Raw genomic sequence first — 55,252 nt, forward strand, 5'->3', positions numbered from 1 at the left:
CTGTGCATTCAGAACGCGGCGACGGGCCGCGAGGCGACCATGCCCCATATCATCGACAAGGCGTCGGTGAAAAAGCGCGCGGTCGTGGTCGGGGGCGGCGTCGGCGGACTGGAAGCTGCCCGCGTCCTTGCCGAGCGCGGCCATCAGGTGACCCTGTTCGAAAAGTCCGGCCGGCTCGGCGGCCAGGTGATGACCGCGGCGAAGGCCACCTGGCGCGAGGCGCTGACCGGCATTCCGCGCTGGCTCGTCTCGCAGGTGCAGGCGCTCGGCGTCGAGCTTCGCCTCGGCACCGAAGCCGACGCTGCCGCGATCGAAGCGCTGGCGCCCGACATCGTCATCATCGCGACCGGCGGGGTGCCGCATCTGGGCGACGTCAAGGGCGCCGAGTACGCCGTCTCCACCGTCGACGTTCTCGAAGGCCGGGTGGAGCCGGCCGGCATCGTGCTCGTCTATGACGAGATGGGCGACCACAACGCCGCCTCCACCGCCGAATTCCTGTCGCAGAAGGGCTGTCTCGTGGAGATCGCCACCCACGACCGGATGATCGGCGAGGACATCGGCGCGACCAACCAGCCGGTCCATCTGCGCGAACTCTACAAGCTCGGCGTCGTTATGACGCCGAACATGGAGCTGATCGAGATCTATCCGGAAGGCAATCGCAAGATCGCGGCCCTGCGCAACACGATGACGCACGCCGAGGAAGAGCGGGTGGTCGATCATGTGGTCGTCGACTACGGCACCCATCCGGTGGACCGGCTCCACTACGCCCTGAAGGATGCGTCGCGGAACCACGGGCTCGTCGACGACGCGGCCCTGACCGCCGGCCGCCCGCAGCCCTGCGAGACGAACGGCGCGGCCGGACGGAACGGCTTCTCGCTCTACCGCGTCGGCGATGCGCTGGCGGGCCGCAACATCCATGCCGCGATCTACGACGCCCTGCGCCTGTGCAAGGACCTGTAGGGATGGCGGCGGCATCCTTCCTGCCCTGGCTCGTCCTTGCCATGGCCTTCGTCGCCGCCGTGCAGATCGTCCGGCGCGGGCGCCTGTGGATGTCCGGACGGCGGGCGAAGGTCGACTGGCTCGGGGGGCTGAAGGCGCTGCCCAAGCGCTATCTCGTCGATGTCCACCATGTCGTCGACCGCGACCGCTCCGCCTCGCGCATGCATGTGCCCGTCGCCGGCGGGCTCGTCCTTGCCTGCGGCCTCCTCCTTCTCGGTCTCGTTCCGGCGCTCGCCGCCTCGCGGATCTACTGGGTTCCGGTCGGGATCGGCTTTGCCGTGATGGCCGCCGGGGTCCTCCTCGTCGCGCGGCGGCGTTATCCGCGCGCGATGCCACGCCTGTCGCTCGGGCGCTACCAGCGCACGCCCGTCTATCTCGGTACGTTCGCGGTGGGCGGGCTTCTCGTGGCCTCGCTCGCAGCGCTCGGCGATCCGCTGCCCTCGCTCTCGTTCGGCTTTCTGATCGTCACGGCCGCCGGCGGTCTCGCGCTCGCCGCGCAGGCCGCGACCGGGCCGATGCGGCACGCGCTGGCGGGGGCCGCTCATCTCGCGCTTCACCCGCGCCCCGAACGCTTCGACGCGGCGCTTCCCAAGGGACGGGCGACGGGCCTCGTGCCGATCGATCTCGACGGGGCGAAGCTCGGGCGCGATCAGCCGGCGGATTTTGCCTGGAACCGGCTCCTGTCCTTCGACGCCTGCGTCCAGTGCGGGCGCTGCGAGGCCGCCTGCCCGGCCTTTGCCGCCGGCCAGCCCCTGAGCCCGAAGCACCTCATCGCCGATCTGGCCGCGGCCGCCGGCGGCGGCCATCGATCGCCCTATGCCGGCAATCCCTATCCCAACGAAGCCGCTCGCGACCCTTCCGGCGGGCTTCACCAGCCCATCATCGGCCCGGCTGCGATGATCCATCCCGACACGCTCTGGTCCTGCACCACGTGCCGGGCGTGCGTCGAGGAATGCCCGATGATGATCGAGCATGTGGACGCGATCGTCGATCTCAGGCGCTTCCAGACGCTCGAACGGGGCGCGGTGCCCGGCAAGGGACCGGACGTCCTCGACAATTGCCGGCTCGCCGACGAGCCGAACGGCCACGCTCTCGAGACCCGCACGGATTTCGCCGCCGGTCTCGCCTTGCCGATCGTCCCGGGGGGCGGCGAAACGGACGTTCTCCTGTGGCTCGGGCAGGCGGCGTTCGACATGCGCGGCCAGCGCACGCTGCGCGCGCTCATCACGCTTCTTGCGCACGCGAACGTCGATTTCGCGGTGCTCGGCGACAAGGAGCGCGACTGCGGCGATCTCGCCCGCCGCCTGGGCGACGAGGCGACCTTCCAGACACTGGCGAGGGCCAATATCGCGGCCCTCTCGGCCGTTCGCTTCAAGCGCATCCTCACCGCCGATCCCCATGCGCTGCATACGCTGCGCAACGAATATCCGGCCTTCGGCGGCACTTACGAGGTCGTTCACCATACGGCGTTCCTCGACGGTCTCGTCGCCGCCGGCCGGCTGACACCGGCACAGCTGTCCGGGCCGCCCATCACCTATCACGACCCGTGCTATCTCGGGCGCTACAATGGCGAGTTCGAGGCGCCGCGCGCTTTGCTCGACGCTCTCGGTCTCGACCGCCGCGAAATGGCCCGGTCGGGGCGTGCCTCCATGTGCTGCGGCGGCGGGGGCGGCGCGCCCACCACCGATATTCCCGGCGACAGGCGCATTCCGGACCTTCGCATGGCGCAGGCGCGGGAGACCGGCGCCACCACCGTCGCCGTGGCCTGTCCGCAATGCACGGCGATGCTGGAAGGCGTCACCGGCACGCGGGCTGACGTGAAGGACGTCGCCGAGCTTCTGCTGGAAGCCGTGGAGGCCGGCCGAACCGTCGAGCGCCACGCCGACAGGCGGGAGGTCGAGCCCGCATGACCCGCACCCGGCGCGATCCGCGAAGCGAGCGCGAAGCCCGATCCGTCGGGGGACGTCACAGACCGCGTTTCGATCTCGGCCTTGCGGTCGGGGCGTCGCGGCGCCCAAGGCGCGATCCCCGCGCCGAACGCCGTGGCTTCGAGGTGTTCGCCGCGCCGCGCCTTCGGCTCGATCGCACCCAGACGCTGGCGCCCATTCCGGCGGGACCGGGTGATGCGCCGTCTCGACGAAGCGAGGCCGCCGCGCCGGCGGTGCGGGTCGTCGCCGCGCCGGCATACCTGGTCTTTGCGGTTCTGGAAGCGGCGAAAGGCCGGCTTTCGCGCCTCGATCGGCAGGTCCTGGGCGCGGCCCGCCTGCTCGCCGATGCCGGTGAAGGCGGCGGCGCCGTGGTGGGCATCGCGCCAGCCGGCATTGTCGACCTCGGAGCCTGCGGCGCCGACCGTGTCCTGGCGATGACCGGTGACGGCGAGATGTCCGCGCCGGCCCGCGCCGCCCGGATACGCGCCATGGTCGAAGCGCTCGCCCCGAGGCACGTCATCTTCGCCGAAGACGGCGAAGGGGCCGATCTCGCGCGCCGCATCGCGGTCTCGCTTCGCGAGACGATCCTCACCGATCTCGTCTCGCTCTCGGCAAGGCAGGCGGTGCGGGCACGGGACGGAAACCGGACGGAGATGTTCGGCGCGCCGCCCCGCTTCATCACGATCGGCGAGGACCGGGTCGCGGCCTATGGCGGCGTGCCATGCGAAGCACGAGCGCTGGACGGGGATTTCAACGCCGGCAGGTCCGCCGACCCGGCCATCCTTTCGATCGAACCCGTCGCGGGCGATCCGTCGGCGCTTTCCCTTTCGGAGACCGATTTCGTCGTCTCGGCCGGCAACGGCGTCACCGATATCGAGGCCTTCAAGGCCCTCGCCGCCGCCCTGTCCGGAACGCCCGGCGCCTCCCGCGTCGTCTGCGATGCCGGGCTGATGCCCCGATCGGCGCAGGTCGGCGCCTCCGGCACGGTGCTCGCGGCCGATTGCTATCTGGCGCTCGGCATCGCGGGCGCGCCGCAGCATCTGCAGGGCATTGCCGCGTGCGAACACGTGATAGCGGTCAACACCGATCTGCACGCCAAAATGGTGGAACGCGCAGGCCTTGCCATCGTCGCGGACGCGCAGGCGGTGATGCCGGCGCTGAAAGCGCTCGTCGACGAGCGGAAAAGGCGGGCCCGATGAACATCCTCATCTGTCTTTCCGCCGCCCGCCACCCGGTTTCCGACCGCCCCGCGCTGTCGAGGCTGGAGGCGCAGGCGATCGGTCTGGCCACGCGACTCGACGGCCGGGTCACCGGTCTTCACGCGGGGCCGGACGGTGAGGCCGTGCGCGAAGCATTGGGCGTGGGCCTGTCGCTTGTCGACCATCTCGCCATCGGGGGGGGCGTCGATCCGCTCGAGGCGCTGAGCGCACGACTGCGCGCCGAAGCACCCGACCTCATCCTTGCCGGACGCCGCGGCCAGGGCGGCGAAGACAGCGGGCTCGTTCCGTATTGCCTTGCCGAAGCGCTGGACTTGCCCCTGATCGCGGACGCTGTCGCGATCGAGACCGGGCCCCGACCCGGCACGATCCGCGTCGATCAGGCCTTGAAGAAGGGCGACCGGCGTCGCATCACCGTGAAGCTTCCAGCGATCGTGACCGTACACCCGCTCGCCCCCGCGCCCGCACCGTTCGTCTTCGCGGCCGCGCGGCGCGGCACGATCCGGACGCTGCCGGTCCTGGAGCGTCACGACCGCCAGGACGCGCATCCCGGCTGGAACGAGCGACCCTATCGCGCGCGGCCCAAGCTCATGCGCACCGCGGCAACGCCAGCCGGCGACCCTGCCGGAAAGCTGCATGTCGACCCGGCGCCCGAGGAGGCGGCCCGGCTGATCCTCGACTATCTCGAGAAGAACGGCATCCGCACGTTCTGACGAGGCGGGCCCGCCTTCGTCTCCCGGAGCCCGCAACGGGCGCAACAGCCTTCGCGGCAAGACCCGCCGGAACGAGCGTTCCGGCGGGTCTCGTCATGTCGTGACGGCCGGCACCGCGTCGCCGGCGATCAGACCAGCGCCTTGCCCTTGGCGTCGATGGCGTTGGCGACCGCTTCGTCCGTCGCCTCGTCCGGCAGCAGGATCTCGTTGTGTGCCTTGCCCGACGGAATCATCGGGAAGCAGTTGGCGAGGTTGGCGACCCGGCAGTCGAACAGGACCGGCGCGTCGACATCCAGCATTTCCTGGATCGCATCGTCGAGATCGCCCGGCTTCTGGCAGCGAATGCCATGCCCGCCATAGGCCTCGGCCAGCTTGACGAAGTCCGGCAGCGCCTCGGTGTAGGAGTTCGACAGGCGATTGCCGTGCAGAAGCTGCTGCCACTGGCGCACCATGCCCATATATTGGTTGTTGAGAATGAAAATCTTGATGTTCGCCTTGTGCTGAACCGCCGTCGACATCTCCTGCATGTTCATCAGGACCGAGGCATCCCCGGCGATGCACACCGACAAAGCGTCCGGATGGGCGATCGCCGCGCCGATGGCCGCCGGCAGTCCGTAACCCATGGTGCCGAGGCCACCGGAGGTGAGCCAACGGTTCGGCTTTTCGAAGCCGTAGAACTGCGCGGCCCACATCTGGTGCTGGCCCACTTCCGTCGAGACATAGGTCTCGCGATGCTTTGTCAGCTCGTAAAGGCGCTGCACCGCATATTGCGGCATGATGACATCGTCGTTCGGCCTGTAGGCGAGGCAGTCGCGGGCGCGCCACTTCTCGACCTGGGTCCACCAGTCCTTGACCGCCGCCGCGTCGGTGGTGGCGCCGGTTTCCTTCCAGGCGGCGACCAGATCGCGCAGGACGTGCGTCACGTCGCCGATGATCGGAAGGTCGACCCGGACGTTCTTGTTGATCGAGGACGGATCGATGTCGATCTGGATCTTGCGCGAGCCCGGCGAAAACGCGTCGAGGCGCCCGGTGATGCGGTCGTCGAAGCGCGCGCCGATGCAGATCATCAGATCGCAATCGTGCATCGCCAGATTGGCTTCGTACGTACCGTGCATGCCGAGCATGCCGAGCCATTTGTCGCCCGATGCCGGATAGGCGCCGAGACCCATCAGGGTCGAGGTGATCGGAAAGCCGGTCAGTTCGACGAGTTCGGTGAGGAGCTCGGCGGCCTCCGGACCGGAATTGACGACACCGCCGCCGGTATAGAAGATCGGGCGCCTGGCGCTCGCCAGCATCGCGATCGCGGCGCGGATCTGGCTTTCGTCGGCCGACAGTCTGGGGCGATAGCTCTCATGGGTCTGGTTGGCCGGCGGCGGCGTGTAGACGCCGGTCGCGAACTGGATGTCCTTCGGGATATCGACGACGACGGGGCCCGGCCGGCCGGACGTGGCGACATGGAACGCCTCGTGCAGGACGCGCGCGAGATCGTTGACGTCCTTCACCAGCCAGTTGTGCTTGGTGCAGGGGCGCGTGATGCCGACCGTGTCGCATTCCTGGAAGGCGTCGGAGCCGATCAGCGTCGTCGGCACCTGACCGGTGATGCAGACGAGCGGGATCGAATCCATCAGCGCGTCCTGCAGCGCCGTCACCGCGTTCGTCGCGCCCGGGCCGGAGGTCACGAGCATGACGCCGCACTTGCCGGTGGAGCGGGCATAGCCTTCCGCGGCATGGCCCGCGCCCTGCTCGTGACGCACAAGAATGTGGCGCACGGCGGTCTGCTGGAAGATTTCGTCGTAGATCGGCAGGACCGCACCGCCCGGATAGCCGAAGATATCGGTGACGCCATTGTCCTTCAGCGCCGTGACGACCATTTCCGCGCCGGTCATCTCGCGCTTTCCGCCTGCCTCGATAGTCGCATTCGTCATGATGTTCATGTCCTGCCCGGTCCATAGTGAGCCATCGGCTCGCGGATTTTGATTTTTCCCATAAAAAAAGGGCCTCTCGGGGCCCTTGTCTTTCGCGCACACGTGGCATTCGCCGGGCGGTCAGGCCGCCTGTCGTGTGCGCGTTCCTACGATTACGAGGATGGTTGAAATCTTCATAGTGCGAAACCTATGCGCTCCCATGCCACTGGTCAACGGTCTTTTTACCGAATGGAATATGGTCGCCGGTCCGGCGGGGCCGTAGCATGGCGTCGGGTCAAGCGCCAAGCGCGATCGCGCGGGCGACCCGCTCGCGCAGGACCGGGAGGAGTTCCGCGCCGAACCATGCATGTTTCCTGAGCCAGCCATTGTTGCGCCATGAAGGGTGCGGCAGGGGAATGACCGGCGCGTAACGGCCGCCATGCTCCAGGATCGTGCGCCAGTTCTCCACCGTCTCGGTCAGGGTCCGCCCGCGCCCTTCCGCGATATGGTAGGCCTGGGCATAGGCCCCGATCGCAAGGATCAGCTCGATCTGTGGCATTGCGTCCATGGCGCGGTCGTGCCAGGTCGCCCGGCACTCCTTCCGGGGCGGCCGGTCGGACCCGTTCCTGTCATAGCCGGGAAAGCAGAACCCCATGGGCAGGATCGCGATGCGCGAGCGATCGTAGAAGACCGCCTCGTCGACCCCGAGCCATGTGCGCAGGCGCACCCCGGACGGGTCGTTGAACGGCGTCGACGTCTTGTCGGCAAGGTTTCCCGGCGCCTGCCCCGCAATGAGGACGCGCGCGGTCTGCGACATTGCGAGGACGGGATTGGGCGGGACCGGCAACGGCGCGCCGATCGGGCGTTCGGCGCAGATGCGGCAGGTGCGGATGACGGCCTGCAACGCCGCGGCGCTTTCGGGGCGGGCGTCCCCTGCCATGCGGCTCGTCACGCCGAAGCGCTCGGCCGCTCCCGAACGCTCTCGTACCAGCGTTTCACATGGGTGAAATCGTCCGGGACATCGAGGTTGGCGGCCTTCATGAAGCCCACCGCGACGAAGGCGGTGATGTCGGCGACCGAGAAGGCTGCGCCGGCGAGAAACGCGTTGGCGGAAAGTTGTTCCTCGATCATGGCAAGGGCCTCGATCGCGCGGCCCCTGTTCAGTTCGGCCCATTCCGCGATCTGGACGGGCTCGGCCACCGCCATGCCGGGATGACCGTGGCGGAACACGGCGCCGACGGCGAGATAGAGTTCGAGTTCGGCGCGCCGGTTCCACATCTCGACGAGGCCGATCTCGATGGGGGTGCGTCCGAACAGGGGCGGATCGGGATGAAGCGCCTCGACATAGCGGCAGATCGCGATCGATTCGGTCAGGATCGTGCCATCGTCGAGCTCGAGGACCGGAAGGCGCTTCAGCCGGTTGCGCGCGGCGATCGCCTCGCCGCGATGCTCGCCCTTCGCCATGTCGATCGGCACGGTCGCGATCTCTATGCCTTTTTCCGCCAGGAACATGCGCGTGCGGCGGGGATTGGGCGCACGGCCACCGTCGAAAAGCTTCATGGAATGGTCCTTCACGATAAGCGTTCGATGTACCGTGTTAACGAAACATGGCGCGGTCTTTGCGGTTCATTAAGGCATCTTGTTCATTCTTCGGGAAGACAAGACCCAGCTTTTTGCCCCCAGCGTACCGGACCTGTCCAGACCCGATGTCACTCGCCCTATCCCCCTTCGACGAGCACTCGCGTGCGGACAAGACGAGGACGCCGCAGCGCGGCCGTCCCGGCTCGACGAATGGCATCCGTTCGCTGCGGGAGACCATGAAGCGCCGGGGCCGCCGCACCTCCTTCATCGAGCGCGAGCTTCTCGTCCTGCATGCCGCGCAGATCCGCGCCTCCTCGATCCTCCTGCCCGCACCGGTCATCCTGACCGGGTTCGGCCTCTCGATCTTCACCGGCGCGTTCGTCGCGGGCCTGTGGACCGGACTGACACTCCTTGCCTATCTCGTCCTCGTCATTCTCGGCCGGCGCGCCAACGCCGCGCAGGAGGGACCGGCCGGCAGGACCGGCCGCATCGGCGCGACCACCTTTCTGGTCGGCCACGTCCTCATCGGCCTCTGCTGGTCCTACCTGCCCTATCTGGAATGCCACGACTGCGCCCCCATGCGGTTCGAGATCTTCCAGTTCTCCGTCCTCGTCCTCGTGATCGCGATGACGGCGATGGTTTCCTCGACGCTGCGTCTCGTCGTCCCCATCACCTTCGCGCCGCTCTTGATCGGGCTGCTTTCGCAGCTCGTGAACCATTCCGATCCGATGACGGCGGCGATGGATCTCGTTCTCGTCGGCGCGGTCCCCTTCTTCGCCTTCGTTGCCGAGGCGCTGCGCAGGGGAGCCGTCGCCCAGGTGCGCCACCAGGCCGAGAAGGACGAGCTGATCGGCGAGTTGGAGCGCTCGCGGGTGCTGTCCGACGAAGCGCGCCGGCGCGCCGAGGACGCGAACCGCGCCAAATCGCAGTTCCTGGCGACCATGAGCCACGAGCTGCGCACGCCGCTGAACGCGATCCTCGGATTTTCGGAAGTGATGCAGAACGAGATCTTCGGCCCGATCGGCAGCCCGAACTACAAGGAATATCTCGACGACATCCATTCCTCGGGCCGGCATCTGCTCGGCGTCATCAACGAGATCCTCGACCTGTCCCGGGTCGAGGCCGGACAATACAAGCTGAACGAAGAGGCGGTCGATCTCAGCCGCGTCGCCGCCGAATGCATCACCACCGTCAGGCTGCGTGCCGAAAACAAGCGGATCGCGCTGCACCTGCAGTGCGAGGACAATCTGCCCATGCTGTGGGGCGACGAGCGAGCGCTGCGCCAGATCGTGCTCAACCTTTTGTCGAACGCTGTGAAGTTCACGGCGCCATCGGGCGAGATCGTGATCAGCGTCGGCTGGACTGCCGGAGGCGGGCAATATGTCGGCGTGAGCGACAATGGGGCGGGCATACCGCAAGACGAGATCCCCACCGTTCTGGCCTCCTTCGGACAGGGCACGAACGCAATCAAGAGCGCCGAACAGGGCACCGGTCTCGGCCTGCCGATCGTCCAGGCGCTGGTGAAGCTGCATGACGGGCAGTTCGAACTGACCTCGCGCGAAGGCAAGGGAACGAACGTCATCGCGGTGTTCCCCCATTCGCGGGTGCTGGAGGTCATGCCCGCCTTCGAGGACGCCTGAACGCCTTTCGGCGGCACACTTGAGGTCAGCCGGTCCACCGACCATGTTGGAGGACCACGTCACGGCGCCGATGCTTCTCGCGCCATTCCATTCGAGCGCAAGTGATCTCATGACCGATTCGCCCTGCAACGGGATCTGCCAACTTCATCCGCAAACCGGGCTCTGCCGGGGCTGCGGCCGGACCGGTGCGGAAATTGGAGCCTGGGGCATGCTCGGGCGTGCCGAACGGCTGTCCATCATGCGGACGCTGCCGGCCCGGATGAGCCAAGCGAGCATGGAACCTGCCAAGCCCGGAAAGCGGCGTGATGCGCGATAGTTCGCTGCTCTGGATTCTGCTGGCCGTCATCGGCGTGGCGCTTCTCGCCCTTCTCACCAGCCGGGACGGATCGGTCGCCGGCCTGCCGGACGGCCAGTTCGCGCAGCTGGCCTATTACGGGGCCTGGGGCGTCGGGATCGGCGCGAGCCTGTTTCTCCTGCGAAGCGTCCGGCTCGGGGAAGCACTTCGCCATGCCGCGATCTGGGCCGGCGTCTTTCTCGTCACCATCGCGGGCTACGCCTTCGCGCCCGAACTTCTCGCCGTGAAGAACCGGATGATGGCGGTTCTCGTCCCCGGCAGCGTCGTCGCCCTGCCGTCGGACGGGGAACGCCGGCAATATATGGCCGTTCGCGGCTCCGACGGGCATTTTCACCTGTCGGGCACGGTCGATGGCGAAAGCGTCTCCTTCATGGTGGATACGGGCGCCTCGGTGATCGCGATGGATCGTGCGATGGCGCAATCGCTCGGGATCGACACGGACGCCTTGTCCTTCAGCGATTTCGTGCAGACGGCAAACGGCATCGCTCGCTCGGCCCCGGTGTTTCTCGACAGCATCCGCATCGGCGACATCGAGCGGCGCAACATACGTGCCGCCGTCACCGATGCGGAAGGGCTCGATACCATCCTATTGGGCATGAGCTTCCTCAACACGCTCACATCCTACGATTTTCGCGGCGACACGCTGATTTTGACCGATTGAGCGCCGCGTCACCTGCGGCAGCGCAAACCGTCGGAGAATTGCCGCCCGGCGCCGACAGAAAAGCCGCAAGACGACCTGCCGGCAGGTGCTCCAGCGGCATGCGCGCCGTCGATCAAATGGCGGGCTTGCTAATTTCGAGGTTTCCGGTATTGTGGAAGGCATCGGGACTTAACAAACCCGGTGTCTGGCTGCCGTTCTTCGCTCGTGAATTCGAGAATCTGCCGTGACTGACAAGTCGCAGCCGTATGGACCAATCCTTTCACCCCCACTTGTGAACGCCCGAACGAATGGTGTTGCGCGTCGCGACGCCAAATAACCTCTTGCATTTGCCTTATGGTGAATGCTGGCCGTCTCTCAATCGAGCGGCATACGTAGAAAGGGCTCCCTATGAGCCAGACTGGTACCATCAAGTTCTTCAACGAGAGCAAGGGCTTCGGCTTCGTCACCCCCGAGGGCGGCTCGAAGGACGTGTTCCTGCACATCTCCGCGCTCGAGCGCGCTGGCATTTCCTCGGTTCAGGAAGGCGACAAGATCACCTTCGACACCGAGCCGGATCCACGCGGCAAGGGCCCGAAGGCCGTCAACATTCAGATGGCCTAACCCATCAGTTTTCGTCTCGCCAGCTCTTCGAGATTGGGCGAGACTTCTTTAGAGCGGCGGGTTGCGGAGGCTTGCAAAGCCCGCGCCCGCCGCTTTTGTTCGCGCCGGCCTCTTGCGGTCACACGACGGCCTGCTCTTCAGGCACCTGTCGCGCGCGACATCATCTTTAAGAGATAAGGACTTGACGCCATGGACAATTCACGCCGCGCGCGCGAGAATGCCGAGGCGCTTCTGCCGGGTCCCACGCAACCGCACCGCTCCGAAAAGGGCACCGCGGGCGGCATTATCGCAGCCGACCTGGCCGCGAGACATGCAAAGACGGACCGTTTGCGAGCCGCCCGGCTCGCGCAGGAAGCGGTCGATCCGCCTGTCGAAACGGAAAAGAAGCCTGCCCGCGCCAAACGCGCGACGAAGGCCGTTTCCGCAACGGCCAAGCCGGTCAAGAAGGCTGCCGCCAAGCCGCGGAAGAAAGCGGTCGCCGTTTGAACCTTTGGGTTCGCCCGATCGTTTCCATTCCAACAGGCTCGCTGCGCCGACCGCAGCGATAGACAATGCAACACATACCCCTGGTGAAGGAGACGCTTTGAAAGTCGACGTCAGAGACAACAATGTCGATCAGGCCCTGCGCGCGCTGAAGAAGAAGCTGCAGCGCGAGGGTGTTTTCCGTGAAATGAAGGCGCGTCGTGCGTACGAGAAGCCTTCCGAAGAACGAGCCCGCCGCAAGCAGGAAGCCATTCGCCGCTCCCGCAAGCTGGCCCGCAAGCAGGCGCAGCGCGAAGGTCTTCTGCCGAAAACCGGCCGGGCCCGCTGATCGTGATTCACGGTCGTTCCAGACCTTGATCCATTCCAGACATCAGATCCGGGCGGAATGACCGCCCTGTTTCGACGGCGCCTTCGGGGCGCCGTTTTCGTTCCTGCCGCAGCCTTTCGTTTCATCCATCATGCGGTCGTGCCCGAATCGAACCAGAGCGGCCCCGGACCGCAGCGTCAGGAACGGTTCGCTTTCGCGGCCTTGGCCGCCCGATTGCGCTCGGCGATCGACCTGCCGAGATCCGGCTTGTTCACCTGCCGACCCCGGGCGATCGCCAGGGCATCGGGCTCGACATTCTCCGTGATGACGCTGCCGGAGCCGACATAGGCCCCATCGCCGATCGCCACCGGCGCGACGAGCGCGGAGTTCGAGCCGATGAAGGCGTTCGCGCCGATCTGCGTCAGATGCTTGAGGGCCCCGTCATAATTGCATGTGATCGTGCCGGCACCGATATTGGCGTTCGCGCCGATTTGCGCATCGCCGATATAGCTGAGATGATTGATCTTGGCGCCCGCCGCGACGTCGGCCTGCTTCACCTCGCAGAAATTGCCGACCTTTGTGCCCTCCCCGAGCCGCGTGCCCGGCCGAAGGCGCGCGAACGGCCCGACCGCCGCACCGGTTCCGACCATCGCGCCCGACAGATGGCAGAAAGCGTGGATGACCGCACCCGGCGCGATCGTCACCCCCGGGCCGAACACCACGTTGGGCTCGATCAGAACATCCTCGCCGACTTGCGTGTCGTAGGCGAAATGAACGCTCTTCGGATCGATCAGGGTCACCCCCGACAGCATGACGCGTTCGCGTGTGCGCGCCTGCCAGAGCGCTTCGACTTCGGCAAGTTCGGCGCGATTGTTGACGCCGATCGTCTCGGCGACAGGCGCTTCGATCGCCTCGACCCGGTGCCCGCACCGGCGCGCGATTTCGACGAGATCCGTGAGATAATATTCGCCCTTCGCATTGTCGTCGCCGATCGCCTCCAGCATCGAAAGCGCCTCGCGGCCCGAAAACGCCATGATGCCGGCATTGCAGAAGCCGATCCGAAGCTCGGCCTCGCTCGCCTCCTTCTGCTCGCGGATCGCGACGAGCTCGCCCTTCTCCTCGATCAGGCGGCCATAGCCGGTCGGGTCGGATGGGCGGAACCCGATGACGCAGACCGCAATGCCCGTCTCGAGCCGGGCGCGCGCGCGCGCGATGGTGTCCGGCGAAAGCAGCGGCGTGTCACCGAAGAGGACGACCACGTCGTCGAAGCCTTCGGCCAGCGCGTCCCTTGCGGCGAGAACCGCATGTCCCGTGCCGCGCCGCTCGACCTGCTCGAAGGTCGCGGCCGATGGCGCATCCTTTCGAACGGCGCTTGCCACCGCGTCTCCGTCACGGCCGACGACGAGGGCGAGCGCATCCGATCCAGCGCCGAGCGCGGCACGCGCCACATGGCGCACGAGCGGCAGGTGGCCGACCTCGTGCAGAACCTTTGAGCGGGACGAGCGCATGCGCGTGCCTTCGCCGGCGGCAAGGATGATCGAGAGACAGGTGCGGGACATCGAAACTCCGGTGCAGCGGCGCTGGACTGATCCGTGCGCCTTCTGGAACGCATGGCTCTCCTCTCTCACAGGTGGGCCGCCCTTGGGAAGACGAAGGCGGCAGCGTCCGTGACGCGGGAGCGTCGGGCCGGCGCGAGCGCGCTTGTCAGCCGATCGCCTGAAGAGCGGGGAACGTCTCGAGAAGCCAGAACGACATCCTTTGCATGCCGCCGGTGAGGAACAAGAGGCCGGTGACGACGAGAAGCCCGCCCATCGCCTGTTCCACACTCTTCAGGTGACGGCGAAACCCGCCGAGCCAGGTGAGGAACGCTGCCGAAAAGGTCGCCGCGAGGATGAAGGGAATGCCGAGCCCGGCCGAATAGACGCCGAGCATGAGGGCTCCCTCGCCGACGGTGTCGCGGGCGCCGGCAAGCCCGAGGATCGCGCCGAGAACCGGTCCGATACAAGGTGTCCAGCCGAATGCGAAGGCGAGGCCCATCAGATAGGCGCCGACGATGCCGGCCGGTGTCCGGGGCCCGCGGAAGCGCTTCTCCCGCGCGAGAAAACCGAGCCGGAAGACGCCGAGAAAGTTCAGCCCCATGACGATGATCATGATGCCTGCGACGGTTCCGAGCCAGTTGAGGTTCTGGCGCAGCACGCCGCCGATCGTGCTGGCGCCGGCGCCGAGTGCGATGAAGACGGTGGAAAAGCCCAGAACGAAGACGATGCTCGTCAACAGCAGCCGGCCCTGATGGGCCGATTCGCCCTTCGAGCCCGCGCGCAGATCGTCGGCGGACACGCCGGCCATGTAGCACAGATAAGGCGGGACGAGCGGCAGCACGCACGGCGAGAGAAACGAAAGCGCACCGGCGAGTGCGGCGGTCGGATAGGACAGTTCGCTCAGCACGTCTTCAACACCTTTTTCACTCTCGCAAGCCTTCGGCGATGGTTGCTCGCAAGGAGGTTCGCCTGCGGACGCCGGAAGGTTACCGGTCCGCCCCGGGCGGCACCCTTGTCGGCCACGACACGATCTAGCCCATCCCGGCCGCAACCACCAAGCGCCAAACGAAGAGGTCCCGTCTGCCCGCCGTCCCGATCACGGCGCGGGAAGGGCCAGGAACGGCGTTGAAGGGAAACGGCGCGACGCCCCGTCAGGATGCCCGGCAAGACCGCGTGCGGCACCGTCGCGCATGTCCCGCGCAACAGAAAGGCACCGCCGACTTGACCCTTGAGGATTTGATGGCCATAAGGACGCCGCGATGGTCGATCGGCACGCCCTTAACTCCCGGGCACGCCAACGGACCGCAGTGTCGTCCCTGGATCAGAACCCAGCCTCGAACACACAGAGCACGACAGGGTCGAGCCACCTCGGCGAAATCCGTCACTTAGCGGGAGTTGGGGCGCGTAGCTCAGTTGGTAGAGCAACGGACTTTTAATCTGTAGGTCCAGGGTTCGAGTCCCTGCGCGCCCACCAAATTTTCTCAATCTAATCTGATGTTTAGCCGTGACGGCCTACCGATCCTTAGGGTCGGTAGGCGGCTGGGGTTCCGAAGGGGTTCTGTATGGCGCCTTTCAACCAAGGTGATCGTTCACCTGCAAGTGATATCACCCTTGTGGAGACGCAAGCTGTCCGAGAACAACATCCGAAACACCTCGTCACTGTCGCGCATTTGGAACATCATCGGCGATTTATGTGGACTGAGACGTTATAGCAGTGATGTCGGATGGAATCGACTGCGGCTGAAGGCATGGATTGATGCGACGGCCGCATACTCCATGTCCGATCTCATTGTTTTGCTTCTGCATAAGCTCGAATCGCGCGCAGGATGGTAAGAAGTATCTGCCCAAATTTAAGTTTGTATTCAGACCCCAAGCTGCGCAGGAGCACGTTATTCACGACTAAACGTGTGTTTTCACTCACCTCTCTAAAGGTCGAAATCACTGATCTTGACTTGGCAACCCAAAGCCCCTGACGTAAATGAGTGCAGTCTTCTATCTGAGATTAATTTTAAGGTGATTCCTTGCCGATCGAAATCGATATTAAAACGCGGATTATAGCTGACGATCATCGCGTCTTGATTGCGCGTCCAGGCGCCAAATACAGGCTTCACTCGGAGTTCTACAACCGCAATTTCGTAGGCGTCGAACTTCCTGGGCTTTTCGATGAGAACGAACAGATATCTTTTCAAGACGAAAATATTGTAGCGCGAGTGAAGCGCTCTCTAGCGATTCGGAGATGGCTAACAAGGGCAGCTGACGAAGACGAGCCGACGCATGATTTGGCTGATTATGACAACCAAACGGTAACCCCAAGCATCAGACAATACATGCGACTGCTGCAGTATTATCTCGTTACGGCAGCACAAGGCGACCTCGTACTGAACCCACCTATGAGTTTTGATGGCATGGTTCAGATCGGGGAGGTAACACCGCAAGCCAATCCGCGTCTATATCAGGTGGAGCAGTACGGTCAGTTTGGCTTGGTCGGCATCCCGGTTAGGTGGGTTGGCAAACTACCAAAACAGTCATTACCTGCATCATCTCTTGAAGCTTTGAAAAAGCCGACGGCTTTGTTTGCAGTTGGCCCTCAGCAAAGAGATAAAATTTATGCAGCTGCCTACGGGAATTACACCTACAAAGACTTGTACGTTTCGAGTTTTGCAACACTCAGCGAGCGTTATGGTTCCTTCGAAGAACTAATTTTTCAATCTTTTGTCAATTCTGTCGCGCTAAATACTCAGAGAATTGACTTAGGACGTGACGATGTCGTCAGCTTGAGCGCCGCTGCCGCTTTTTTAATCGAGAACGGTGAAATAGAACTTGGCGATTACGGCCTTGACCTTAATATAAATATTAATTCACCGGGCATTATTTCACTTATTTCTTCTAAGATCACGCCTATTGTAGCAGTGACGATATTTACCCTTGCGGTGTTACATGGCGGTCAAGCTTTTACTGAAATTGCCGCTGGTCAGTTGATTATCGGCAATTCGTCGGCTGAACCGGGAGATCCATGTGCCGCGCTTGTCCACCAGCAAACCTATGCCCAAATTCAGCTTCTAGGATGGGACAAATGGGTCCCTGAATGCGAACGTTTGTTAAGATTGAGAGAGGAAACTGGACTCGGAACGCGAACCAATTAGAACCGACTGGTCCACCAGGGCAAGAAAATGAACGATAAAATAAGATCAATCGTTACTCACGCCTTGACCGCTTTGCTTGCAGCGGCGGTGACTTTTTTCGTGCAAGATTTTTCTGATTTTCGTAACGATAAGCGCGCTGAGCAGAGAGCTATTGTCGCAACTCAGAACAGCGTGGCAGAAGAATTGCAAAAAATTCTCGTCGATATGAAGGAAGTTGCGAACGGCGAACGCTCATCAAACCCTGAAGACGTTGAGAAACTACGTTTGGTTCTATTAAAGGATCGAGCTTCTGCTCAGCAATTAGCCTCAATAGTGCCCGCATCTTCCTCCGAGCTCGATCCATTCGAAAAGGCGAGCGTGAACCTCCTTAAAGAAGCGGAGCGGCTAAAGGGTCCACTCGACGCTCCGAGGATGACAGAAGCCCTTAGCGAGTATCTTTACCGCCGGGGAGAACTTATTGCAGCAGCCGAAAATTCACGCAATTCTTACCTCCAGTTCTGAAAACATCAGCCGAATGCGTAGCGCACCTTGGTGTTTGGGTCGCTGCGAAGTTGGCGAACTTGAACGATGGAGAACGTGCTGATCGAAGGTCGGCAAATTTGCCTACCTCGCCTTTTGATGACGAGCCTACATCTCGCAGCGTTCCTGTGACCCAATCCACCGCCGCCGATCTTTTGCACGTGTCCGAGCGCACGCTTCGGAACGCCAAGGCCGTCCAACGCGCCGCCATTCCAGATGTCCAGCGCGCCGTCGAGTCCGGAGAAGTCCGTGTTTCCGCGGCGGCGAAGATCGCAAAGCTGCCAGAGGAGGACCAAGCCAAGGCTCTTGACTCATTTCGACCTCTTGTCCGTCATGTCGCGGACGATCGGCAAGGGGAACGCGGATGATCGATGACGACGAACCAGAGATCGAATTCTCGCCGCTTGGTGGCCCGTTCACGCGCGATGGCATAACAGTCGAGGGTCGCGGCACGGTCGGCGAATGTCTTCACGTCGCCGAGGGAACTTGCGGACCGCAGACGCCGTCCGGTCGAGATCCATCCCCGACGTCCAGTGCGCCGCGGAGCCAGGCTCCCATGCCCGCTTCTGGCAGACCGCATGGGCGAGGGCGGCCGGATATTCCGGCCGCGCCATCCGCAATCAGTTGAACGTGTGGAGTGCGAGTTTCAGGCTGCCGTCGTCCCCCTTCTCGAAGACGTGGGTCGCGACGCCGCCAATGTCCGATCCGTCGCCCCCTTTCGCCGACCATCTGGATGCCGCGACGATTTCATTGCCGTCTTCCATGACGCGGATCACCTCGAGGGCGTGGCCTGTCACGCCGGCCTTGAAAAGTCCGTCGAAGAATTGCCCGATCGCTTCGGGGCCTTCGACCACATTGTGCGTGGGCGGCAGGAAAACGGCATCGTCGGCATAGGCAGCCGCCACCTTCTCAGCATCACCACTGTTGAAGGCCGCATTCCATTGCTCGTAGGCGGCTTTCACGTCGCTTTCGGCATCGGCCATAGCGATGGAAGGCGCGATGATCATGAGCGCCGTAGCGAACAGCACAGATCCGAGATGTTTCATAATTTCCTCCTCAAACGCGTCGAAAGGACGCGATGGGCAGGCTAAGCGCTGACCTGAGGTATGTCTATCGGGTGCGATTGCTGCGGTCCGTGCGGAAAGACCCCCACCGATCGGCGAAGGCCCGCCCGACCGGTACCGCGACGTCCGCCGGGCTTTGCGTGGATCGATCACGCCGTCGCCACCTCCCGCCGTGGGTAGACGGAACGCCGGCGGCATCGGCGAAAACCCGGTCGGGACGAAGCGAACACCGGCCCCGTCCGCCAACGAGACCACGACCCGCTCGCCATCCCGATCACGCGGCGCTCTTCTCGCGCCGCCTCCCCCGCCTCCTTCGCTTCAAACCGTAACCATCTGTTCGGCTTGGCATGGCCGGCCTATCATGGACACCGTTTCGAACGGGTGGAGGAGATGGACCGATGACGATGAGCGATGCCGCAACTGAGGTACGGCGCTGTGCGGAAGCACTGACCAAAGCCCTCAACGATGCCGCGGCGGCGGGGCAGAGCATGACGGTCGAAGTCGTCCAGCACGAGCGCGACGGCGCGCGTGCCGACCGGCGCGAGGTGATCGTCCATCACCACGATGCCGATAGCGGAATCAAGCCGGAAGATCTGAATTCGGCGAACGATTACTGACCGTCCCAAGGGGCCGGCCGCTGCTTGCACGCAACGCCTTGCCGCGGTCGACGCTGTGCTTGCCGATCCGGGCCGACGTCACGGCGGCTTCGTCCACCGATGCGGCGGATCGTCCCCTCACGCGATTGTGCAGGGCCCGGGCGTGGCCTTCCGGCGGTTCCGGGCGAACCTTGTGCATGACCGGAACAGGAGATGCCGCCATGAACCGCCTTGCCTTGCGCCTTGCCGTCCTCGTCGCCCTCTCGGGCCCGATGGCCACGAAGATCGCGAAGGCGGACGATGCGTCCGACGTAAGGGCTGCGATCACCGCGCAGATCGAGGCGTTTCGCGCGGACGACGGCGCCGCGGCCTATGCGTTCGCCGCCCCCCAGATCCAGGCGATGACCGGGTCGCAGGAGCGCTTCATGGATATGGTCCGCACCGGCTACCCGCAGGTCTACCGCGCGAACAATGTCTCGTTCGGCGCGCTGCAGCCTTATGCGGGCGGCTTTGTGCAGGACGTGTTCCTGACCGATCCGAAGGGCCAGGCCTGGATCGCCTCCTATACGCTCGAGCGGCAGGACGACGGGTCGATGAAGATCACCGGCGTCCAAATCCGCAAGAGCGAGGAGCTTGCCGTCTGAACGGTCAGACCGGGTCGATATCTCCCCGCGCCCACCCGGCTTCCGTCTCGGCCTTGAAGTCGGCGAACCGTCCGGCTTCGATCGCATCGCGCATGCCGGCCATCAGCCACTGATAATAGGCCAGATTGTTCCAGGTCAGCAGCATGCCGCCGAGCGCTTCGTCGGCGCGGGTCAGATGGTGGAGATAGGCCCGCGAATAGTCCCGCGAGGCCGGGCACGCCGAGGCCTCGTCGAGCGGGCGCGGATCCTCGGCATGGCGGGCATTGCGCAGATTGATCTTGCCGAAGCGGCTATAGGCGAGGCCATGGCGCCCGGCCCGCGTCGGCATCACGCAATCGAACATGTCGACCCCACGCGCCACCGACTGCAGGAGATCGTCCGGCGTTCCGACGCCCATCAGATAGCGCGGCTTGTGCGACGGCATCACCGGCAGCGTCTCGTCCAGCGTCTTCAGCATCACGTGCTGGGGCTCGCCGACCGCCAACCCGCCGATCGAATAGCCCTTGAGGTCCATCGCCGACAGGCGCTCGGCCGAGCGGATGCGCAGATCGATGACGTCGCCGCCCTGCACGATGCCGAACATCGCCTTGCCGGGCTGGTCGCCGAAGGCCCTCGCCGAGCGCTCCGCCCATCGCAACGACAGTTCCATGGCGCGCTCGATCTCGGCGCGCTCGGCGGGCAGCCGAATGCACTCGTCGAGCTGCATCTGGATGTCACTGTCGAGACGATCCTGGATCTCGATCGAACGCTCCGGCGTCAGCCTGTGTTGCGAACCGTCGATATGGCTCTTGAACGTGACGCCGGTCTCGTCGAGCTTTCGGAGAGCTGCGAGCGACATGACCTGGAAGCCGCCCGAATCGGTGAGAATCGGATGCGGCCAGCGGGCGAACTCGTGGAGTCCGCCGAGCCGCGCCACGCGCTCGGCGCCCGGCCGCAGCATCAGATGGTAGACATTGCCGAGAATGATGTCGGCGCCCAGGTCGCGCACCTGATCGAGATACATCGCCTTGACCGTGCCGGCGGTACCGACGGGCATGAAGGCGGGCGTGCGCACCGTGCCGCGCGGCATGGTGATCTCGCCGCGTCGGGCCTTGCCGTCGCTTGCAAGGAGCTTGAAGGTGAAGTGCGTGGTCATTGCTGGCCTGTCCGACTCTGTGCTGCTTCTGGGATCGCCACCGTCTTCGAATGCCGTCGCGACCATCCGGCGATCGCTCGACCGGACGATGCCGACGCCGGGCACTGGGCGCCCCGGTCCCGGCAAACCCGCCCGTTCCGACTCACGGGTCGACCCGGTCCAGAAGGCAGGCGTCCCCGTAGGAATAGAAGCGATATTCGGCGGCGATGGCGTGATCGTAGGCGTCCCGCATGCGCGCGAGCCCGCAAAAGGCCGAGACCAGCATGAACAGCGTGGACCGGGGCAGATGGAAATTCGTCATCAGCCGGTCGACCGCCTTGAACCGGTAGCCGGGCGTGATGAAGATATCCGTCGGCCCGGAAAAGGGTGCAAGCCGGCCGTCGTCGCCGGCGGCGCTTTCCAGAAGCCGGAGCGAGGTCGTGCCGACGCAGACGATCCGCCCGCCGCTTGCGCGCACGCGATTGAGGCGGTCCGCCGTCGCCGCGTCGAGATGGCCGATTTCGGCGTGCATCTTGTGGTCCTCGGTCGCCTCGGCCTTGACCGGCAGGAAGGTGCCCGCGCCGACGTGAAGGGTGAGGAATTCCATTCCGACGCCCCGCGCCCGGATCTTACGCATGAGATCGTCGGTGAAGTGCAGCCCCGCCGTGGGTGCGGCGACCGCGCCGGGGTCCTTTGCATAGATCGTCTGGTAGTCGGCCCGGTCCTGCGCGTCGTCGCCGCGCTTGGCCGCGATATAGGGCGGCAGCGGGACATGGCCGACCGATGCGATGGCGGCGTCGAGATCGGGGCCGGACTGCGCGAAGGTCAACGTCGCCTCCCCGGCATCGCCGCGCGCCGTCACCTCGCCCGTCAGGGTCTCGCCGGCGGCCGAGGCGAACCGGATCGTGTCGCCGGTCCTCACGCGCTTTGCCGGGCGCACGAAGGCGGCCCAGCTCGACGGCGACAGGCGCATGTGCAAGGTCGCCTCGATCTGCGCGATGCCTTCGCCCTCGCGCGCGCCGGTGCGCTCGCGCGCGCCGAACAGCTGCGCCGGAATGACCTTGGTATCGTTGAAGACGAGAACGTCGCCGGGGCTCAGCAGGCCTGGCAGATCGGCGATCCGGCGATCGGCCAGTCCGTTACCGGATACGCCCAGAAGCCGCGCGCTCTCGCGCGGGGATGCCGGCCGGAGCGCGATGCGCTCCGGCGGCAGCTCGAAGTCGAATAGGTCGACCCTCATGATGCCGCGACGATCGGCTCAGGCCGCGTCGACGTCGCTCTTGACGCGCATGGTCGTGATCGAGTCGGGATCCCTGACGGGCTCGCCCTTCTTGATCTTGTCGACATTGTCCATGCCCTCGATGACTTCGCCGAAGACGGAATATTGCTTGTTGAGCCATGGGGCGTCTTCGAAGCAGATGAAGAACTGCGAGTTCGCCGAATTCGGCGCGGCCGTGCGGGCAGCCGAGACGGTGCCGCGCTTGTGCGGTTCGGCCGAGAACTCGGCGACGAGGTCCGGCTTGTCCGAGCCGCCCGCGCCGGTGCCCGTCGGATCGCCCGTCTGGGCCATGAAGCCGTCGATCACGCGATGGAAGACGACGCCGTCATAGAAGTTCTCGCGGGCGAGCTCCTTGATGCGCTCGACATGATTGGGCGCCAGATCGGGGCGCAGCTTGATCACGACCCGGCCCTTGGTGGTCTCGAGGATCAGGATGTTCTCGGAATTTTCGTCAGCCATTGTCAGTCTCTCTTTCGTCTTCGTCGATCGGGACGACAGGCGCGGAAAACCGGTTCCGCCTCCATCCTGTCGTGGTCGATCAAAAAGGCGGTCCGGGAGGTTGCCCGAACCGCCGTGTCATGGCGTCCTAACTGTGTCAAAACCGGTGCCGGTGCAACCCCGCGGCGCGACGAGCCGTGCCTGTCAGCCCTCGGACCCGCCCACCGTCACCTTCGTCATCACGTCCGGGTCCTCGACCGAGCCGTTCTGGCGAGCGTCGCCTTTCTTGATCTGGTCGACGACATCCATGCCTTCGACGACGTCGCCGACGATCGTGTACTGGCCATCGAGGAAATCGCCATCGGCAAGCATGATGAAGAACTGCGAATTGGCCGAATTGGGATCCTGGCTGCGGGCCATGCCGACCGTGCCGCGATCGAAGGTCTCGTCCTCACTGAACTCGGCTTCGAGGTCCGGCTTGTCGGAGCCGCCCATGCCGGCGCCCGAGGTGTCCGCGCCCTTCTTGCCGAACTCGACATCGCCGGTCTGGGCCATGAAACCGTCGATCACCCGGTGGAACACGACATTGTCGTAGGCACCTTCCCCGGCGAGCGTCTTGATCTGCTCGACATGCTTGGGAGCAAGATCGGGACGCAACTGAACGACGATCGACCCCTTGTTCGTCTCGATGTTGAGACGGTCCGCGGCCTCGCCGTCCTGGGCAAGGCCCGGCGCGACGGCCGCGAGGGAAAGTCCGGCGACGATACCGAGAGTGGCTAGAAACTTCATGGGAAACCTTTTCTACGCTGACCATCGAACACGGCGCGTCGCCCTCAAATCCTTGCGAGGGCAGCCAGAACCGGTTCGGGAACGAATGGCGAGACATCCCCGCCCATCCTTGCGATCTGACGAACCAATGTGGCGGTAATGGGCCGGGTCTTCGGCGAGGCCGGCAGAAAGACGGTCACGATCTCCGGTCGCATCGCCCCGTTCATGCCGGCCATCTGCATCTCGTAGTCGAGATCCGAGCCGTCCCGAAGACCCCGCACGAGCACGCGGGCGCCGGCCTTCGCCGCCGCATCGACGACCAGCCCGTCGAAGGCGACGATATCGACCGGCGCACGCAGCCCTTCGGATTCCACGCTTTCGCGGATGAGGCGGACGCGTTCGTCGAACGAAAACATCGGCTGCTTGGCCGCATGGACGCCGATCCCGATGACGACGCGGTCGAATGCCGCGAGGGCTTGCCCGAGAATCGACAGGTGACCGCGGGTAACGGGGTCGAAGGAGCCGGGGAAGAAGGCGGTGATCATCTGGAGGACCCGAACGTTTGCGCGATCAAGAACCGAGACAATTCGTCATAATTCGGCAAAAGACAAATGCCGTTCCTATCTCTAGGGTGAAGCGTCAAGAGCACGGGTCGCGGACCCCCATCATGGTCGGTGGGAACCAATCCTCGGTTCGAAGCGTATTTCAAGCAGGATAACGAGGAGAGACTTCATATGCTGATCGCCGTTCTATCTCTCGCCATGATCATCCCCCTGACCGCCGCGACCCTCATGAGCGTCAGCAATGAGCAGGATCGCAAGAGCATCAAGGTCAAAGCGCGGGACCACCGCCGCTAAGCCTTTATAATCATATCGTCCGACCTCTGGCAGAGCCGGGCGGTACGACTTGTCACGACACATAGGCCGCCGCTCCCCTATCCCGGGAGCGGCGGCTTTTTCGTGGGTGACGGGCGACGGCGTCAGACGTCGTCCGACGGCGTTCCGTCCGGCATGTCATCGTCCGTCGGCGTTTCAGGCGATGCGTCGCCCACGCCGTCGTCGATCGGAGCCTTTCCGTCCATCGGATCGGAATCGGCAAGGTCTCCGGCGGTGGTGTCGGCGTCCGCCTCCCCCGCCTCGTCCGTGCCCTGATCGGGAATGCGCTCGACCGAGACGACCCGCTCGCCATCGGCCGTCTTGAAGATCGTGACGCCGCCAGTCGCGCGACCCTTCATGCCGATGCCGTCGATCGGAACGCGGATGACCTGGCCCCGATCGGTGACGAGAAGCAGCTGGTCTTCCGCCGCCACGGGGAAGCCCGCGACGAGCTGTCCGAGCTTGTCCAGCCGGTTCGTATCGGTGGCGCGGATGCCCTTGCCGCCGCGGCCCGAGGTACGGAACTCGTAGGACGAGGACCGCTTCCCGTAACCGAATTCGGAGACGGTGAGGATCATCTCCTCGGCCTCGCTCAGGAACGCGTAGCGCTGCGTATCGATCGAGGCATCCGCGTCGACCCCTTCCTCGTCGACCGTGATCTCGTCCTCGTCCGTGCTGCCGGCGACCGCGCGGCGCATCTTCAGATAGGTCGAGCGCTCTTCGGCGGTGGCGTCCACGTGGCGCAGGATCGCCATCGAAACGACCGTCTCGCCTTCGCCGAGCGAGATGCCGCGCACGCCCACCGAGTTGCGCCCGGCGAAAACGCGGACATCCGTGGTCGGAAAGCGGATGCACTGGCCGGACGAGGCGGTGAGGAGAACGTCGTCATCCTCCGAGCAGGTCGCGACGGCCAGGATCTCGTCGCCCTCCTCATCGAGCTTCATGGCGATCTTGCCGTTGCGGTTCACCTGGGTGAAGTCGCTGAGCTTGTTGCGGCGTACGGTGCCGCGCGTCGTCGCGAACATGACGTTCGTGCGCTCGGCCGCCTCCTCCTCGCTCGGCAGCGGCAGGATCGAGGTGATGCGCTCGTTCTTGTCGAGCGGCAGCATGTTGACGAGGGCCTTGCCCCGTCCCTGGGGTGTGGTCAGCGGAAGCCGCCAGACCTTCTCCTTGTAGACGATGCCGCGGGAGGTGAAGAACAGGACCGGCGTGTGGGTGTTGGCCACGAACAGGCGGGTCACCGAATCCTCGTCGTTCTTCAGGCTCATGCCCGAGCGGCCCTTGCCGCCGCGGCGCTGGGAGCGATAGACGCTGAGCGGAACCCGCTTGATGTAGCCGCCATGGCTGACGGTGACGACCATGTCCTCGCGCGGGATCAGGTCCTCGTCGTCGAGATCGGCGGCCCCTTCGGACAGTTCGGTGCGGCGCGGCGTCGCGAACTCGTCGCGAATCGCCGACATCTCGTCCTTGATGATCTGCATGACGCGCTCGCGCGACGACAGGATATCGAGATAGTCCTTGATCTCGGTGCCGATCTTCTCGAGCTCGTCGCCGATCTCGTCGCGCCCGAGCGCCGTCAGGCGCTGCAGGCGAAGATCGAGGATCGCGCGGGACTGGGCCTCCGACAGGCGGTAGGTGCCGGCCTCCGAAATGCGGTGGCGCGGATCGTCGATGAGCCGCACCAGCGGCGCGACGTCCTTCGCCTCCCACTCGCGCGTCATCAGTTGCTCGCGGGCCGTCGCCGGATCGGGCGCGGCGCGGATGAGCTTGATCACCTCGTCGATGTTGGCGACGGCGATGGCAAGACCGACGAGCACGTGGGCGCGCTCGCGCGCCTTGCGCAGAAGATATTTGGTGCGCCGGTTGATCACCTCTTCGCGGAACGAGACGAAGGCCGACAGCATGTCCATCAGTGTCAGCTGTTCCGGCTTGCCGCCGTTCAGCGCGACGATGTTGGCGCCGAACGAGGTCTGCAGCGGCGTGAACCGGTAGAGCTGGTTGAGAACGACGTCGGCGGTCGCATCGCGCTTCAGTTCGACCACGACCCGGTAGCCGTCGCGATCGGACTCGTCGCGAATATCGGAAATGCCCTCGATGCGCTTGTCGCGCACGAGCTCGGCCATCTTCTCGATCATGGTCGCCTTGTTCACCTGATAGGGAACTTCGGTGACGATGATCGCCTCGCGCTCGCCGCGGATCGTCTCGAAATGGACCTTGCCGCGCATCAGAAGCGAGCCGCGCCCCGTGGAATAGGCCGACATGATGCCGGCCTTGCCGAGCAGGATCGCGCCGGTCGGAAAGTCGGGGCCCGGAATATGCTCCATCATCTCGGTGAGCGTGATCTGCGGATTGTCGATCAGCGCGATGCAGCCGTCGATGACCTCGCCGAGATTGTGCGGCGGAATGTTCGTCGCCATGCCGACGGCGATGCCGCCGGAGCCGTTGACGAGGAGGTTCGGGAAGCCGGACGGCAGAACCACCGGCTCCATCTCGCGGCCGTCATAGTTCTCCTGGAAGTTGACGGTTTCCTTGTCGATATCGGCAAGCAGCGCGTCGGAGATCTTCTCCAGCTTACACTCGGTATAGCGCATGGCGGCCGGCGGATCGCCATCGATCGAGCCGTAATTGCCCTGGCCCTCGATAAGGGGCGCGCGCAGCGACCAGTGTTGCGCCATGCGCACGAGCGCGTCGTAGATCGCCGAATCGCCGTGCGGGTGGAACTTGCCCATCACCTCGCCGACGACACCGGCCGACTTGCGGTAGGACTTGTTCGAGGTGAGGCCCATCTCGTGCATGGCATAGAGAATGCGCCGGTGCACCGGCTTCAGCCCGTCGCGCACGTCCGGCAGCGCGCGGCTGACGATCACGCTCATGGCGTAATCGAGGTAGCTTCGCTGCATCTCGTCGATGATGGACACGGTGCCGATGCCGGGACCGTCCGGCGGTCCCCCGATCGGTGCTGGTGGAGGCGTCAAGTCGTCGTTGTCGTCAGCCAAGGATGGGTCCTGAATTGATGCGAAATCGTACGCCCGCTATAGCCTAAAGGGTCGCATCAGCGCAAATTCCGGGCCCCTGTCCGGCACGGCTTGCCTTGAAATCCAACGCTTTATCGCGAACGCCGCGCGCCTCGATCGCCCGGGTGGAACTGCGACGCTTGCCTCCGCCACCCGTCCGTGTTTTCAGGAAGGCTTCTGCCACTCGGGTTTGCGCGATGATCGACCTGCTTCTCAACGGCTTCGTCACGCTCTTCGTGATCGTCGATCCGCTCGGGCTCATTCCGCTCTATCTCGCGCTGACGCCGGGGGTCGGCAGGAAAGCCCGCATCGCGATGGCCTGGAAGGGTTGCCTGATCGCCTTCGTGATCCTCACGGTGTTCGCGCTTCTCGGCCTTGCGATCCTCAATGCCCTCGGCATCTCGCTGGGCGCGTTCCGCATCGCCGGCGGCCTGTTTCTCTTCGTCATCGGGTTCGAGCTGGTGTTCGAGAAGCGTGCCGAGCGCAAGGGACGCAGCGCCTCGAAAATGGTCGCGGACAAGGACGACGATCCCGACGAGGACACCGACGTCGCCGCCTTTCCCCTGGCGATTCCGCTGATCGCGGGGCCGGGCGCGATCGCCGCGGTGATCCTGTTGTCGGGCAAATTGCCGAGCGCCATCGGCCAGGCGAGCATGGTCGGCGTGATCGCGCTGACGCTCCTCGTGACCTTCGCCTGCCTTGCGGTGGCGCACCGGCTCGACGCCATTCTGGGCGCGACCGGCCGGGCCGTCATCTCGCGGGTGCTGGGCGTCATCCTGGCCGCGCTGGCCGTCCAGTTCGTCGCCGACGGCATCGCAGCCCTGTTCCTCGAGAACGGCGGAACGTTCAACACCCTCTGATCGGGCGGGAGGTCATCTTCTCGCCTGGCTCGACATCGCCTCGAAGCCCCTCGGGTGCGGCCGTTCGGGACCGATCCGACAGGACGCTCGCTGACTTAGCGAACTTCGCGACCGGGCGCGGAGCTGCGGGCCGTGCCAGGCGCCGCCAACACAGTAGAAAAAGCCGGCGCTGTCGCCATGACGACGTCGCCGGCCTTCGGGTTTCATCGGCGAGAACACCGATCCGGCGATGCTGCGCAGGCGCCTCGACCGATCCAGCCGAGGCGATCAGCCGCTCTACCCGATCCGGGCGAACCCGGCGATCCGAACGCTCAGAACGGGATTTCGTCGTCGAAATCGCGCGAACCGCCGCCGCCGGAGGAGCCGCCACCATAGCCGCCACCGCCACCGCCATAATCGCCGCCGCCGCGTGAACCGCCGCCGGACGAACCGCCACGCGAACCGCCGCCGCCGCCGTAATCACCGCCGCCACCGCCAGCGCCATCGCCACGCCCGTCGAGCATGGTCAGCGAGCAGTTGAAGCCCTGCAACACGACCTCGGTCGAATATTTCTCCTGGCCGTCCTTGTCCTGCCATTTGCGGGTCTGAAGCTGGCCCTCGAGATAGACCTTCGAGCCCTTCTTCACATATTGCTCGATGATCTTGTTCAGGCCTTCGTTGAAGCAGACGACCCGGTGCCATTCCGTCTTCTCGCGCCGCTCGCCCGAGGTGCGATCGCGCCAGCTCTCGGAGGTGGCGAGAGAGAAATTGGCGATCGGCTTGCCGTCCTGGGTGCGCCGCATCTCCGGATCGGCCCCGAGATTGCCGACGAGAATGACCTTGTTGACGCTGCCTGCCATCGAAAAACTCCATACAATGAATGCGCGCAAGCCTAACGGCGCAGGCGTCGGGGCGAAAGGGCAACGTGGCCGCCCTCAACAGAAAACAACCGGTACCGCCCGCCAGGCCGCATCGTCGCGACCGGAACAAAGTTAGAACAAACTCTTTCTTTGAGTCAATCCGCGCTTTAAACTGCCTGGTGCTCGCCATAGATAGGCGTCGATCCAGACAATTCCGAAAAGACCGGTACCGCTCCTCATGGCCGAACTGAAGACGATCTCCATCCGCGGCGCGCGCGAGCACAATCTGAAGAATGTCGATCTCGATATTCCCCGCGACAAGCTGATCGTCATGACCGGCCTTTCGGGCTCCGGCAAATCATCGCTCGCATTCGACACGATTTATGCCGAGGGCCAGCGACGCTATGTCGAGAGCCTTTCGGCCTATGCGCGCCAGTTTCTCGAGATGATGCAGAAGCCGGACGTCGACCTGATCGAAGGCCTGTCTCCGGCGATCTCGATCGAGCAGAAGACCACCTCGAAGAACCCGCGCTCGACGGTGGCGACCGTCACCGAGATCTACGATTATATGCGCCTCCTCTTCGCGCGTGTCGGCATTCCCTATTCCCCTGCGACCGGCCTGCCGATCGAAAGCCAGACGGTCAGCCAGATGGTCGACCGGGTGCTGGCGCTCGAGGAAGGCACGCGGCTTTATCTCCTCGCCCCGATGATCCGCGGCCGAAAGGGCGAATATCGCAAGGAACTGGCCGAGCTTCAGAAAAAGGGTTTCCAGCGCGTCAAGGTGGACGGGGAATATTACGAGATCGCCGACGTTCCGGCGCTCGACAAGAAGTACAAGCACGACATCGATGTGGTGGTCGATCGCGTGGTGGTGCGCGAGGACATGAAATCGCGCCTCGCCGATTCGATCGAGACCTCGCTCGGCCTTGCCGACGGGCTGGCGGTCGCCGAATTCGCGGACCTGCCCCTGCCGAACGAACGGCTGGCCAGCGCCGGCGCGAACCGGAACAAGAACGAGACCCACGAGCGGCTGCTGTTTTCGGAAAAGTTCGCCTGCCCGGTCTCCGGCTTCACGATCCCGGAGATCGAGCCGCGCCTGTTCTCCTTCAACAATCCGTTCGGGGCATGCCCCAAATGCGACGGTCTCGGCTCGCAGCAGGCGGTGGACCCAAAGCTCGTGGTGCCGAACGAAAACGTCACGCTGAAAAGCGGGGCGATCGCCCCGTGGGCGAAGTCCACGTCGCCCTATTACGGCCAGACGCTGGACGGCCTCGGCCAGCATTACGGCTTCAAGCAGACCGACAGGTGGTCGGACCTGTCGGACACGGCGCGGGACGCGATCCTCAACGGCACCGGCAAGAACAAGATCGAGTTCCGCTTCAAGGACGGGCTGCGCGCTTATTCCACCACGAAGACCTTCGAAGGCGTCGTCACCAATCTGGCGCGGCGCTGGCGCGAAACCGATTCGACCTTCATGCGCGAGGAGATCGAGCGCTTCATGTCGGCCACCCCCTGCCCGGCCTGCAACGGCCACCGGCTGAAGCCCGAGGCGCTGGCGGTCAAGATTTCCGGCCGGCATATCGCCGAGGTCAGCGAACTGTCGATCCGCAACGCCGCCGACTGGTTCGAGAACCTTCCCGCCCATCTCAACGAGAAGCAGAACGAGATCGCGGTGCGCATCCTCAAGGAAATCCGCGACCGGCTGCGCTTTCTCAACGATGTCGGGCTCGACTATCTGACGCTGTCGCGCTCGTCGGGCACCCTGTCGGGCGGCGAGAGCCAGCGCATCCGGCTCGCCTCGCAGATCGGCTCCGGGCTGACCGGCGTTCTCTATGTCCTGGACGAGCCGTCCATCGGCCTGCACCAGCGCGACAACGAGCGCCTGCTCGTCACGCTCAAGCATCTGCGCGACATCGGCAATACGGTGATCGTCGTCGAGCATGACGAGGATGCGATCCGCGAGGCCGACCATGTCGTGGACATCGGACCGGCGGCCGGCGTGCACGGAGGCCACGTCATCGCCTCGGGCACGCCCGAGGAGGTGATGGGCAATCCGGATTCGCTCACCGGGCGCTACCTTTCCGGCGATCTCGGCGTGCCGGTGCCGCAGACGCGCCGCAAGGCCAGGAAGGGCAAGGCGGTCAAGGTCGTCGGCGCGCGTGGCAACAATCTGAAGAACCTGTCCGCCGAGATCCCGGTCGGCCTGTTTTCCTGCGTCACCGGCGTGTCCGGCGGCGGCAAGTCCACCTTCCTGATCGAGACCCTGTTCAAGGCCGCCTCGCGCCGCATCGCCAACGGCCGCGACGTGCCGGCCGAGCACGACCGGATCGAGGGGCTCGAACATCTCGACAAGGTCATCGATATCGACCAGTCGCCGATCGGGCGCACGCCGCGCTCGAACCCGGCCACCTATACCGGCGCGTTCACGCCCATCCGCGACTGGTTCTCGGGCCTGCCGGAATCCAAGGCGCGCGGCTACCAGCCCGGCCGCTTCTCGTTCAACGTGAAGGGCGGGCGCTGCGAGGCCTGCCAGGGCGACGGCGTCATCAAGATCGAAATGCACTTCCTGCCGGACGTCTACGTGACCTGCGACGTGTGCCACGGCAAGCGCTACAATCGCGAGACCCTGGAAGTCACCTACAAGGAGCGCTCGATCGCCGACGTGCTCGACATGACGGTCGAAGAAGGCGTCGACTTCTTCGCCGCCGTCCCGGCCGTGCGCGACAAGCTCGTTGCGCTGAAGGAGGTGGGGCTCGGCTATATCAAGGTCGGACAGCAGGCGACGACCCTGTCCGGTGGCGAGGCGCAGCGTGTGAAGCTTGCCAAGGAGCTGTCGCGCAAGGCGACCGGCCGCACGCTCTACATTCTCGACGAGCCGACCACCGGCCTTCACTTCCACGATGTCGCAAAGCTTCTCGAAGTGCTGCACGACCTCGTCGATAAGGGCAACACCGTGGTGGTGATCGAGCACAATCTGGAGGTCATCAAGACCGCCGACTGGGTCGTCGACATCGGCCCCGAAGGCGGCGACGGCGGCGGCGAACTCGTCGCCACCGGCACCCCGGAAGATATCTGCAAGGAAAAGCGCTCCTATACGGGCAAGTTCCTGAAGGAGCTACTGGAGCGGCGGCCGATGAAGAAGGTGACGAAGGTGGCGGCGGAGTAGCTGTTACCAGAGGGTATCGGCGCCGAGCGAGGCAATTTTGGCATCGACGGTAATCACGGGAATTGCGAGATCCATCGCCTGCACCGCGATGATCCGATCGAACGGATCGCGATGATCGGACAGGATCTGACCGGCGCGGAGCCCCTGCGCGGCCGTGAGTTTGGCGACCTGAAATTTCTGCGAATGGACGACTTCTTCGAAATTCTCGATGAGGGGCGTGGCTTCCGGCAGCTTTCCGAGCCGATGCTTGTTGGCTATTTCAAATGCAGAGATCGCGCTGACAAATATCTCGTTCGCGTCATCCCGGAGCAACGCTTCTGCGCGATTGGAGAGGTTCGGGGACGCAAGAACCCACCAGAGCAGGACATGCGTATCGATCAAGGCCCTCATTTGAGCGGGTCAGTCTCGTGCCCGTTTTCCCAATCGCGCAAATCCTCCTCCGACATCGGCTCCAGACAGAGATCCTTCGGCACATCCTTCAACAGATGGGCCAATGCACCGGGAACACGCTGTCCTGTCGCAGCACGTGGGATCGGATCAAGGCGAACCACCGGCAGATTGCGCCGTGCAATCCATATCTCTTCACCGCCTTCGGCGCGCGCCAAGAGGTCGGGAAGTTCGCTCTTCGCTTTGTCCATGTCCACGATCGTTGCCATGGAAAAAAGCTAGACAGGTTCGACCCCGGTTTCAAGCAGGATCATCCGGCAAAGTCGCCGGCTCTCATGGTTTCGGCAACAACCGCCGAACCGCACTCAACCCCACGCCTTTCTCCTCGAACCGCTCCACCGCATCGGCCAGCGGCTCGATCGCCGTCAGCATGTGGAAGGCGTTGGCGTGCAGCAGGCGCTGGCCGTCGAGCATGATGCCGACATGGCCGGGCCAGAAGATCAGATCGCCGCGCTTCAGCGCCTCGATGCCTGCGATGCGGGTGCCGAGCTCGCGGGCCTGGTCGCCGGAATCGCGAGGGGCGTCGATGCCCGCCATGTGACAGGCCAGCTGCACGAGCCCCGAGCAGTCGATCCCGAGCGCGCTCTTGCCGCCCCACAGATAGGGCGTTTCCAGGAACCGTTCCGCGACGGCCACGAAATCGGTCTCCACCGCGCCGAGCGGTCTGGCGTGCTGCTGCACGATCGCGCCGCCGCCGTCGATGAGATGATAGCGCGCATTTCTGTCTTCCGCCTCCCCGACGACGGTGACGAGCGCGCCCATCGGCAGATCGGCGACCGGGGGCCGTTTGATGTCGGGTTCGGGGAACAGAAGCGTGCGCGGTACCGAAATCCGGTGCGTCGGGATATCGTCCGCCCCGCCACCCCCGGCCGGATTGAGAGCGGCGAACGGCGTGTAGCCGACATAGCCGTCGTCGTCGAGCTGGACCCAGGCCCAGGCCTCGCCGTCCACTTCGGTCTCGTCGAAGACCACGAGCCGCTCGCCGAACAGGGCTTCGGTATCGAGCGCCGAGCCGTGGCCGGGCTCGCGGTGGAGCGGCGCGATCGGCACCGAGACGAGGCCGGGCTGGCCTTCGATGAAGCGCTCGGCGGACACGCGGCCCTTGAGGGTGAGGTCGGCGAGATCGGCGCGATAGGCGTTGAGGCGTGGGTTGAGCTTTTCGGTCATGTCAAAATGCTTGTCTTTTGGTGCGGATCATTGGGCGGGATGGCGCCGCGACAGAACGTCGAACAGGGAGCGGATGGCATAGGCTTCGCCGCCGACCGGGCCGATGGCGGAGGCTTTCGGGCGCCAGCCATACAGATCGAAGTGAGCCCACTCCGCGGCCTTCTCGACGAAACCCTCGAGGAACAGCGCCGCGGTGATGGCGCCCGCGAAGCCGCCGGAGCTGACATTGTTGGTGTCGGCGACCTTGGACGCGAGATCGCCTTCGTAGGGCCGGTAGAGCGGCAGGCGCCAGGACGGATCAGCAAGGCGCGTGCCGGCCTCCGCCACCTCCTCCGCCAACCTTGGACTTTCGGTGAACCAGGCGGGAAGATCGGGACCGAGCGCCACGCGCGCCGCACCGGTAAGCGTCGCCATGTCGATCATCGTCTGCGGCGCCTCCTCGTCGCCATAGGCCAGCGCGTCGGCGAGAACGAGGCGGCCTTCCGCGTCGGTGTTGCCGATCTCGACCGACTTGCCCTTGCGGCTCGTCAGGACGTCGCTCGGCCGGAAGGCGTTCGCCGAAATCGAGTTCTCCACGGCGGGAATGAGGACGCGCAGCCGCATGTCGAGCTTTGCCGCCATGATCATCGAAGCCAGGCCGAGAACATTGGCCGCGCCGCCCATGTCCTTCTTCATGAGCAGCATGTTGGACGAGGGCTTGATGTCGAGGCCGCCCGTGTCGAAGCAGACGCCCTTGCCGACCAGCGTCACCTTCGGCGCATCCCCGCGGCCCCACACGAAATCCAGAAGGCGCGGCGCCGAAACGCTCGCCCGCCCGACCGCGTGGATCATCGGAAAGTTGCGCTCGATCAGCGCGTCGCCGACGATGGAATCGACGGAACCGCCGTGGCGGACGGCGAGATCGCGCGTTGCTCGTTCGAGTTCGGCCGGGCCCATGTCGTTGACCGGCGTGTTGATCAGATCGCGCGCGAGGCAGACGCCGTCCGCGATCGTACCGGCCCGCCCGATCGCGGCGGCATCGCCGAGATGGACGCGCACGGCGTTGCCGCCGGCCGAACCGTCGCGCGACGAGCCCGTCTTGTAGCGATCGAAGGCATAGGCGCCGAGCCTCAGGGCAAGTCCGGCGAGATCGGGGTCGAGATCGCTCTGTTCGTCGAGATGCCAGTCGCCGTCCGGCAGTTTTGCGGCAAGTGTCCCGAGGCGCAGGGCGGTGCGGGCCCTGTCGCTCGGATCGCGCGCCTCCGGCTTGCCGAGGCCGAAGAGCACCTCGCCGATTCCCTCGCCGCCCGGCACGAGACAGACCTCGCCCGTCGCTCCGTCGAAGCGAGAGAGTTCGGCCCATCGCCGGGCATCCTCGCGCAACCCGTCGCGCTCGCCCGGGCGAACGAGAACGATCGGTCGCGAGGCGGCGGCACGTTTGGCGACGAGGGAAATGGACATCTGAACTCCCGCGGAAAGGCCGGCCTATTAACCGACCATTAGGGTTAACGAATTATTCTTCGAGGCAACACCGGACAAGCTCGGCTGATCCAGACCCGCCCCTTTTCGCCGAACCAGAACGAGAGCGCGACGCATGCCCAACATTAGTCCGAAAGCAGCTTCGAAAAAGGCCCTTCTGTTGTTTGGCGCGATGACCGTCCTCGTGGTGTCGGGCTGCGCGAACAAGGTGAGCCACGAAACGACGGGCTCGATCGCCCGCCCCGCAGGCCTCGAGGCTCAGCCGGCACCGGCCAGGGCACCGGCCTCCACCGTGGCGCAGATGTCGTCCGGGGAACTGCGGACGGCGGTCGATGCCTACGGCCAGCGCTACGAGACGGACCCGAAGAACAAGCAGATCGGCCTCGGCTATTCCGCGGCGCTGCAGATGGCTGGCCGCAACGAGCAGTCCCTCGCCGTGATGCAGCAGGTCGCGATCTCCCATCCCAAGGATCGGGACGTCCTGTCCGCCTACGGCAAGGCGCTGGCGGCGGCCGGCGACCTGCCGAAAGCGCTGGAGACGATCCGCCGCGCCCAGACCCCCGACTATCCCGACTGGCGGCTCTATTCCGCGGAAGGCGCCATTCTCGACCAGCTCGGACGGCCGGACGAAGCCCGCGCCCTCTTCCAGAAGGCGCTGGTCCTGAAGCCGAACGAGGCGACGGTCCTGTCCAATCTCGGCCTCTCCTACCTTCTGGCCGACGATCTTCCCCAGGCCGAGCATTACCTGACGGCGGCGCTGCGTCAGCCCGACGGCGATGCGCGCATCCGCCAGAACCTGGCGCTCGCGATCGGCCTTCAGGGGCGGTTCGAGGAAGCCGAAAAGGTTGCCGCCGGGACGCTGTCGCCGGACGAAGCCAAGGCCAACGTCGCCTTCCTGCGCGAAATGCTGTCCCAGACCAACACATGGTCGAAGCTGAAGCAGGAAGGCCAGGAAGGCTGACCGGCCGCGGCGTCCGGCCTGCGCCTGCAAGCACCGTGATGCACGAAAGAAACGTCGCTTGCCGGGACACCACGGATTGACAAGCCGCGTTCGGTTTTCCACTTCACACCGCATGCGTATCGCCGAAGCCGACATCCTCATCGTTCCGGGCTACAAGGGCTCGCCGGACGATCACTGGCAGACGAGATGGGAGCGAAAGCTCTCGACGGCGCGGCGCGTCCGTCAGGCCGAATGGACCAAGCCGGTCCGGGAAGACTGGTCGGCGGAAATCGCGGCCGCGGTCAACCAGGCGACGAAGCCCGTGATTCTGGTCGCCCATTCTCTCGGCGTCGCCGCCGCCGTCCTGGCGATCCCGGCCTTCGAACGGACCGTGGCCGGCGCGTTCTTCGTGGCGCCGCCCGACGTCGAGAACCCGGCCATCCGTCCGCGCCACCTGATGACTTTCGGGCCCTATCCGCGCGATCCCCTGCCCTTCCCCTCGGTCGTCGTCGCCAGCCGCAACGACGATTTCTCCTCGTTCGAGAAAGCCGAGGACGTGGCGGGCGCCTGGGGCTCGCTCTTCATCGATGCGGGCGATGTCGGCCACATCAATGCCGAATCCGGACACGGCCCCTGGCCCGAAGGCCTGCTCACCTTCGGCAAGTTCATGAGCGGCCTGTCCGCCTTCTGACCTTCCGGCGTCCTCAGCTGCCCGCCCCGTCGAAAGACGTCGCGTCCGGAATGCGGCGCCTCCATCTCATGGCGCTTCCGCCGACGGTCTTGGAGCATCGGCCCGAAAAGCGCTGTTCGGAAAGCCCGATGCGTGAAACCGAAGAGAGGGCTAGCCTGTCGTGCGCCTGACCGGACGCACGACAGGCTAGCGCCGCAAGTCCGCGGCGAACCGCTTTGCGCCTTCCGCGATGATCGTCACGTCGAGGCCGGCGCACACGCAACTGAACCCCATATCGGCAAAACGGCGCGCATAGGCGGGGGTGGGCGCGTAGCACGCCGCGATCCTGCCGTTCTTACGGCAGGCCTCGGCGATCCGCTGCATCGCCGCTTCGAGCCGCGGCCCGTCGAGATCGACCCTCGCATCGTCGGACAGGGCGATGGAGAGATCAGCCGGCCCGACGAACAGCCCGTCGAGGCCTTCGATCCCGGCAATCTCGTCGAGCGCGTCCATCGCCCGGCCGGTCTCGATCATGCCGAAGGCGAAGGTCTCGGCGTTCGCGGCGGCGACATAGGCCGGCGTATCGCCGCCCCTGGCGAGCGGCGCGGCGCGGATCGGACCATAGGAGCGCAGGCCGAGCGGGGGATATTTCGCGTGCTTGACGAAGGCGCGCGCCTCGTCCGCCGTCTCGATCATCGGCATGATGATGCCGCTCGCCCCCATGTCGAGCGCCCAGGAGACGTGATCGTAAGCACCGACGGGCACGCGCACCAAGGCGGGCTTGGCGAAGGCGTAGGCGCGGGTGATGCCGTCGCGCACGTCGCCCTTGTCGAGCATGCCGTGCTGCATGTCGAAGGTCACGAGGTCGAACCCCGCGCTGAGGAACGCTTCCTGGGTAAACGGGTCGGGCGAGGACAGCCAGGCCGAGATGGCCGGGCCGGCACCGTTGCGCAGGATATCGAGCGCGCCCGCCATCCGGCTCATTCCGCCATCACCTCGCGCTCGGCCTGTTGCAGGAGTTCGACGAGCTTGGCGCGAATGTCGGCATCGGACAGGTCGGACCCGGCCTTGGCGAGGTCGTCCCGCAGGTGCTCGAACACGTCGTCGTCGCCGGGCTTTTCGAAATCGACCCGGACGATCTCCTGGGCATAGGCGTTCGCGTCGGCGCCGGTCTTGCCGATGATCCCGGCGGCCCACAGGCCTGCAAGCTTGTTGCGGCGGGCCCGGATGCGGAACTTCAGTTCCTGATCGTGGATGAAGCGATTTTCGAAATCGCGTTCGCGGTCGGCCATCGTCATGGTTGGTTTCCTCCATCGGACCCGTCGGGCAGCAGCGAAGGCACGCTCGGCGGCATTTCGTGTCGTACGTGTCCAGTTTCACACATCGCGGCGGGCGCCGCCATTCGTGATCGCGATCCGCTCGCCCTTTTGACCGAAAGAACGGGGGATAAGCTCGGCTCCTCGGCCTTTCCGCCGGCCTTTGCCCCTTGTGCCGCTTGACCTTTAACCCGGCGATACCGACTTTCGATACGCACATCGAAACATGGGCCGGCAGCGTGCCGATTGTGATGGAACGCGCCTTGGTCTATTCACGAAGCTGAAACGAGCCTTGAGACCGATCCCCGGCTCGTGTTTCGCCAAGGCCAGGAACAGAGTTTAATATGACACGTCGTCGCCGCATCTACGAAGGCAAAGGCAAGATCCTCTATGAGGGGCCCGAGCCCGGCACGCTCGTCCAGTTCTTCAAGGACGACGCGACCGCCTTCAACAAGAAGAAGCACGAGATCGTCGATGGCAAGGGCGTCCTCAACAACCGGATCTCCGAATATATCTTCGGCCATCTGAACAAGATGGGCATTCCGACTCACTTCATTAAGCGGCTCAACATGCGTGAGCAGCTCATCAAGGAAGTCGAGATCATTCCGCTCGAGGTGGTGGTGCGCAACATCGCCGCCGGCTCGCTCGCAAAGCGCCTCGGCATCGAGGAAGGCACGGTGCTGCCCCGCTCGATCATCGAATTCTACTACAAGGCCGACGCGCTCGACGATCCGATGGTGTCGGAAGAGCACATCACGGCGTTCGGCTGGGCGAGCCCTCAGGAAATCGACGACATCATGGCGCTCGCCATCCGCGTCAACGACTTCCTGTCCGGCCTCTTTCTCGGCGTCGGCATCCAGCTCATCGACTTCAAGATCGAGACCGGGCGCCTGTTCGAGGGCGACATGATGCGGATCGTCGTCGCCGACGAGATCAGCCCCGATTCCTGCCGTCTGTGGGACATCAACACCCAGGAAAAGATGGACAAGGACCGGTTCCGCCGGGACATGGGCGGCCTCGTGGAGGCCTATCAGGAGGTTGCACGCCGGCTCGGCATCATGAATGAAAACGAGCCGCCGCGCCCCTCGGGGCCGGTGTTGGTCAAGTAAGACGGAAAAAACCCGTCAAGCAGCCGGCACCGGCATTGAGACTCATCCATTCGAAAGACAGGCAGATACAGTGATCAAGGCGCGCATCGTCGTTACGCTGAAGAACGGCGTTCTGGACCCGCAAGGAAAAGCCATCGAAGGCGCGCTCGGCCATCTCGGCTTCGACGGCGTCGGACAGGTCCGTCAGGGCAAGGTGTTCGACGTCAAGCTCGAAGGTGACGACAGGGCGGCGGCCGAACGGCAGCTCGCCGAGATGTGCGACAAGCTTCTGGCCAATACGGTGATTGAGGATTACGATATAATCCTCGATTAACGGTAGCAGGGAGTTGCAGCGATGGCCGAGGTCACGAACGACCTGATCTTCGAAGTGCTGAAACAGATTCAGGCTGATATCTCCGAATTAAAATTCGGGCAGCAAGGCATTCGCCAAGAGTTGAATGCGCTCCGTGGGCACTTTGTTTCCATGCAGGGCGATATTCATAATATCTATCTGAAGCTTGATCGCCATGACGAGCGCATGGACCGCATCGAGCGTCGGCTGAACCTTCGAGAGCTCGCCGAGCCGCCAACATCCTACGAGCCGCATTCATGAACACCACCGTCGTTCTTCTCCCCGGCCTCAATCGCGATCGCGACATGATCGCGGCGCTGAAGACCATTACCGGCAAGATGCCGGCGACCGTCTGGCAGACCGAAACCGCGCTTCCGAAATCCGATCTCATTGTGATCCCGGGCGGATTTTCGTTCGGCGACTATCTGCGGGCCGGCGCGATCGGGGCTCGCTCCCCGGTCATGCGGGCTGTGGCGGATGCGGCGGCAAAGGGCGTTCCGGTTCTCGGCGTGTGCAACGGGTTCCAGATCCTGTGCGAGGCGGGGCTTCTGCCGGGCGCGCTGATGCGCAACACGACGCTGCGCTTCGTCTGCCGCGAGGTGCGGCTCGAAGTCACCAATGCGGCCACGCGCTTCACCGGCGGCTACACGCAGGGCCAGATCATCCGCTGCCCGGTCGCCCACCATGACGGCAATTATTTCGCCGACGATGCGACGCTGAAGACCCTTCAGGACGGCGACCAGATCGTGTTCCGCTATGCCGAGGGCACCAATCCGAACGGCGCGCTGCGCGATATAGCCGGGATCGTCAACGGGGCCGGAAACGTGCTCGGCATGATGCCCCACCCGGAAAACCTGATCGAGCCCGAGCATGGCGGCACCGATGGCCGCGCCATCTTCGAGGGCGCGTTGGGCATGACCATGCGGCAAGCTGCATGAAAATGCGGCTATCTGGCCAGGGCGCACGCGCTGCCGCCGCACTCTCCGCTCTTCTGATTGTGTCGTCCTGCGCATCGAAGCCCGAGCCCGATAAGCCGGGTCCTGCCCCCGCGGAAGCAGGCCTTGATCTGATGGAGCGCCTGACGCTCAACGCCGATCGCTGCTGGTTCAAATCCGGCGATCCGGCCTTCGATTCCTACAGCCTCGCACCGGAGCTTTCCTCCTTCTCCGGCAAGCCGCGCTTTCTTCTGGTGCCGACCGGCCAGCCCGAGGCACGGCCGCTTCTCGTGGCCGAAGGCACCGCCGGGACCGGAAACGTTTCCGTCTACGGCCCGCTTCTGAGCGAAGAGATCGGCCAGCGCGCCGAGAGCGACATCGCCCGCTGGCAATCGGGCAGCGACGATTGCGTGAGCTGATTTGAATTCAGCAGGGGCTCGGTAGAGGGCGTTATTCCAGTTTTCGCGGCGGGATAGCTTCGCTGGCAACATGTCCCGTGCTGGCTTGAGTGGCTCCTCGGGCCGCGTCCCGAGGATCCGGAATGTCTGAGGACCCGCCGAAAACTCGACGGCCATTCCTGCGACATTCGATGGCTCGCCCGAATTCCGGAGCTCCCCTGCACCGCTGCGCCCTTCGCACCAAACCCAACGCCGCGCACGAAAACGCCCGGCCCTCGTTCGAGAACCGGGCGCACAATCCGACACCTCAGACTGCTCAGTCGAGCTGCTCGATCCGCAGCATCTGGGCTTCGCCGGCCAGATGACCGTCTTCCGAAATCGAGAGAAGCGCCGCGCGCACCGCGCTCTCGGTCGTCTCGTGCGTCACGAGGATGACGGTGGCGATCGCCTTGTCGCCATGGCCGGAACTGCGGCGCTGGACGATCGATTCGAGCGAAATCTCGTTCTGCGCCATGCGCGTCGCGATCGCCGCGATGGCGCCGACCCGGTCGTGTACCGAAAGCCGAATGTAGTAGCCGCCCTCATGCGCCCGCATCCGGGCGCGGGTGTAGGGCTTCAGCTTGTCGACCGGAATGCCGAGCGTCGGAAGGACGACGCCGGTGGCAAGGTCCATGATGTCGGACAGGACCGCCGAGGCGGTCGCATCGCCGCCCGCGCCGGGGCCGGCCAGCATGATGGAGCCGAGAAGGTCGGTATCGACGGCGACCGCATTGGTGACGCCGGAGACCTGCGCCATGGCGGCGGCGGCCGGAATGAGTGCGGGATGCACGCGCTGCTCGATGCCGGTATCGGTCAGCTGGGCGACCGCCAGAAGCTTGATCGTGTAGCCGAGATCCTTGGCCGCCGCGATGTCTTCGGAGGTCACGCGCTCAATGCCCTCGATATAGATCGAGCCGGAATCGATCTCGGTGCCGAAGGCGAGCGACGTCAGGATGGCGAGCTTGTGGGCGGCATCGAAGCCGCCAATGTCGAACGTCGGATCGGCTTCCGCGTAGCCGAGATCCTGCGCGTCCTTGAGGCACACGTCGAAGCTCAGCCCCTCGCGCTCCATGCGCGTCAGCATGTAGTTGCAGGTGCCGTTGAGAATGCCGTAGACGCGCGTGACGTCGTTGCCGGACAGGCTTTCGCGCATGGTCTTGATGATCGGGATGCCGCCCGCGACGGCCGCCTCGTAGAGAACTTCCGTGCCGTTGGCGGCTGCCAGCCGGGCAAGGTCCACCCCGTGATGGGCCAGAAGCGCCTTGTTGGCCGTCACCACGGGAATGCCGCGCTTCAACGCCGCCGTCACGCATTCGAGCGCCGGACCATCGGCGCCGCCGATCAGTTCGACGAAGCCGTCAATGTCGGCCTGGGCGGCGAGCGTCACCGGATCGTCGTGCCATTCCATGGCGCCCGCATCGAAACCGCGATCCTTGGCCCGGTCGCGGGCCGATACCGCCACGACCTCGATCGGACGTCCGGCCCGGTGAAGGATGGAGCCGGCTTTGGTCTGGAGGAGACGGGCAAGGCTTGCGCCAACGGTTCCAAGACCGGCAATTCCGATCCGCAAAGGTTTCGTCATCAATCTTCAGTCGCAGTTCTTGAGCTTTCGGGGCACCGCGCTCGCTCCGTGGCAGCGCGCCCTGGGCCGGGTTTCGGTAAGTGGCGCGCGGGACGCAAGCACGGGACGGGCGCAAGACCGGATCGCTCCGGTCTTGCGCCCTGCCTGTCAGGCGCGGGCGCGCATCGGAAGGACCTTTTGCCCCTCTTCCTCGCCGCTTGCAAGGAATCGCTTGATGTTGCGCGCCGCCTGGCGGATGCGATGCTCGTTTTCCACGAGCGCGATCCGCACGTGATCGTCGCCATATTCGCCGAAGCCAACGCCGGGCGCGACCGCGACGTCGGCATGTTCGACCAGCAGCTTGGAAAATTCCAGCGACCCCATCTTCCTGTAGGCTTCCGGCAGCGGAACCCAGGCGAACATGGTCGAGGAGGGAGCCGGCACGGTCCAGCCGGCGCGACCGAACGCGTCGACCAGAACGTCGCGGCGCTTCTTGTACACCTGCCGGATCTCGGCGACGGCGGCATCACCCTGGTTGATCGCGGTCGCGGCCGCCACCTGGACCGGGGTGAACGCGCCATAGTCGAGATAGGACTTGACCCGGCCGAGGGCGGCGCACAGGCGCTCGTTGCCGACCGCGAACCCGATGCGCCAGCCGGGCATCGAATAGCTCTTCGACATGGAGGTGAACTCGACGGCCACGTCCATCGCGCCCTGCACCTCGAGGATCGAGGGCGGCGGGACGTCGTCGAAATAGATCTCCGAATAGGCGAGATCGGAAATCACGATGATCTCGTGCTTCTTGGCGAAATTGACGACGTCCTTGTAGAAGTCGCGGGTCGCCGTATAGGCGGTCGGATTGCCGGGAAAGTTCAGGACGACGGCGATCGGCTTGGGGATCGAGTGGACGACGGCCCGCTCCATGGCGCGCAGGAAGTCTTCGTCGGGCCTGGCCGGCAGCGCGCGGATGGTGCCGCCGGACATGATGAAGCCGAAGGCGTGGATCGGGTAGGTCGGGTTCGGGCAGAGGATGACGTCGCCCGGCGCGGTGATGGCCTGCGCCATGTTGGCGAAGCCTTCCTTCGAGCCGAGCGTCGCGACGATCTGCCGGTTGGGATCGAGCCTGACGCCGAACCGTCGCTCGTAGAAGGCGGCCTGCGCCTTGCGCAGACCGTTGATGCCCCGGGAGGCCGAATAACGATGGGCGCGCGGATCGCGCGCCACCTCGCACAGCTTGTCGACGATGAAGGACGGCGTCGGCAGGTCCGGATTGCCCATGCCGAGATCGATGATGTCGGCGCCCTTGGCACGGGCGGCGGCCTTCAGCCGGTTGACCTCCTCGAACACGTAGGGCGGCAGCCGGCGGATCTTGTAATAGTCTTCCATATGTCTTTATCCATGCGGCACGTCAGGCCGCGGTCGAGAAAATCGATTGGATCGGAAGCGGAATCAGTTGGTCGGCTGTTCGGTGGCTTCGATCTGGCGCAGGACGTCTTCCGGTCGTGGCCCGCGCTTCGCCGTCCCGGAAGCCGCGGGCTGGGTGGCCGACGCCGCTCGCCCGGCCTCGGCCAGGCGGCGACGCGCTTCCATCGAAGCGGCGATATTGGCTTCGTATCCGGCATTCCGGGGCGCGGCGGCGCGTGTTCGCGCGATGCTGGTGAACTCACCCTGCGCCTTATCGACCGCGGCGTCGGTCAGCTGCGGAGCGGCGGTGCCCGGATAGGCACCCAAAAGGGGATAGCCGTCCTCGTCGAGGCGCTGGCGCGATTGAACCGCCTCCGCCTGGCTCAGGCGCAACGCCCCGATGGACGTGTTGTCCTCGTCGGGAAACAGCGACTGGCAAGCCGTCAACGCGAACGATCCCGCGAGAATGCCGAGGAGACGGAAGCCAAAAGTGAAAGACATGACGAAGAACCTGTTTGAAATCGCCGTTCGTGTCATACTGTATAAGAGACAAAAAACAAAACCGCGACCTCCATGCACGACAGCCTGGCGAAAGAACCGGAAATCAAGAGGTTGCCCTGAAATCCGCAAACCCGTCGGGCGCGGATTGGAACGAGGGAGGAAACAGCGATGTCCAAGCGGGATACCGAAACGAAACCCACCGGGAAACCGGCTCCCCTCCCGAACGAATTCGCGGTCAAGGATCCCGAGCAGTTCGCCATGAACATGGCCCGCACCTTCGAGCAGATGGGCAAGGCGTCGAGCGCCTGGCTCGAGCCGCGCGAGAAGGGCGATGTCGTCGATACGGGGCCGGTCTCGATGGCCGACATCGTCGAGACCCTGTCCAAGGTCGGCGAGTATTGGATGACCGATCCGACGCGCGCGATCCAGGCGCAGACCCGCCTCTTCGCCGGCTACATGACCGTCTGGAACAATTCGATCCAGCGGCTTGCCGGTGAGCACGAGGCGGTCGAACCGGCCGCGCTCGCCAAGGGCGACAAGCGCTTCGCGGACGAGGACTGGAGCCGGAACTACTTCTTCGATTTCCTGAAGCAGGCCTATCTCATGACCTCGCGCTGGGCCGACGAACTCGTCGAGGGCGCCGACGGTCTCGACGAGCACACCAAGCGCAAGGCCGTCTTCTACATGAAGCAGGTCTCGAACGCGCTGTCGCCGTCGAACTTCGTCATGACGAACCCGGAACTCTACCGGGAGACGATCCAGTCGAACGGGCAGAACCTCGTCAAGGGCATGAAGATGTTCGCCGAAGACATGGCGGCCGGCAAGGGCAATCTGCGCGTGCGCCAGGCCGATTACACGGCCTTCAAGATCGGCAAGGACATCGCCCTGGCCGAGGGCAAGGTGATCGCGCAGAACGAGATCTGCCAGATCATCCAATATGCGCCGAAGACCGAAAAGGTCTTCAAGCGGCCGATCCTCATCACGCCGCCCTGGATCAACAAGTTCTACATTCTCGATCTGAAGCCCGAGAAGAGCTACGTGTCCTGGCTCGTCGAACAAGGACACACCGTGTTCCTGATCTCGTGGGTGAACCCGGACGAGCGCCACGCCGAGAAGTCCTGGCAGGATTATATCGAACAGGGCATCCGGTTCGGGCTCGACACAGCCGAGACGTCGACGGGCGAGAAGGAGTTCAATCTCGTCGGCTACTGCGTCGGCGGCACGCTTCTGTCCGCGGGCCTTGCCTATCTGAAGGCCCAGGGCGACGAGCGGGCGAAGACCGCGACGCTGTTCGCCACCCAGGTCGATTTCAAGTATGGCGGCGACCTCCTGGTCTTCGTCGACGAAGAGCAGCTGAAGACGCTCGAAATGTCGATGGCGGCGAAGGGCTATCTCGAAGGCTCGCAGATGGCGCAGGCCTTCAACATGCTGCGCTCCTCCGACCTGATCTGGCCCTACTTCGTGAACAACTATCTGAAGGGCAAGGAGCCGATGGCCTTCGATCTCCTGTTCTGGAACGCCGACGCGACCCGGATGCCGAAGGCGAACCATCTGTTCTATCTGCGCAACTGCTATCTCGAGAACAATCTCTCCGGCGGTCGGATGATCGTCGGCGACACGCGGATCGACCTGTCCACCGTGGACATTCCGATCTACAACCTCGCCACGCGGGAAGACCATATCGCGCCCGCCAAGAGCGTCTATCGTGGCTCGAAGTTCTTCGGCGGCAAGGTCAGCTACGTGCTGTCCGGGTCCGGCCACATCGCCGGCGTCGTCAACCATCCCGCCAAAAACAAGTACCAGTACTGGACCGGCGCCGAGCCGGCCAAGGACGGCACGTTCGACGAATGGCTCGAGAAGGCGGAGGAGCACGCGGGCTCCTGGTGGCCGCACTGGTCGAACTGGATCGCCGGCCACAATGGCGAGGCGATGGTGAAGGCGAGGAAGCCCGGCGGCGGCAAGCTGAAGCCGATCGAGGACGCGCCGGGCAGCTACGTCAAGGTCCAGACCTGACATCGCTCGGCGTCTCTCGGTCGGGCCTCGAACGCTTGTGACCGGTTCGAGGCTTCTGCATCGCCGCGTCGTGCGCGCCGGCCGCGAACGCCCGACGCGCGCCATCAGGAAGTTGGCTGGAATATCGTGCGTCCGGACGGGCGCAGGGCGCTTCTAGTCAGCGGCCGCGTTGACGTCGCCGAGCAGCCCGGCCTCGATCGCGATATGGGTCAGGAGCGCGTCGGTCGGCGCGTCGAGCTTGGCCCGGATGCGGTAATGGTTGTTCTGCACCGTCTTCAGGCTGAGCGACAACCCGTCGGCGATCGCCTCGTCCGTCATGCCGAGCGCGATCATGCGCAGGATTTCCGTCTCGCGCGCGCTCAGATCGTCGAGCGGCCGGGCGCGTCCTTCAAGATGAACGTCGGCGAGCGCCCGTGAGATGTCGGAGCTCATCGCGCGCCGCCCGCCGAGCGCCGTCTCGATCGCCGAAAGAAGCTCGGTCGGATCGCTGCTCTTGGTGACGTAGCCGATCGCCCCCGCCTCGAAGGCCTTCACCGCATAGGCGGCGGTCTGATGCATGGTGAAGACGAGAATGCGCGCCGTCCCGTCCCACTGGCGGATGTGTCGCAACGCCTCCAGCCCGCCGGGCCCCGGCAGGGACAGGTCCATCAGGACGAGATCCGGCGCATGCGCGCGGTAGAGCCGATAGGCTTCCGAGGCCGTTTCGGCTTCGGCGACCACATGGTGCCGGGTGCGGCTTTCTATCAGCCGCCGATAGCCCTCGCGCACGATCGGGTGATCGTCGACGAGGAGGATCGATCTTTCGCTCATCGGGACAGACCGGCGAGAGGCGCCGGGTCGGGAATGCCGGCGACGACCCGCGCGCCGCACCCCCCGCCCTCGAGCGTCAGCCAGCCGCCGAGGGCCGACACCCGTTCCCGCATGCCGATGAGGCCCGACCCCTCGCCCGAAGCGTTCCGGCTGCCGGCCGCAAAGCCGACGCCGTCGTCGACGATGCGAACCTCGATGCCCGCATCCTTCGCCTCCACGGCACGCTCGACCGTCACGACGACATTGCTGGCACGGGCGTGCCGGGCGACGTTCGTCAACCCCTCCTGGACGATGCGATAGATGGCGATCGCGATATCGCGCGGCATTTCGTCGAGGCCGTCGTCCGCCTCCAGCCGGATCCGCGTCCGTCCCGAAAGGGTCGTATTCCAGTCCCGAACCAGCGCGGCGAGCGAGGATTTCAGCCCCATCTCTTCCAGATCCGGAGGCCGAAGCCTCGAAAACGCGTTGCGCAAGGTTTCCATCATGCGCCGCTGGATCCGGCTGATCGTCTCGGCGTCGCGAACGATCTCCGGCAAGGCGCCGGCGGCCTGGCCGGTGATCGAGGCGGCCAGGGCGCCGGTCGCGGTCAGGCATTGTCCGAACTCGTCATGGAGATCGCGCGCGAGATTGCGCCGCTCCTCCTCTTCCACCGCGAAGAGCCGCTTCATCAAAGCGCGGCGATCGTCGAGGGAGCGTTCCAGCCGCTCGGCCAGTTCGTCGGCCGCGCGCGCGATCTGGTCGAACTCGCGGGTGCCCGAGCGCGCAAGCCGCGTATCGAGCGCCCCGTCCTTCAGGGCTTCGAGCCCGGCGACGATCGAGGCGACGGGACGCAGGGCATGGGCGACCGCCATCGTCGACAGGAGCGCGATCGCAGCGGCGAGCCCCGACGCGAGCCCTGCGACGATCCGGGCCTGCTGCCAGAAGCGCGTCGCGGCAGCGACGGGATCGTAGAAGGTGCGCAGCCGGTAGCTCGGCGCGCCGAAGATCGGCACATCGCCTTCCACCGCATCGAAGGGACCGAGAACCCGGGCGATGCCTCGCCGAAACCAGTCCGGCGAGATCTGGCCGAAGCTGTTCCAGCCTGCGCAATACCGTTTGCCGCCCGCCGCAGCATCGTCGCGCGTGAACGTCACGCAGGTGCCCGGCGTCATGACGAGCACGATATCGATCGTTCCGGAGAGAAGGAGATTGTCGACGGGCGAGCCGTTGCCGCCGCGATGCATGCGTTCGAGCTGGTAGGAGACCCGCGCCTGCGTCGAGGCGATATCGTTCTCGATCGCGCGCGTCGTCTCGAGCGCGACGAAGCAGAGCGCGATTCCCAGCGCGAGGATCGCGACGAGGATCAGGCGAAGAGCGAGCTTGATCGTGAGGCTCATGCAGCGTCCGGTCCTTGATGGGACGATAGGCCGCCATCAGGATCGATCCGGCGGGCGCGCGCAAGTCGAAAGCACGATCGTCGGGCAATTTGCCCGGCGCAAAACAGGCAAGCCGGCATTTTACTTTGCCGTCCGGTGCGCGATAACACTGTGCAGCGCTGCGCGGGGAAACTGGGCACTTCCATCAAACGCGGCGCGCATGGGAGGTACCACCGTTGACGTCATCGCTTGCCGAACGCCACACGCCCGCCGCCAGCCGGCCTCATCAAAACCCGGCGATCCAGGAAGGCGCAAAGCCTGCGGCCCACCGTCTCGCAGGACTGCAGGCGGCGGTCGAACAGGGCCTCATCGGACGCTCCGATCTCGTCGAACGCCTGATGATCGCGCTTCTGTGCGGCGGCCATCTGCTGCTCGAAGGTCCCCCCGGGCTTGCCAAGACCCGCGCGGTGAAGCTTCTTTCCAACGGGCTCGAAAGCTCGTTCTCGCGCATCCAGTGCACACCCGACCTGATGCCCGCCGACCTCACCGGCACCCAGGTGTTCCGGCCGGAGGCCGGCAGGTTCGAGTTCGTCGAAGGCCCGATCTTCCATTCCCTCGTCCTCGTCGACGAAATCAACCGGGCACCGCCCAAGGTGCAGTCGGCGCTCCTTGAGGCCATGGCCGAGGCGCAGGTGACGGCCGGCGGCGTAACCTACAAGCTTCCGGAGCCCTTCATGGTCGTGGCGACCCAGAACTCGATCGAGCACGAAGGCACGTTCCCGCTGCCCGAAGCCCAGCTCGACCGCTTCCTGATGCATGTGATCATCGATCTTCCAGACGCGGCGTCCGAACTCGCCATCCTCGACCTCGTCGAGCGCGAAGGTTCGGGCACGGCGGCAAAGCCCGGCGATCCCATCCCCGGACGCGAGATCCTCAACGCGCGCACGGATGCCGCCGCCATCCATCTGGCACCGGCTCTGAAGGATTATATCGTCCGCCTCGTGATGGCGACGCGCGACGCGGCGATCGCGCCGGATGTCCACGCGCAGATCGAACATGCGGTCTCGCCGCGCGGCACGCTCTCCCTCGCCGCCGGAGCACGGGCCCGCGCCTACCTCAAGGGCCGCGACTATGCCAATCCGGACGACGTGGCGGAGATCGCACCCGATATTCTGGCCCATCGCATCATTCCCACATGGCGCGCCTCGGCCGAAGGCGTGACCGGCCGGAACATCGTCGCCAGGCTGCTTTCCAGGGTCGAGCCCAGCTGATGGCGCACGTTCGCGAGCGCGCGGCCGAAGGCCCGACCTTCATCGCCGCCGAGACGCTGTTCGCCATGCGCCACATCGTGCGCAACGTACCCGAGCGCCTGCTGAACCCGACCGGGCGGCCCGGCGGATACATAGGGAGGAAGCGCGGCAACGGGCTCGAGATCGTCGACGTCCGCCTGTTTTCCGACGGCGACGATAACCGCCACATCGATGCGGCCGCAACGGCGCGCACCGCCAAGACGCATGTTCGCACGTTTCGCGACGAGCGCGACCGCACGGCGCTTCTCATCGCCGATTTCCGCGCCACCATGCTCTGGGGCACGCGCACCCGGCTGCGCTCGGTCGCGGCCGCCGGCGCGCTCGCCCTTGCCGGCTGGCGCGTCGTCGAGGGCGGCGGGCGCATCGCCTTGATGGCGCAAGGGTGCGACGGCAATGTCTATCTTCCGCCGCGATCGCGCGAGCGGGCCATGGCCGCCCTGACGGCGACGCTGGAGCGGTCGCACCAGGCCAGCATCGACGCCCTGCAGGCCGGCGGCTCCGACGAAGCGACGCTCGAAGCCATGCTCGAACAGGCGATCGCGCGCTCCTCCAGCGGCACGACGATCGTGCTCGCCTCCTCCCTCGACGAGACCGGAGACCGGTTCGACCAGCTTCTGGTGGCGGCCCGCCGGCGTTTCGACATCGTCGTCCTCCTCGTCCGCGATCCGTTCGAGACCGCGCCCCCGCAAGGCGCCTACCCCTATCTCGTCATCGGCGAGGACCCGTCGGCCTCCATGCGCTGGGCCTTCGTCGCCCGGCGCGACGAAGCGCGCGCGGATGAACGGATCGATCGCCTGCGCAGCGCCGGCATCGACGTGCGCGTGATCGAGACGAACGCGACCTGGACCGACATGGCAACGGCTTTGGAGACGGTGGATGGATCGCGTTCCGCTCGATGAGCTTCGCCCGATCCGGCTTCCGGTCGGGTTCGAGGCGTTCGATCTTCATGGCGCTCTCGCGATCTTTTCGATCGCGGTCCTTGCGGGTCTCGGTCTCGCGCTCCTCGTCAGGTGGATGAGCGAGCCGAGACCGACGCTGAAGCGGATCATCGCCCGGCATCTCGCGGAGGCAAGACCGCTGCCGGCCGACGAAAGGCTGCTTCGCCAGGCGCGGGCGATCGAGATGCTGGACGAGGCCATCGGGACGAAACGTCGGGTTTCGAAAACGCGGCGGGAGGCGATCGGCGGCGCTCTCGCCGCGCTACGGACCGACATCGGGGCCGCGATCTACCGGCCCGCACCGGACATCGACTGCGACCGCCTCGACCGGGACATTCTCGGCCTTGCCGCAAGGGCCGGGTCCTGACGTCATGTGGAGTTTGGCAAGTCCCCTCGCCTTTCTCATGTTGCCGCTGCCTTTCCTGGCGATGCGGCTCCTGCCCGGCCGCCGGGCGGCCACGGGCGCGCTTCTCGTTCCCGCAACGATCGGGCACGGCTTTCCGCAAAACCCCGCCGATGCGATCCGGTTGCGCGCACGGCGCGCGGTCCCCGTCCTCCTCTGGCTCTCGCTCGTCGTCGCCCTCGCGGGCCCGCAGCGGCTTTCGACGGTGGAAGCCCTGCCGGCCACGGGCCGCGATCTGATCCTGGCGATCGATCTTTCGGGCAGCATGGAGCGGGAGGATTTCGACCTCGACGGCAGAACCGTCACGCGGCTCGACGCGGTGAAGGCCGTCGCGAAGGAATTCGTGATCAGCCGGGCGGGCGACCGGGTCGGGCTCGTCCTCTTTGCCGAGTTTGCCTACGCGGCCGCCCCACTCACCTTCGACGTCGCGGCGGTCTCGCGCATCATCGACGAGGCGACGATCGGCATTTCCGGACGCTCCACGGCCATTGCCGGCGGCCTCGGTCTCGCCTTGAAGCGCCTGAGGGAATCGGAGGCGAGCTCGCGCGTCGTCGTTCTCCTGTCCGACGGCTCGGACACCAGCGGCAACGTCCTGCCCCGCGATTCGGCACGGTTGGCCCAGCAGCTCGGCGTCACCGTCCACACCATCGCGCTCGGTCCGGAAGACATGGAGACCGCGCCGAAGACCCGCGACGCCGTCGATACGGCGACCCTCCGCGACATTGCCAGCTTGAGCGGCGGCCAGACGTTCCGGGTGCGGAACACGGCTGATCTTCGTGCCGTGGCCGACGCGATCGACAGACTGGAGGCGAGCGGCTTCGATCAGCCGGCCGCGACCGTGCGGCGCGATTACTGGCCCTATCCGGCCATGCTCGCGCTTGCTTTGTCGGTCTTCCTGATCGCAAGCCGGAGGGCGATGTGATGGTGGCGATCTCCGACATCGTCCTGATGCGGCCCTGGTGGCTGCTGGCGCTCGCCGCCCTTCTCGCGCTCACCTTTCTCGCGCTGAGGCGCGCGCGGGGCCTCGGCGCCTGGGAAAACGCCATCGATCCGGCGCTTCTCCTCGCCATGGAGCGTTTCGGCCGCGTGGTGCCCGGCAAGGCGCGCCGCATCCTGCCGCCGGTCGGGGTCGCGGCGGTCCTGATCGTCGCGCTTTCGGGCCCCGCGACGCGGATCGCCAATCCCGAGACCTTCCGCAATCTGGACGGGCTTGTCGTCGCGATCGACCTGTCGCGCTCGATCGTCGAGGGCGGCAGTCTGGACGATGCGCAATTTGCCGTGCAAAGCGTCCTTGAAAATTCCGTCGGCCGGCCCGTCGCCCTCATCGTCTATGCCGGCGAGGCCTATGTCGCGAGCGCCTTCACCACGGATGCGGCGGCACTGTCGCCGATGATCGCGGTTCTCGGCGACGACATCGTGCCCAATCCGGGCTCGCGCACCGACCGGGCACTGGCGCTCGCGGCGCGCATGTTCGCCGAAGCCGACATCCTGTCGGGCGACGTGGTGGTCGTCACCGATGGGGATCAGCTGACGCCGCAGGCCTTCAACACCGCGAGGGACCTTGCTTCGGCCGGCATTCACGTGGATGCCTTCTTCGTGGAGCCGAGCGCTGCGAACGGCGATCTGCCGGTGCCCGACGAGGCCGAACTGCGACGCCTGACGGAGCTCGGCGATGGCGGGTTCAGCCCGGCGACCGCGCCTGCCTCCCTCGCCGCTTCGATCGGGGCGCGGGCCGCGAGCACGCTGGCGCAAGGGGAGACGGCGGCGCTGTTCTTCCGCGACTATGGGCGCTACCTTCTGGTCCTTGCCTTGCCGTTCGCGCTTCTCCTGTTCCGCAGGGCGACCTGACATGCGCTGGCTCTTCATCCTTTCCTTCGCCCTGCTCTCGGCGGTCGCCGCCATCATCGCCGGGCCCCATGCCTTCGGAAAGCTGGCGCTCGTCACCGGCCATCCGGACCTTGCCCTGACGCTGCTCGACGACCGCCAGCTCGAAGGCATCGCGCTCTACCAGTCCGGCCGCTACGAGGCGGCGGACCGCGCCTTTCGCGCCTCGGGGCGCAACGCCACCTACAATCGCGGCATGTCGCTGGCCGCCACCGGAGACTACGCGCTGAGCGTCGCCTATTTCGACGCGGTGCTCTTCGCCGACCCGGCCGACGAGGATGCCCGCTTCAACCGCGACCTCATCGCCCGGCTCGTGCCGGACGTCGTCTCCGAATCCAACAAGATCGACGGTGTCGCGGCGAACGTCCTGACGGAGGAATCGAAGGCGCAGCCGACGAAGCGCGACATTCTCGAAGGCCTGACCCTCCAGGAAACCCGCAGCATCATGGATCCGCGCGTGGAGCGCATGACGGCCGCGACGGAGGGATGGCTCGCAACCCTTGCCGACGAGCCGGCCCTGTACCTGAAACGCCGGATCAGGGCCGAGTACGAGCGGCGCCAGGATCTCGGCCTCGCCAACCCGCCGGAGGACAATGCATGGTAGTTCGCGCGATCGTTCGATGGGCCGCCGCCCTTGCCGTCTTCGTGCTTTCGGCGGCGGCCGCCCTCGTTCCGGCGACGGCGGCGCCCTCGGTGCCGGAGGGCGATACCCGCCTCGTCGTCGAGATCGAGGCGGGAAGCCAGACCCCTTATGTCGGCGAGATGATCCTGGTGACGATCACCGGCTATTACGACGTGACGATCGCGCTGGAAAAGTTCGAGACGATCGATCTGCCCAACTTCACCTGGGTCCAGCTCGACCGCGACATCTGGTCGAGGGACCGGGTGGGCGGGCGCGAGTTCAAGACCGTGGAGCGCAAGCTCGCCCTTTATCCGCAGAAGACCGGCCTCCAGACGATCGGTCCGTTCAGGCACGACCTGACCCTGATGGAGGGCAAGGCCGAGCGCTTCAAGCACACGGTGGTGTCCAACGCCGTCGAGGTCGAGGTCCTGCAGAAGCCGGAAACCAATGGCGGCTGGTGGTTTCCGGCAAGGGACGTGATCCTGTCGGACACATGGGACATGGATCCGGCCCACATGGCGAACGGCGCGACCGCGACGCGAACCGTCAAGATCACCGCCTACGGACAACCGGACGAGATGCTGCCCAACCCGCCCTACATGTTCGCCACATCCCTGGTCTCGTTCATCGCGCCGGAAAAACGCTCCACCGAGATCACGCGCGACGGGCCGATCGGAACCGTGGAATGGACGTGGCGCATCCGCCCGTCCGACGCCGAGCCGGGAGAGATCCGCGCCTTCCGCATTCCCTGGTTCGACACGCGCAGCCGGCAGATGCGCGAGATCGTCATCGCTTCCCAGCGCGTCGCATTCGCAGCCATCGCAGAGCCCGAGGAGAGAGAGGACAACGCAGCGAAACTGTCCGGTCTGGCGCTGCCCCTGCTTTTGGGTCTCATCGTGCCGGTGGTCGCCGTCCTGCCCGGACGCCGGCTTCTGCCGGCCTCGCACATCGCGGCGCGGATCGGCCGCCGGTTTCCGGACCGGAACGAACTGGCGCTGCGATGGGCGCTCTGGCGCGGGGATGCTCCGGCCTACCGGATGCACGCGGCGCGTCTGATCGGACGTTCGGGCCGGGGCGACGAGGGGCTGCTCGCCGATCTCGACCGCAGCCTTTTCGGACACGCGGCCGGGCGCACGCCGCCGGATCTTCGCCGCGTGCACCGCGGTCTCGTCCGTTCGGGCGCCTTGCGGCGCTGAGGGCCAGGCCCGAGCGGCGACCCTGCGCGATTGGCACGGATCGGCACGGCGCATCGAACCTGCCGCCGACACCAAGACAGCCGGAAAGCGGTTCGCTCCCCGGCTGCCGGATGCAATGACGATAAGGCAGAAAGCTTATCGCTTCAGATTGATCAGGAGATCGAGCATTTCTGAGCCGGTCTGGAACACCTTCGAGTTCG

At 65.3% G+C, this 55,252-nt stretch carries 57 protein-coding genes and 1 tRNA gene (2 of these 58 only partly in view); 33 read left to right on the forward strand and 25 right to left on the reverse strand.

Annotated elements, in window-relative coordinates:
- The 4 genes in view from U0C82_RS12755 to U0C82_RS12770 are tightly spaced (at most 2 nt apart) and all read left to right on the forward strand, a layout consistent with a single transcriptional unit that may run on beyond the window.
- Positions 1-960: the final stretch of an NADH:flavin oxidoreductase gene (locus tag U0C82_RS12755; protein WP_322187548.1), read on the forward strand. Its footprint begins 1,095 nt before the window's first position; the window shows 960 of its 2,055 coding nt (coding positions 1,096-2,055); its start codon lies beyond the left edge, outside the window; the stop codon is at positions 958-960.
- A gap of 2 nt (positions 961-962) precedes the next feature.
- Positions 963-2,909, forward strand: a complete 1,947-nt coding sequence (locus tag U0C82_RS12760; RefSeq protein WP_322187549.1) for a DUF3483 domain-containing protein — start codon at positions 963-965, stop codon at positions 2,907-2,909.
- Complete coding sequence (locus U0C82_RS12765) at positions 2,906-4,126, forward strand: electron transfer flavoprotein subunit alpha/FixB family protein (protein WP_322187550.1); 1,221 nt, start codon at positions 2,906-2,908, stop codon at positions 4,124-4,126. The genes U0C82_RS12760 and U0C82_RS12765 overlap by 4 nt, the downstream gene beginning before the upstream one ends.
- Positions 4,123-4,857, forward strand: coding sequence for an electron transfer flavoprotein subunit beta (locus U0C82_RS12770; protein WP_322187551.1), 735 nt, complete (start codon positions 4,123-4,125; stop codon positions 4,855-4,857). The genes U0C82_RS12765 and U0C82_RS12770 overlap by 4 nt, the downstream gene beginning before the upstream one ends.
- 128 nt (positions 4,858-4,985) lie before the next feature.
- On the opposite strand, the gene U0C82_RS12775 is transcribed toward U0C82_RS12770, so the two are convergent.
- The 3 genes from U0C82_RS12775 to U0C82_RS12785 all read right to left on the reverse strand — a co-directional run bounded on the left by U0C82_RS12775 (position 4,986) and on the right by U0C82_RS12785 (position 8,321).
- The gene (locus tag U0C82_RS12775) at positions 4,986-6,782 is read right to left on the reverse strand and encodes an acetolactate synthase 3 large subunit (RefSeq protein WP_322187552.1); all 1,797 of its coding nucleotides are present in this window, start codon (positions 6,780-6,782) and stop codon (positions 4,986-4,988) included.
- A gap of 274 nt (positions 6,783-7,056) precedes the next feature.
- Positions 7,057-7,701 carry a uracil-DNA glycosylase family protein gene (locus U0C82_RS12780; RefSeq protein WP_322187553.1) on the reverse strand — a complete coding sequence of 215 codons (645 nt, stop codon included), beginning with the start codon at positions 7,699-7,701 and terminating at the stop codon, positions 7,057-7,059.
- 8 nt (positions 7,702-7,709) lie between these two features.
- Complete coding sequence (locus tag U0C82_RS12785; protein ID WP_322187554.1) at positions 7,710-8,321, reverse strand: glutathione S-transferase family protein; 612 nt, start codon at positions 8,319-8,321, stop codon at positions 7,710-7,712.
- A 146-nt stretch (positions 8,322-8,467) separates the two neighbouring features.
- On the opposite strand from U0C82_RS12785, the gene U0C82_RS12790 reads away from it, so the two are divergent.
- From U0C82_RS12790 to rpsU, 6 genes are all read left to right on the forward strand, one after another.
- Positions 8,468-9,982 (forward strand): sensor histidine kinase, encoded by a 1,515-nt coding sequence (locus U0C82_RS12790; RefSeq protein ID WP_322187555.1) that lies wholly within the window; start codon positions 8,468-8,470, stop codon positions 9,980-9,982.
- A gap of 109 nt (positions 9,983-10,091) precedes the next feature.
- Positions 10,092-10,298, forward strand: coding sequence for a DUF1289 domain-containing protein (locus tag U0C82_RS12795; protein WP_322187556.1), 207 nt, complete (start codon positions 10,092-10,094; stop codon positions 10,296-10,298).
- Entirely contained in the window at positions 10,288-10,998 is a 711-nt protein-coding gene (locus U0C82_RS12800) for a retropepsin-like aspartic protease family protein (protein WP_322187557.1), read from the forward strand. Before U0C82_RS12795 ends, U0C82_RS12800 begins: the two co-directional genes overlap by 11 nt.
- 387 nt (positions 10,999-11,385) lie before the next feature.
- Positions 11,386-11,598, forward strand: coding sequence for a cold-shock protein (locus U0C82_RS12805; RefSeq protein ID WP_322187558.1), 213 nt, complete (start codon positions 11,386-11,388; stop codon positions 11,596-11,598).
- Between the two features lie 189 nt (positions 11,599-11,787).
- Positions 11,788-12,084 carry a hypothetical protein gene (locus U0C82_RS12810; RefSeq protein ID WP_322187559.1) on the forward strand — a complete coding sequence of 99 codons (297 nt, stop codon included), beginning with the start codon at positions 11,788-11,790 and terminating at the stop codon, positions 12,082-12,084.
- Between the two features lie 97 nt (positions 12,085-12,181).
- A complete protein-coding gene (rpsU, locus tag U0C82_RS12815) occupies positions 12,182-12,409 on the forward strand; it encodes a 30S ribosomal protein S21 (protein ID WP_322187560.1) in 228 nt (75 codons plus the stop codon).
- A gap of 176 nt (positions 12,410-12,585) precedes the next feature.
- Here the strand turns inward: rpsU and glmU are convergent, their stop codons facing one another.
- On the reverse strand, positions 12,586-13,947 hold the full coding sequence (gene glmU / locus U0C82_RS12820) for a bifunctional UDP-N-acetylglucosamine diphosphorylase/glucosamine-1-phosphate N-acetyltransferase GlmU (RefSeq protein WP_322187561.1): 1,362 nt from the start codon (positions 13,945-13,947) through the stop codon (positions 12,586-12,588).
- 145 nt (positions 13,948-14,092) lie between these two features.
- Positions 14,093-14,833 carry a cytochrome c biogenesis CcdA family protein gene (locus U0C82_RS12825; protein ID WP_322187562.1) on the reverse strand — a complete coding sequence of 247 codons (741 nt, stop codon included), beginning with the start codon at positions 14,831-14,833 and terminating at the stop codon, positions 14,093-14,095.
- 491 nt (positions 14,834-15,324) lie between these two features.
- Between U0C82_RS12825 and U0C82_RS12830 the strand changes: the two genes are divergently transcribed.
- From U0C82_RS12830 to U0C82_RS12840, 3 genes are all read left to right on the forward strand, one after another.
- Positions 15,325-15,400: transfer RNA gene (locus tag U0C82_RS12830), tRNA-Lys, on the forward strand.
- Positions 15,401-15,947: 547 nt separating this feature from the next.
- Positions 15,948-17,069, forward strand: a complete 1,122-nt coding sequence (locus U0C82_RS12835) for a hypothetical protein (RefSeq protein WP_322187563.1) — start codon at positions 15,948-15,950, stop codon at positions 17,067-17,069.
- 27 nt (positions 17,070-17,096) lie between these two features.
- Positions 17,097-17,570: a hypothetical protein gene (locus U0C82_RS12840; RefSeq protein WP_322187564.1), complete on the forward strand. Its 474-nt coding sequence runs from the start codon at positions 17,097-17,099 to the stop codon at positions 17,568-17,570.
- Positions 17,571-18,208: 638 nt separating this feature from the next.
- On the opposite strand, the gene U0C82_RS12845 is transcribed toward U0C82_RS12840, so the two are convergent.
- Positions 18,209-18,805 (reverse strand): YybH family protein, encoded by a 597-nt coding sequence (locus U0C82_RS12845; RefSeq protein ID WP_322187565.1) that lies wholly within the window; start codon positions 18,803-18,805, stop codon positions 18,209-18,211.
- Positions 18,806-19,050: 245 nt separating this feature from the next.
- Here U0C82_RS12845 and U0C82_RS12850 point away from each other — a divergent pair, with 245 nt between their 5' ends.
- Complete coding sequence (locus U0C82_RS12850; RefSeq protein ID WP_322187566.1) at positions 19,051-19,269, forward strand: hypothetical protein; 219 nt, start codon at positions 19,051-19,053, stop codon at positions 19,267-19,269.
- 176 nt (positions 19,270-19,445) lie between these two features.
- Complete coding sequence (locus tag U0C82_RS12855; protein WP_322187567.1) at positions 19,446-19,892, forward strand: DUF4864 domain-containing protein; 447 nt, start codon at positions 19,446-19,448, stop codon at positions 19,890-19,892.
- Between the two features lie 4 nt (positions 19,893-19,896).
- On the opposite strand, the gene tgt is transcribed toward U0C82_RS12855, so the two are convergent.
- From tgt to coaD, 5 genes are all read right to left on the reverse strand, one after another.
- Complete coding sequence (gene tgt / locus U0C82_RS12860) at positions 19,897-21,027, reverse strand: tRNA guanosine(34) transglycosylase Tgt (protein ID WP_322187568.1); 1,131 nt, start codon at positions 21,025-21,027, stop codon at positions 19,897-19,899.
- A gap of 142 nt (positions 21,028-21,169) precedes the next feature.
- Positions 21,170-22,246, reverse strand: coding sequence for a tRNA preQ1(34) S-adenosylmethionine ribosyltransferase-isomerase QueA (gene queA / locus U0C82_RS12865; protein WP_322187569.1), 1,077 nt, complete (start codon positions 22,244-22,246; stop codon positions 21,170-21,172).
- Positions 22,247-22,264: 18 nt separating this feature from the next.
- Positions 22,265-22,744: a peptidylprolyl isomerase gene (locus U0C82_RS12870; RefSeq protein WP_322187570.1), complete on the reverse strand. Its 480-nt coding sequence runs from the start codon at positions 22,742-22,744 to the stop codon at positions 22,265-22,267.
- 183 nt (positions 22,745-22,927) lie between these two features.
- Positions 22,928-23,512, reverse strand: coding sequence for a peptidylprolyl isomerase (locus tag U0C82_RS12875; protein WP_322187571.1), 585 nt, complete (start codon positions 23,510-23,512; stop codon positions 22,928-22,930).
- Positions 23,513-23,556: 44 nt separating this feature from the next.
- Positions 23,557-24,036, reverse strand: coding sequence for a pantetheine-phosphate adenylyltransferase (coaD, locus tag U0C82_RS12880; RefSeq protein WP_322187572.1), 480 nt, complete (start codon positions 24,034-24,036; stop codon positions 23,557-23,559).
- A 189-nt stretch (positions 24,037-24,225) separates the two neighbouring features.
- Here coaD and U0C82_RS12885 point away from each other — a divergent pair, with 189 nt between their 5' ends.
- Entirely contained in the window at positions 24,226-24,348 is a 123-nt protein-coding gene (locus U0C82_RS12885) for a hypothetical protein (protein WP_322187573.1), read from the forward strand.
- Positions 24,349-24,470: 122 nt separating this feature from the next.
- Here the strand turns inward: U0C82_RS12885 and gyrA are convergent, their stop codons facing one another.
- Positions 24,471-27,266: a DNA gyrase subunit A gene (gene gyrA / locus U0C82_RS12890; RefSeq protein WP_416186687.1), complete on the reverse strand. Its 2,796-nt coding sequence runs from the start codon at positions 27,264-27,266 to the stop codon at positions 24,471-24,473.
- 311 nt (positions 27,267-27,577) lie between these two features.
- Between gyrA and U0C82_RS12895 the strand changes: the two genes are divergently transcribed.
- Positions 27,578-28,240 (forward strand): MarC family protein, encoded by a 663-nt coding sequence (locus U0C82_RS12895; RefSeq protein ID WP_322187574.1) that lies wholly within the window; start codon positions 27,578-27,580, stop codon positions 28,238-28,240.
- A gap of 311 nt (positions 28,241-28,551) precedes the next feature.
- Here U0C82_RS12895 and U0C82_RS12900 read toward each other — a convergent pair whose 3' ends face one another.
- Positions 28,552-29,079: a single-stranded DNA-binding protein gene (locus U0C82_RS12900; protein WP_322187575.1), complete on the reverse strand. Its 528-nt coding sequence runs from the start codon at positions 29,077-29,079 to the stop codon at positions 28,552-28,554.
- A gap of 238 nt (positions 29,080-29,317) precedes the next feature.
- On the opposite strand from U0C82_RS12900, the gene uvrA reads away from it, so the two are divergent.
- Entirely contained in the window at positions 29,318-32,245 is a 2,928-nt protein-coding gene (gene uvrA, locus U0C82_RS12905; protein WP_322187576.1) for an excinuclease ABC subunit UvrA, read from the forward strand.
- A 3-nt stretch (positions 32,246-32,248) separates the two neighbouring features.
- Here the strand turns inward: uvrA and U0C82_RS12910 are convergent, their stop codons facing one another.
- The 4 genes from U0C82_RS12910 to U0C82_RS12925 form a co-directional block, all read right to left on the reverse strand.
- A complete protein-coding gene (locus tag U0C82_RS12910; RefSeq protein ID WP_322187577.1) occupies positions 32,249-32,626 on the reverse strand; it encodes a type II toxin-antitoxin system VapC family toxin in 378 nt (125 codons plus the stop codon).
- A gap of 5 nt (positions 32,627-32,631) precedes the next feature.
- The gene (locus U0C82_RS12915) at positions 32,632-32,883 is read right to left on the reverse strand and encodes a type II toxin-antitoxin system Phd/YefM family antitoxin (protein WP_322187578.1); all 252 of its coding nucleotides are present in this window, start codon (positions 32,881-32,883) and stop codon (positions 32,632-32,634) included.
- Positions 32,884-32,965: 82 nt separating this feature from the next.
- A complete protein-coding gene (locus U0C82_RS12920; protein WP_322187579.1) occupies positions 32,966-33,859 on the reverse strand; it encodes a C40 family peptidase in 894 nt (297 codons plus the stop codon).
- 27 nt (positions 33,860-33,886) lie between these two features.
- Complete coding sequence (locus U0C82_RS12925) at positions 33,887-35,299, reverse strand: leucyl aminopeptidase family protein (RefSeq protein ID WP_322187580.1); 1,413 nt, start codon at positions 35,297-35,299, stop codon at positions 33,887-33,889.
- A gap of 133 nt (positions 35,300-35,432) precedes the next feature.
- On the opposite strand from U0C82_RS12925, the gene U0C82_RS12930 reads away from it, so the two are divergent.
- Both U0C82_RS12930 and U0C82_RS12935 read left to right on the forward strand, forming a co-directional pair.
- Complete coding sequence (locus U0C82_RS12930) at positions 35,433-36,278, forward strand: tetratricopeptide repeat protein (protein WP_322187581.1); 846 nt, start codon at positions 35,433-35,435, stop codon at positions 36,276-36,278.
- A gap of 112 nt (positions 36,279-36,390) precedes the next feature.
- Positions 36,391-36,948, forward strand: coding sequence for an RBBP9/YdeN family alpha/beta hydrolase (locus tag U0C82_RS12935; RefSeq protein WP_322187582.1), 558 nt, complete (start codon positions 36,391-36,393; stop codon positions 36,946-36,948).
- A 186-nt stretch (positions 36,949-37,134) separates the two neighbouring features.
- Here U0C82_RS12935 and U0C82_RS12940 read toward each other — a convergent pair whose 3' ends face one another.
- Both U0C82_RS12940 and U0C82_RS12945 read right to left on the reverse strand, forming a co-directional pair.
- Positions 37,135-37,911, reverse strand: a complete 777-nt coding sequence (locus U0C82_RS12940) for an HpcH/HpaI aldolase family protein (RefSeq protein WP_322187583.1) — start codon at positions 37,909-37,911, stop codon at positions 37,135-37,137.
- Positions 37,908-38,225: a DUF1476 domain-containing protein gene (locus U0C82_RS12945; RefSeq protein WP_322187584.1), complete on the reverse strand. Its 318-nt coding sequence runs from the start codon at positions 38,223-38,225 to the stop codon at positions 37,908-37,910. Before U0C82_RS12945 ends, U0C82_RS12940 begins: the two co-directional genes overlap by 4 nt.
- A gap of 362 nt (positions 38,226-38,587) precedes the next feature.
- Here U0C82_RS12945 and purC point away from each other — a divergent pair, with 362 nt between their 5' ends.
- The 5 genes from purC to U0C82_RS12970 all read left to right on the forward strand — a co-directional run bounded on the left by purC (position 38,588) and on the right by U0C82_RS12970 (position 41,037).
- A complete protein-coding gene (purC, locus tag U0C82_RS12950) occupies positions 38,588-39,352 on the forward strand; it encodes a phosphoribosylaminoimidazolesuccinocarboxamide synthase (protein ID WP_322187585.1) in 765 nt (254 codons plus the stop codon).
- Positions 39,353-39,422: 70 nt separating this feature from the next.
- Positions 39,423-39,665 carry a phosphoribosylformylglycinamidine synthase subunit PurS gene (gene purS, locus U0C82_RS12955; protein ID WP_322187586.1) on the forward strand — a complete coding sequence of 81 codons (243 nt, stop codon included), beginning with the start codon at positions 39,423-39,425 and terminating at the stop codon, positions 39,663-39,665.
- Positions 39,666-39,686: 21 nt separating this feature from the next.
- Positions 39,687-39,944, forward strand: coding sequence for a hypothetical protein (locus U0C82_RS12960; RefSeq protein ID WP_322187587.1), 258 nt, complete (start codon positions 39,687-39,689; stop codon positions 39,942-39,944).
- Positions 39,941-40,621, forward strand: coding sequence for a phosphoribosylformylglycinamidine synthase subunit PurQ (purQ, locus tag U0C82_RS12965; RefSeq protein WP_322187588.1), 681 nt, complete (start codon positions 39,941-39,943; stop codon positions 40,619-40,621). Before U0C82_RS12960 ends, purQ begins: the two co-directional genes overlap by 4 nt.
- A 131-nt stretch (positions 40,622-40,752) precedes the next feature.
- Complete coding sequence (locus U0C82_RS12970) at positions 40,753-41,037, forward strand: hypothetical protein (RefSeq protein WP_322187589.1); 285 nt, start codon at positions 40,753-40,755, stop codon at positions 41,035-41,037.
- 295 nt (positions 41,038-41,332) lie between these two features.
- On the opposite strand, the gene U0C82_RS12975 is transcribed toward U0C82_RS12970, so the two are convergent.
- The 3 genes from U0C82_RS12975 to U0C82_RS12985 form a co-directional block, all read right to left on the reverse strand.
- Positions 41,333-42,637, reverse strand: coding sequence for a homoserine dehydrogenase (locus tag U0C82_RS12975; protein WP_322187590.1), 1,305 nt, complete (start codon positions 42,635-42,637; stop codon positions 41,333-41,335).
- Positions 42,638-42,784: 147 nt separating this feature from the next.
- Complete coding sequence (locus U0C82_RS12980; protein WP_322187591.1) at positions 42,785-44,002, reverse strand: LL-diaminopimelate aminotransferase; 1,218 nt, start codon at positions 44,000-44,002, stop codon at positions 42,785-42,787.
- Positions 44,003-44,065: 63 nt separating this feature from the next.
- Positions 44,066-44,521: a hypothetical protein gene (locus U0C82_RS12985; RefSeq protein ID WP_322187592.1), complete on the reverse strand. Its 456-nt coding sequence runs from the start codon at positions 44,519-44,521 to the stop codon at positions 44,066-44,068.
- Between the two features lie 168 nt (positions 44,522-44,689).
- Here U0C82_RS12985 and phaC point away from each other — a divergent pair, with 168 nt between their 5' ends.
- A complete protein-coding gene (phaC, locus tag U0C82_RS12990; protein ID WP_322187593.1) occupies positions 44,690-46,534 on the forward strand; it encodes a class I poly(R)-hydroxyalkanoic acid synthase in 1,845 nt (614 codons plus the stop codon).
- Between the two features lie 153 nt (positions 46,535-46,687).
- Here phaC and U0C82_RS12995 read toward each other — a convergent pair whose 3' ends face one another.
- The gene (locus U0C82_RS12995; protein ID WP_322187594.1) at positions 46,688-47,344 is read right to left on the reverse strand and encodes a response regulator transcription factor; all 657 of its coding nucleotides are present in this window, start codon (positions 47,342-47,344) and stop codon (positions 46,688-46,690) included.
- A complete protein-coding gene (locus tag U0C82_RS13000; protein ID WP_322187595.1) occupies positions 47,341-48,720 on the reverse strand; it encodes a histidine kinase in 1,380 nt (459 codons plus the stop codon). The genes U0C82_RS12995 and U0C82_RS13000 overlap by 4 nt, the downstream gene beginning before the upstream one ends.
- Positions 48,721-48,998: 278 nt before the next feature.
- Here U0C82_RS13000 and U0C82_RS13005 point away from each other — a divergent pair, with 278 nt between their 5' ends.
- From U0C82_RS13005 to U0C82_RS13035, 7 genes are read left to right on the forward strand one after another with little or no spacing between them, the layout of a single operon-like run.
- Positions 48,999-49,970 carry an AAA family ATPase gene (locus tag U0C82_RS13005; protein ID WP_416186688.1) on the forward strand — a complete coding sequence of 324 codons (972 nt, stop codon included), beginning with the start codon at positions 48,999-49,001 and terminating at the stop codon, positions 49,968-49,970.
- Positions 49,970-50,908, forward strand: a complete 939-nt coding sequence (locus U0C82_RS13010) for a DUF58 domain-containing protein (RefSeq protein ID WP_322187596.1) — start codon at positions 49,970-49,972, stop codon at positions 50,906-50,908. Before U0C82_RS13005 ends, U0C82_RS13010 begins: the two co-directional genes overlap by 1 nt.
- The gene (locus U0C82_RS13015; RefSeq protein WP_322187597.1) at positions 50,886-51,314 is read left to right on the forward strand and encodes a hypothetical protein; all 429 of its coding nucleotides are present in this window, start codon (positions 50,886-50,888) and stop codon (positions 51,312-51,314) included. Before U0C82_RS13010 ends, U0C82_RS13015 begins: the two co-directional genes overlap by 23 nt.
- Positions 51,315-51,351: 37 nt before the next feature.
- Complete coding sequence (locus U0C82_RS13020) at positions 51,352-52,272, forward strand: VWA domain-containing protein (RefSeq protein ID WP_322187598.1); 921 nt, start codon at positions 51,352-51,354, stop codon at positions 52,270-52,272.
- On the forward strand, positions 52,272-53,198 hold the full coding sequence (locus U0C82_RS13025; RefSeq protein WP_322187599.1) for a vWA domain-containing protein: 927 nt from the start codon (positions 52,272-52,274) through the stop codon (positions 53,196-53,198). The genes U0C82_RS13020 and U0C82_RS13025 overlap by 1 nt, the downstream gene beginning before the upstream one ends.
- Before the next feature lies 1 nt (position 53,199).
- Positions 53,200-53,838, forward strand: coding sequence for a tetratricopeptide repeat protein (locus tag U0C82_RS13030; protein WP_322187600.1), 639 nt, complete (start codon positions 53,200-53,202; stop codon positions 53,836-53,838).
- Positions 53,832-55,052: a hypothetical protein gene (locus U0C82_RS13035; RefSeq protein WP_322187601.1), complete on the forward strand. Its 1,221-nt coding sequence runs from the start codon at positions 53,832-53,834 to the stop codon at positions 55,050-55,052. Before U0C82_RS13030 ends, U0C82_RS13035 begins: the two co-directional genes overlap by 7 nt.
- Positions 55,053-55,187: 135 nt before the next feature.
- Here U0C82_RS13035 and U0C82_RS13040 read toward each other — a convergent pair whose 3' ends face one another.
- On the reverse strand, positions 55,188-55,252 hold the 3' portion of the coding sequence (locus U0C82_RS13040) for a flagellar hook protein FlgE (protein ID WP_322187602.1). It continues 1,165 nt past the right edge of the window; only the last 65 of its 1,230 coding nucleotides appear in the window; the start codon falls outside the window, past its right edge; its stop codon occupies positions 55,188-55,190.

Source organism: Fulvimarina uroteuthidis (genome assembly GCF_034321785.1).
Classification (GTDB): domain Bacteria; phylum Pseudomonadota; class Alphaproteobacteria; order Rhizobiales; family Rhizobiaceae; genus Fulvimarina; species Fulvimarina uroteuthidis.

What these genes read in the sequence shown, in the direction of transcription:
- U0C82_RS12760 (WP_322187549.1), top strand. Translation starts at nt 963, where the DNA reads ATGGCGGCGGCATCCTTCCTGCCCTGGCTCGTCCTTGCCATGGCCTTC.
- U0C82_RS12765 (WP_322187550.1), top strand. Translation starts at nt 2,906, where the DNA reads ATGACCCGCACCCGGCGCGATCCGCGAAGCGAGCGCGAAGCCCGATCC.
- U0C82_RS12770 (WP_322187551.1), top strand. Translation starts at nt 4,123, where the DNA reads ATGAACATCCTCATCTGTCTTTCCGCCGCCCGCCACCCGGTTTCCGAC.
- U0C82_RS12775 (WP_322187552.1), bottom strand. Translation starts at nt 6,782, where the DNA reads ATGACGAATGCGACTATCGAGGCAGGCGGAAAGCGCGAGATGACCGGC.
- U0C82_RS12780 (WP_322187553.1), bottom strand. Translation starts at nt 7,701, where the DNA reads ATGGCAGGGGACGCCCGCCCCGAAAGCGCCGCGGCGTTGCAGGCCGTC.
- U0C82_RS12785 (WP_322187554.1), bottom strand. Translation starts at nt 8,321, where the DNA reads ATGAAGCTTTTCGACGGTGGCCGTGCGCCCAATCCCCGCCGCACGCGC.
- U0C82_RS12790 (WP_322187555.1), top strand. Translation starts at nt 8,468, where the DNA reads ATGTCACTCGCCCTATCCCCCTTCGACGAGCACTCGCGTGCGGACAAG.
- U0C82_RS12795 (WP_322187556.1), top strand. Translation starts at nt 10,092, where the DNA reads ATGACCGATTCGCCCTGCAACGGGATCTGCCAACTTCATCCGCAAACC.
- U0C82_RS12800 (WP_322187557.1), top strand. Translation starts at nt 10,288, where the DNA reads ATGCGCGATAGTTCGCTGCTCTGGATTCTGCTGGCCGTCATCGGCGTG.
- U0C82_RS12805 (WP_322187558.1), top strand. Translation starts at nt 11,386, where the DNA reads ATGAGCCAGACTGGTACCATCAAGTTCTTCAACGAGAGCAAGGGCTTC.
- U0C82_RS12810 (WP_322187559.1), top strand. Translation starts at nt 11,788, where the DNA reads ATGGACAATTCACGCCGCGCGCGCGAGAATGCCGAGGCGCTTCTGCCG.
- glmU (WP_322187561.1), bottom strand. Translation starts at nt 13,947, where the DNA reads ATGTCCCGCACCTGTCTCTCGATCATCCTTGCCGCCGGCGAAGGCACG.
- U0C82_RS12840 (WP_322187564.1), top strand. Translation starts at nt 17,097, where the DNA reads ATGAACGATAAAATAAGATCAATCGTTACTCACGCCTTGACCGCTTTG.
- U0C82_RS12850 (WP_322187566.1), top strand. Translation starts at nt 19,051, where the DNA reads ATGACGATGAGCGATGCCGCAACTGAGGTACGGCGCTGTGCGGAAGCA.
- U0C82_RS12855 (WP_322187567.1), top strand. Translation starts at nt 19,446, where the DNA reads ATGACCGGAACAGGAGATGCCGCCATGAACCGCCTTGCCTTGCGCCTT.
- tgt (WP_322187568.1), bottom strand. Translation starts at nt 21,027, where the DNA reads ATGACCACGCACTTCACCTTCAAGCTCCTTGCAAGCGACGGCAAGGCC.
- queA (WP_322187569.1), bottom strand. Translation starts at nt 22,246, where the DNA reads ATGAGGGTCGACCTATTCGACTTCGAGCTGCCGCCGGAGCGCATCGCG.
- U0C82_RS12870 (WP_322187570.1), bottom strand. Translation starts at nt 22,744, where the DNA reads ATGGCTGACGAAAATTCCGAGAACATCCTGATCCTCGAGACCACCAAG.
- U0C82_RS12875 (WP_322187571.1), bottom strand. Translation starts at nt 23,512, where the DNA reads ATGAAGTTTCTAGCCACTCTCGGTATCGTCGCCGGACTTTCCCTCGCG.
- coaD (WP_322187572.1), bottom strand. Translation starts at nt 24,036, where the DNA reads ATGATCACCGCCTTCTTCCCCGGCTCCTTCGACCCCGTTACCCGCGGT.
- U0C82_RS12885 (WP_322187573.1), top strand. Translation starts at nt 24,226, where the DNA reads ATGCTGATCGCCGTTCTATCTCTCGCCATGATCATCCCCCTGACCGCC.
- gyrA (WP_416186687.1), bottom strand. Translation starts at nt 27,266, where the DNA reads ATGCAGCGAAGCTACCTCGATTACGCCATGAGCGTGATCGTCAGCCGC.
- U0C82_RS12895 (WP_322187574.1), top strand. Translation starts at nt 27,578, where the DNA reads ATGATCGACCTGCTTCTCAACGGCTTCGTCACGCTCTTCGTGATCGTC.
- U0C82_RS12900 (WP_322187575.1), bottom strand. Translation starts at nt 29,079, where the DNA reads ATGGCAGGCAGCGTCAACAAGGTCATTCTCGTCGGCAATCTCGGGGCC.
- uvrA (WP_322187576.1), top strand. Translation starts at nt 29,318, where the DNA reads ATGGCCGAACTGAAGACGATCTCCATCCGCGGCGCGCGCGAGCACAAT.
- U0C82_RS12915 (WP_322187578.1), bottom strand. Translation starts at nt 32,883, where the DNA reads ATGGACAAAGCGAAGAGCGAACTTCCCGACCTCTTGGCGCGCGCCGAA.
- U0C82_RS12920 (WP_322187579.1), bottom strand. Translation starts at nt 33,859, where the DNA reads ATGACCGAAAAGCTCAACCCACGCCTCAACGCCTATCGCGCCGATCTC.
- U0C82_RS12925 (WP_322187580.1), bottom strand. Translation starts at nt 35,299, where the DNA reads ATGTCCATTTCCCTCGTCGCCAAACGTGCCGCCGCCTCGCGACCGATC.
- U0C82_RS12930 (WP_322187581.1), top strand. Translation starts at nt 35,433, where the DNA reads ATGCCCAACATTAGTCCGAAAGCAGCTTCGAAAAAGGCCCTTCTGTTG.
- U0C82_RS12935 (WP_322187582.1), top strand. Translation starts at nt 36,391, where the DNA reads ATGCGTATCGCCGAAGCCGACATCCTCATCGTTCCGGGCTACAAGGGC.
- U0C82_RS12940 (WP_322187583.1), bottom strand. Translation starts at nt 37,911, where the DNA reads ATGAGCCGGATGGCGGGCGCGCTCGATATCCTGCGCAACGGTGCCGGC.
- U0C82_RS12945 (WP_322187584.1), bottom strand. Translation starts at nt 38,225, where the DNA reads ATGACGATGGCCGACCGCGAACGCGATTTCGAAAATCGCTTCATCCAC.
- purC (WP_322187585.1), top strand. Translation starts at nt 38,588, where the DNA reads ATGACACGTCGTCGCCGCATCTACGAAGGCAAAGGCAAGATCCTCTAT.
- U0C82_RS12960 (WP_322187587.1), top strand. Translation starts at nt 39,687, where the DNA reads ATGGCCGAGGTCACGAACGACCTGATCTTCGAAGTGCTGAAACAGATT.
- purQ (WP_322187588.1), top strand. Translation starts at nt 39,941, where the DNA reads ATGAACACCACCGTCGTTCTTCTCCCCGGCCTCAATCGCGATCGCGAC.
- U0C82_RS12970 (WP_322187589.1), top strand. Translation starts at nt 40,753, where the DNA reads ATGGAGCGCCTGACGCTCAACGCCGATCGCTGCTGGTTCAAATCCGGC.
- U0C82_RS12975 (WP_322187590.1), bottom strand. Translation starts at nt 42,637, where the DNA reads ATGACGAAACCTTTGCGGATCGGAATTGCCGGTCTTGGAACCGTTGGC.
- U0C82_RS12980 (WP_322187591.1), bottom strand. Translation starts at nt 44,002, where the DNA reads ATGGAAGACTATTACAAGATCCGCCGGCTGCCGCCCTACGTGTTCGAG.
- U0C82_RS12985 (WP_322187592.1), bottom strand. Translation starts at nt 44,521, where the DNA reads ATGTCTTTCACTTTTGGCTTCCGTCTCCTCGGCATTCTCGCGGGATCG.
- phaC (WP_322187593.1), top strand. Translation starts at nt 44,690, where the DNA reads ATGTCCAAGCGGGATACCGAAACGAAACCCACCGGGAAACCGGCTCCC.
- U0C82_RS12995 (WP_322187594.1), bottom strand. Translation starts at nt 47,344, where the DNA reads ATGAGCGAAAGATCGATCCTCCTCGTCGACGATCACCCGATCGTGCGC.
- U0C82_RS13000 (WP_322187595.1), bottom strand. Translation starts at nt 48,720, where the DNA reads ATGAGCCTCACGATCAAGCTCGCTCTTCGCCTGATCCTCGTCGCGATC.
- U0C82_RS13010 (WP_322187596.1), top strand. Translation starts at nt 49,970, where the DNA reads ATGGCGCACGTTCGCGAGCGCGCGGCCGAAGGCCCGACCTTCATCGCC.
- U0C82_RS13015 (WP_322187597.1), top strand. Translation starts at nt 50,886, where the DNA reads ATGGATCGCGTTCCGCTCGATGAGCTTCGCCCGATCCGGCTTCCGGTC.
- U0C82_RS13020 (WP_322187598.1), top strand. Translation starts at nt 51,352, where the DNA reads ATGTTGCCGCTGCCTTTCCTGGCGATGCGGCTCCTGCCCGGCCGCCGG.
- U0C82_RS13025 (WP_322187599.1), top strand. Translation starts at nt 52,272, where the DNA reads ATGGTGGCGATCTCCGACATCGTCCTGATGCGGCCCTGGTGGCTGCTG.
- U0C82_RS13030 (WP_322187600.1), top strand. Translation starts at nt 53,200, where the DNA reads ATGCGCTGGCTCTTCATCCTTTCCTTCGCCCTGCTCTCGGCGGTCGCC.
- U0C82_RS13035 (WP_322187601.1), top strand. Translation starts at nt 53,832, where the DNA reads ATGGTAGTTCGCGCGATCGTTCGATGGGCCGCCGCCCTTGCCGTCTTC.